This is a genomic window from Arenimonas sp. (assembly GCF_019459675.1).
In the GTDB taxonomy this organism is placed as follows: Bacteria; Pseudomonadota; Gammaproteobacteria; order Xanthomonadales; family Xanthomonadaceae; genus Arenimonas.
Map to the genome: position 1 here is coordinate 1 of NZ_JAIBFH010000435.1, position 40,599 is coordinate 40,599.

At 68.5% G+C, this 40,599-nt stretch carries 36 protein-coding genes; 26 read left to right on the forward strand and 10 right to left on the reverse strand.

All coding sequences use genetic code 11. The features are described from left to right. Positions 1 to 128: 128 nt before the first annotated feature. From K0M70_RS14330 to K0M70_RS14345, 4 genes are all read left to right on the forward strand, one after another. Complete coding sequence (locus tag K0M70_RS14330; RefSeq protein ID WP_290783083.1) at positions 129 to 2,333, forward strand: hypothetical protein; 2,205 nt, start codon at positions 129 to 131, stop codon at positions 2,331 to 2,333. Between the two features lie 25 nt (positions 2,334 to 2,358). Then, positions 2,359 to 3,456, forward strand: a complete 1,098-nt coding sequence (locus K0M70_RS14335; protein WP_290783084.1) for a hypothetical protein — start codon at positions 2,359 to 2,361, stop codon at positions 3,454 to 3,456. Further along, positions 3,453 to 4,526, forward strand: a complete 1,074-nt coding sequence (locus K0M70_RS14340; protein ID WP_290783086.1) for a DUF2235 domain-containing protein — start codon at positions 3,453 to 3,455, stop codon at positions 4,524 to 4,526. The genes K0M70_RS14335 and K0M70_RS14340 overlap by 4 nt, the downstream gene beginning before the upstream one ends. Before the next feature lie 93 nt (positions 4,527 to 4,619). After that, a complete protein-coding gene (locus K0M70_RS14345) occupies positions 4,620 to 5,819 on the forward strand; it encodes a PQQ-dependent sugar dehydrogenase (RefSeq protein ID WP_290783088.1) in 1,200 nt (399 codons plus the stop codon). Between the two features lie 94 nt (positions 5,820 to 5,913). Here K0M70_RS14345 and K0M70_RS14350 read toward each other — a convergent pair whose 3' ends face one another. Then, positions 5,914 to 6,882: a YafY family protein gene (locus K0M70_RS14350; RefSeq protein WP_290783090.1), complete on the reverse strand. Its 969-nt coding sequence runs from the start codon at positions 6,880 to 6,882 to the stop codon at positions 5,914 to 5,916. 78 nt (positions 6,883 to 6,960) lie between these two features. On the opposite strand from K0M70_RS14350, the gene K0M70_RS14355 reads away from it, so the two are divergent. The 3 genes from K0M70_RS14355 to K0M70_RS14365 all read left to right on the forward strand — a co-directional run bounded on the left by K0M70_RS14355 (position 6,961) and on the right by K0M70_RS14365 (position 10,176). After that, on the forward strand, positions 6,961 to 7,602 hold the full coding sequence (locus K0M70_RS14355) for a glutathione S-transferase family protein (RefSeq protein ID WP_290783092.1): 642 nt from the start codon (positions 6,961 to 6,963) through the stop codon (positions 7,600 to 7,602). A 124-nt stretch (positions 7,603 to 7,726) separates the two neighbouring features. After that, on the forward strand, positions 7,727 to 8,866 hold the full coding sequence (locus K0M70_RS14360) for an alpha/beta hydrolase (protein WP_290783094.1): 1,140 nt from the start codon (positions 7,727 to 7,729) through the stop codon (positions 8,864 to 8,866). Further along, complete coding sequence (locus tag K0M70_RS14365) at positions 8,863 to 10,176, forward strand: hypothetical protein (RefSeq protein ID WP_290783095.1); 1,314 nt, start codon at positions 8,863 to 8,865, stop codon at positions 10,174 to 10,176. Before K0M70_RS14360 ends, K0M70_RS14365 begins: the two co-directional genes overlap by 4 nt. A gap of 72 nt (positions 10,177 to 10,248) precedes the next feature. Here K0M70_RS14365 and K0M70_RS14370 read toward each other — a convergent pair whose 3' ends face one another. Both K0M70_RS14370 and K0M70_RS14375 read right to left on the reverse strand, forming a co-directional pair. Next, positions 10,249 to 10,611, reverse strand: coding sequence for a hypothetical protein (locus tag K0M70_RS14370; protein WP_290783097.1), 363 nt, complete (start codon positions 10,609 to 10,611; stop codon positions 10,249 to 10,251). A gap of 106 nt (positions 10,612 to 10,717) precedes the next feature. After that, complete coding sequence (locus K0M70_RS14375; protein WP_290783098.1) at positions 10,718 to 10,897, reverse strand: hypothetical protein; 180 nt, start codon at positions 10,895 to 10,897, stop codon at positions 10,718 to 10,720. Between the two features lie 303 nt (positions 10,898 to 11,200). Between K0M70_RS14375 and ptcA the strand changes: the two genes are divergently transcribed. The 3 genes from ptcA to aguA are packed head-to-tail and all read left to right on the forward strand — an operon-like array spanning position 11,201 to position 14,779. After that, entirely contained in the window at positions 11,201 to 12,223 is a 1,023-nt protein-coding gene (gene ptcA, locus K0M70_RS14380) for a putrescine carbamoyltransferase (RefSeq protein WP_290783100.1), read from the forward strand. A 25-nt stretch (positions 12,224 to 12,248) separates the two neighbouring features. After that, positions 12,249 to 13,679, forward strand: coding sequence for an APC family permease (locus K0M70_RS14385; RefSeq protein WP_290783101.1), 1,431 nt, complete (start codon positions 12,249 to 12,251; stop codon positions 13,677 to 13,679). Beyond that, positions 13,676 to 14,779, forward strand: a complete 1,104-nt coding sequence (aguA, locus tag K0M70_RS14390; RefSeq protein ID WP_290783102.1) for an agmatine deiminase — start codon at positions 13,676 to 13,678, stop codon at positions 14,777 to 14,779. The genes K0M70_RS14385 and aguA overlap by 4 nt, the downstream gene beginning before the upstream one ends. A gap of 13 nt (positions 14,780 to 14,792) precedes the next feature. Here the strand turns inward: aguA and K0M70_RS14395 are convergent, their stop codons facing one another. Together K0M70_RS14395 and K0M70_RS14400 are read right to left on the reverse strand one after the other, a co-directional pair. Then, positions 14,793 to 15,728, reverse strand: a complete 936-nt coding sequence (locus K0M70_RS14395; protein WP_290783103.1) for a carbamate kinase — start codon at positions 15,726 to 15,728, stop codon at positions 14,793 to 14,795. 102 nt (positions 15,729 to 15,830) lie between these two features. Beyond that, positions 15,831 to 17,915, reverse strand: coding sequence for a copper-translocating P-type ATPase (locus K0M70_RS14400; RefSeq protein ID WP_343211220.1), 2,085 nt, complete (start codon positions 17,913 to 17,915; stop codon positions 15,831 to 15,833). Positions 17,916 to 18,215: 300 nt separating this feature from the next. On the opposite strand from K0M70_RS14400, the gene K0M70_RS14405 reads away from it, so the two are divergent. After that, positions 18,216 to 18,893 (forward strand): nitroreductase family protein, encoded by a 678-nt coding sequence (locus K0M70_RS14405; protein WP_290783107.1) that lies wholly within the window; start codon positions 18,216 to 18,218, stop codon positions 18,891 to 18,893. Between the two features lie 94 nt (positions 18,894 to 18,987). Here the strand turns inward: K0M70_RS14405 and K0M70_RS14410 are convergent, their stop codons facing one another. After that, complete coding sequence (locus tag K0M70_RS14410; RefSeq protein WP_290783109.1) at positions 18,988 to 19,485, reverse strand: hypothetical protein; 498 nt, start codon at positions 19,483 to 19,485, stop codon at positions 18,988 to 18,990. Positions 19,486 to 19,602: 117 nt separating this feature from the next. Further along, on the reverse strand, positions 19,603 to 19,791 hold the full coding sequence (locus K0M70_RS14415) for a CsbD family protein (RefSeq protein WP_290783111.1): 189 nt from the start codon (positions 19,789 to 19,791) through the stop codon (positions 19,603 to 19,605). A 290-nt stretch (positions 19,792 to 20,081) separates the two neighbouring features. Between K0M70_RS14415 and K0M70_RS14420 the strand changes: the two genes are divergently transcribed. From K0M70_RS14420 to K0M70_RS14430, 3 genes are all read left to right on the forward strand, one after another. Then, the gene (locus tag K0M70_RS14420; protein ID WP_290783113.1) at positions 20,082 to 21,365 is read left to right on the forward strand and encodes a tetratricopeptide repeat protein; all 1,284 of its coding nucleotides are present in this window, start codon (positions 20,082 to 20,084) and stop codon (positions 21,363 to 21,365) included. A gap of 141 nt (positions 21,366 to 21,506) precedes the next feature. Then, positions 21,507 to 25,565, forward strand: a complete 4,059-nt coding sequence (locus tag K0M70_RS14425; protein WP_290783115.1) for an FG-GAP-like repeat-containing protein — start codon at positions 21,507 to 21,509, stop codon at positions 25,563 to 25,565. Positions 25,566 to 25,670: 105 nt separating this feature from the next. Continuing rightward, positions 25,671 to 27,689, forward strand: a complete 2,019-nt coding sequence (locus K0M70_RS14430; protein WP_290783117.1) for an amidohydrolase family protein — start codon at positions 25,671 to 25,673, stop codon at positions 27,687 to 27,689. Positions 27,690 to 27,738: 49 nt separating this feature from the next. On the opposite strand, the gene K0M70_RS14435 is transcribed toward K0M70_RS14430, so the two are convergent. Next, positions 27,739 to 28,590, reverse strand: coding sequence for a LysR family transcriptional regulator (locus tag K0M70_RS14435; RefSeq protein ID WP_290783118.1), 852 nt, complete (start codon positions 28,588 to 28,590; stop codon positions 27,739 to 27,741). A 176-nt stretch (positions 28,591 to 28,766) separates the two neighbouring features. On the opposite strand from K0M70_RS14435, the gene K0M70_RS14440 reads away from it, so the two are divergent. From K0M70_RS14440 to K0M70_RS14455, 4 genes are all read left to right on the forward strand, one after another. Next, entirely contained in the window at positions 28,767 to 29,642 is an 876-nt protein-coding gene (locus tag K0M70_RS14440) for a type II CAAX endopeptidase family protein (protein ID WP_290783121.1), read from the forward strand. 44 nt (positions 29,643 to 29,686) lie between these two features. Continuing rightward, complete coding sequence (locus K0M70_RS14445) at positions 29,687 to 31,162, forward strand: YdiU family protein (RefSeq protein ID WP_290783122.1); 1,476 nt, start codon at positions 29,687 to 29,689, stop codon at positions 31,160 to 31,162. 147 nt (positions 31,163 to 31,309) lie between these two features. Further along, complete coding sequence (locus K0M70_RS14450; protein ID WP_290783124.1) at positions 31,310 to 31,807, forward strand: macro domain-containing protein; 498 nt, start codon at positions 31,310 to 31,312, stop codon at positions 31,805 to 31,807. Positions 31,808 to 31,975: 168 nt separating this feature from the next. After that, positions 31,976 to 32,128 carry a DUF3309 family protein gene (locus tag K0M70_RS14455; RefSeq protein WP_343211221.1) on the forward strand — a complete coding sequence of 51 codons (153 nt, stop codon included), beginning with the start codon at positions 31,976 to 31,978 and terminating at the stop codon, positions 32,126 to 32,128. Positions 32,129 to 32,220: 92 nt separating this feature from the next. On the opposite strand, the gene K0M70_RS14460 is transcribed toward K0M70_RS14455, so the two are convergent. Further along, complete coding sequence (locus K0M70_RS14460; RefSeq protein WP_290783128.1) at positions 32,221 to 32,472, reverse strand: DUF3297 family protein; 252 nt, start codon at positions 32,470 to 32,472, stop codon at positions 32,221 to 32,223. A 59-nt stretch (positions 32,473 to 32,531) separates the two neighbouring features. Between K0M70_RS14460 and K0M70_RS14465 the strand changes: the two genes are divergently transcribed. The 5 genes from K0M70_RS14465 (at position 32,532) to K0M70_RS14485 (ending at position 38,291) form a co-directional block, all read left to right on the forward strand. Further along, a complete protein-coding gene (locus K0M70_RS14465; protein ID WP_290783130.1) occupies positions 32,532 to 32,912 on the forward strand; it encodes a DUF2237 domain-containing protein in 381 nt (126 codons plus the stop codon). 151 nt (positions 32,913 to 33,063) lie between these two features. Further along, positions 33,064 to 34,431, forward strand: coding sequence for a sigma-54 dependent transcriptional regulator (locus tag K0M70_RS14470; protein WP_290783132.1), 1,368 nt, complete (start codon positions 33,064 to 33,066; stop codon positions 34,429 to 34,431). 58 nt (positions 34,432 to 34,489) lie between these two features. Next, a complete protein-coding gene (locus K0M70_RS14475; protein ID WP_290783133.1) occupies positions 34,490 to 35,035 on the forward strand; it encodes a TspO/MBR family protein in 546 nt (181 codons plus the stop codon). Positions 35,036 to 35,067: 32 nt separating this feature from the next. Beyond that, on the forward strand, positions 35,068 to 37,212 hold the full coding sequence (locus tag K0M70_RS14480; protein WP_290783135.1) for an ATP-binding protein: 2,145 nt from the start codon (positions 35,068 to 35,070) through the stop codon (positions 37,210 to 37,212). Next, positions 37,209 to 38,291, forward strand: coding sequence for a hybrid sensor histidine kinase/response regulator (locus K0M70_RS14485; RefSeq protein WP_290783136.1), 1,083 nt, complete (start codon positions 37,209 to 37,211; stop codon positions 38,289 to 38,291). Before K0M70_RS14480 ends, K0M70_RS14485 begins: the two co-directional genes overlap by 4 nt. A 78-nt stretch (positions 38,292 to 38,369) precedes the next feature. Here K0M70_RS14485 and K0M70_RS14490 read toward each other — a convergent pair whose 3' ends face one another. Continuing rightward, on the reverse strand, positions 38,370 to 38,522 hold the full coding sequence (locus tag K0M70_RS14490; RefSeq protein ID WP_290783137.1) for an entericidin A/B family lipoprotein: 153 nt from the start codon (positions 38,520 to 38,522) through the stop codon (positions 38,370 to 38,372). A 358-nt stretch (positions 38,523 to 38,880) separates the two neighbouring features. Between K0M70_RS14490 and K0M70_RS14495 the strand changes: the two genes are divergently transcribed. From K0M70_RS14495 to K0M70_RS14505, 3 genes are all read left to right on the forward strand, one after another. Continuing rightward, positions 38,881 to 39,330 (forward strand): hypothetical protein, encoded by a 450-nt coding sequence (locus K0M70_RS14495; RefSeq protein WP_290783139.1) that lies wholly within the window; start codon positions 38,881 to 38,883, stop codon positions 39,328 to 39,330. A 91-nt stretch (positions 39,331 to 39,421) separates the two neighbouring features. After that, on the forward strand, positions 39,422 to 39,868 hold the full coding sequence (locus K0M70_RS14500; protein WP_290783141.1) for a PA2169 family four-helix-bundle protein: 447 nt from the start codon (positions 39,422 to 39,424) through the stop codon (positions 39,866 to 39,868). A 240-nt stretch (positions 39,869 to 40,108) separates the two neighbouring features. Further along, entirely contained in the window at positions 40,109 to 40,492 is a 384-nt protein-coding gene (locus K0M70_RS14505; RefSeq protein WP_290783143.1) for an HU family DNA-binding protein, read from the forward strand. Positions 40,493 to 40,599: the final 107 nt, after the last annotated feature.

Sequence of the window (40,599 nt, forward strand, 5' to 3'; positions counted from 1 at the left end):
CCGCCGCCGCGGCGCGCCCCGAAGGCGGGGCGGTGCTGGTGCTCGGGCAGGCCGGGCCGTAGACGTCGCCGGTAAAGGGGGGAGCGCTTCAGGGGCAGGCCAACGGCGCCGCGCTGGCGGCGTGCGCCGTGCCGCGCGAGGAATGGGGCCCGTGGTTCCAGGCGCTGGTGCGTGAACTGGCCCACGACCGCCCGCTGCCGGCGGCGCTGTTTTCAGCAGCGCTGGCGGAAAACCGACGCTGGGAAGGCCCGGACCGTCCGCTGGCGAATCTGCCGGCCCCGATCGTGGTCGGCGACGCTGATTTCCTGCTCAACACCAGCCGCATCTCGATGGCGGCGCAAGTGCTGGGGCACGCGTTGAACGAGATACCGCCCGATCTACTGCGGCCGACGCCGGAGCTGAGTGCGCAGCTGGGTTTCAACGGCCTCGGTACGGTGGGCGACGCCTTTGCACGCCGCGTCGAAGGCTTTACCTTCCGCAATGAAGAGGGCGACGCTACCGCCCTGGTGCGCATCCGGCGCGAGGTAGAGCAGCAACAGGGCGCACCCATCCCCGGCCCCGTCCGCAATTTCAGCCATGCCCCGCCGGTGGAGTTCGCCGAGACATCGCCGCCGGACGAAGGCCTCGCCCCCGCGCCACCGCCAGGCAGCGAAGACGCGCCGGCCGCGGCCGGTGCCGAGCCTCACGAAGACGCGGCGCTCCCCAAGCGCCACGTGCAGGCGAAGCTGCTGCAGCACGACGGCCACGACGTCAGCGACCAGCCCATGGCGCCTGCCCAGGCCTACCGCCTGCGCCTGCATATCGGCTCGCGCTCGCAGGGCGTTCGCATCGTCGCCAGTGCCGCGCTGGACGAATCCGAACTGCCACAAAGCGAAGACGGCCATCCGTTGGCCATCGCCTACATCCCGCTCTCGCGACTTGACGAAGATGACGCCGGGCCGCCGGCACCACAGCGTGCCGAGCTGAAGCTGCCGGCATCCGGCGACAGCACGCCCGTCGAGTTCGCACTGCAGCCGGGACGAGACCCCACACGCTTTCGCGCACGCATCGTGGTGATGTTCGCCAACCGCGTGCTGCAGACGCTGCTGCTTGATGCCAATGCCACCGGCCTGCTGCAGCTGCAGGAAGAGAACGCCTACCAGCCAACGCTGGCGCCGGACCCCAAGACCCGTCCGGCGCAGATTGCGTTCGTCATCAACGACGATCTGCAGGGCCGGCCCGGCCTGGCGACGCTCACACTCGACTCGTCGTCGTTCCTGGACAGCGGCAGCCTTGCGGCTGAAATTGCCGCCATCTCGGTCATGATGGAAGAAGCCAACAGGGATGCGATGGGCACCACGCCGGCGTTTGACGATGAGGACGCGGTGCGGCGGCTGCGCGGGCTTGCCATGCACGGCTCGGCCTTGCTGGCGGAAGTGCAGCGTGCGCACGGGGTCGCGCCACTCGCGGCATCAACGCACGTGCAGCTGGTGGAAGCCGTAGCCGAGGCCTTCTTCCCCATTGAGTTCCTGTACGACGGCGAGCCGCCGCTGCCCGACGCCACGCTTTGCCCGAACGCCCGCGCCGCCCTGGACGACCCTGCCGTGCACGCCGGCTGTCCACATGCCGCCAGCGAAAACCACGTGTGCCCGGCGCAGTTCTGGGGCCTGCGCAAATGCATCGAACGGCTGCCGGCCCGGCCGCCCGCGGCCCGGCAGGCAGACGCAGGCGGGGCGCCGCTACCGGAGTCGGCCCCCGCCGGACGGCTCGGCCCGTTCCAGCGCGCGCGGGTCGCCGCGAGCAAGATCGCGCGCGCGCAGATGGACGCGCAAACCGGACTTCCCGCCCGCGTGCGCGCTTCGGTACCGCAGGTGACCGTGGCCACTGACTGGAAAGACTGGAGGCGGCAGGTCAGCGCGGTGTCCCCGGACCTGATGATCCTGCTTCCGCACTCGCTGATACTTGCCGACGTGCCCAATATGGCGGCCCTGGAAATATCGCTTTCCGAGCTTCCGTCCAGCAGCATCCGCACTTCTTACGTACGCGGCACCCTGGCGCCGGGCCCGGTGGTGCTGCTGCTGGGCTGCAGCACGGCCCTGACGAAGGCGCCGTTCCTGAACTTCGTCAGGCAGTTCCAGCAGGCCGGTGCGCCGGTGGTGGTGGGTACGCTGGCCATCATCCACGGCACGCAGGCGGCGGCGATTGCCGCGCGCTTCCTGGACATGATGGACGCCAACGCTGCGCCGCGGCGCTTCGACGAAGTGCTGCTCGACTTCAAGCGCCGACTGCTCGGCGAAGGGCACCAGGGCGTGCTTTCGTTGATCAGCTACGGCCACGCGTCCTGGGAAATATAGGAGACACCTGATGTTGCGTATCCACATGCTGCATGCCGACCACGGCGACTGCCTCTGGGTAGAGTACGGCGAAGCTGACGCGCCATCGCCGAAGCGGATCCTGATTGACTGCGGCACCGAGCGCACCTACCGCGAGCACCTGAAGGCGAAGATCGAACAGACGGTTGCGGCCGAAGGGGGCGTGCGGTTCGAGCTTTTCGTGGTCACCCATGTGGACTCCGACCATATCGGCGGCGCGCTGCGCTTCCTCGACGACTGCGCGGCGCCCGATAGCGGGGTGGATATCGGCGAAGTCTGGTTCAACGGCTACAAACACCTCGACAACCATTCGCCCTACGAGCTGGGCGGCGCCCAAGGCGAACTGCTCAGCGAGCTTCTGCTGCGGAGCGACTGGGACTGGAACACCAGTTTCGGAACCCGTGCGGTGATGGTCCCGGACGAGGGCGACCTGCCGCAGGTGGATGTCGCGGGAATGCGGCTCACGCTGTTGTCGCCGGACTTTGCCCGGCTGCAGAAGCTGAAGCCTGAGTGGGCGGAGAACGCCCGCAAGAACGGCCTGACGGCGGGCGGCCGATTGCCCGAAGACGAAGCCGTGCTCAACGACGGTTGGCTGGGCGAAGACCAGTCCGGTGCAGTGGATGATCTGGCCGCCTCCGTTTTCATCCAGGATTCGGCCAAGGCCAATGGCTCCAGCATTGCCTTCATAGCCGAGTACGACGGCGAGCGGGTGCTGTTCGGCGCCGACGCGCACCCGTCCATGCTGCTGCAAAGCGCACGCCGCGAGCCGCTCGCCGATCTCGAGACCGTCGAATTGGCGGCCTTCAAATTGCCACACCACGGCAGCCGCAAGAACGTCTCGGTGGCGATGCTGGAACGGTTTCCGGCCGCCCATTACCTGGTGTCCACCACCGGCCAGCAGTTCATGCATCCGGACGCGCCGGCCATTGCGCGCGTGGTGCACACGGCCAGCGGCCGCGGCGCCTGCCTGCACTTCAACTGCCGCAGTGACTACAACGTGCGCTGGGATGACGCCGATTGCCAGGACGAGTACGGCTACAGCGCCGTCTACGGCGAGGACGGCACGGGCCTGGTGGTGGAAATCGAGACGGAGAGTGACCCATGAAACGCCTGATCCTTTGCGCCGATGGCACCTGGAACATCCGTGACCAGCTCGACGAGAAGTCGGGCAAGCGCCGGCCCACCAGCGTAACCAAGCTGGCCCGTTCGGTGCGCGCGCGCGGACGCGACGGCGTGGACCAGGTGGTGTTCTACCTGGACGGCATCGGTACCAACGGCGGCATGGACAAGCTGACGGGCGGTGCGTTTGGCCGCGGCATCGAAGACAACGTGCGCGAGCTGTATCGTTTCCTGGTCTACAACTATGTGCCGGGCGACCAGCTGTTCCTGTTCGGCTTCAGCCGAGGCGCCTTCACCGTGCGCACGCTGGCGGGCTTCCTCAATGCCGTGGGTCTGGCCGGAAAGGACGACGACTATTACGTGCCCGAGCTGTACGCCATCTATGACAAGTCCCTCAGCGCCACCGATCCGCGATATGCGAGGGTGAAGCAGCAGTGCGAGGGCATCCGGCCGGCGCCACCGATCCGGATGATCGGCGTCTGGGACACCGTCGGCGCGCTCGGTGCGCCGGGCGTGCTGGGCAAGTTCATCCATCCGGGCAAATACAAGTACCACGACGTCAGCCTGGTGCCGCAGATCGAGAATGCCTTCCACGCCATGGCCATCGGCGAGCGCCGCAAGGCCTTCGCAGTGAACCTGTGGCAGCGGCCGGCCGGCTGGACCGGGCATCTGGAACAGGCGTGGTTCGCGGGCGTGCACTGCGGGGTGGGCGGCGGCTATCGGCCCGACGGGCTGTCCAACGAGGCGCTGCACTGGATGGTGGAGAAGGCCGAAGCACTCGGGCTGGAAGTGGACAGCGATTACCTCGCGCATTTCCGCCCCTGCTTCAACTCCGAGCACCACGAGTCCTTCGACGTCAAGTACCGCCTGATGGGCGAGCACGTACGCCCCATTGGCGCCGCGCGCGACAGCGGTGAACTGCTGCACCAGTCGGTGCTGGACCGCATGGCGCACGCGCCCAGCGCCTACCGCCCCGCGAACGTGCCGGACCCGGCGTCGACCGCCGCCTTGCCGGTGTGCACCACCACGCGCCTGCCCCGCGGCACCCCCTGCTGATCGCCTCCCTGACGCCATCTTCACCTCGCCCTTCCCGGCGTTGGACTACTTTCATTGATGGCCCGACGCGGGCCGAACCAAGGGAGCAGCGTCATGAAGAAGCACCAGAATTCGTGGGTCCTGGGCGTGTCCATCGCGCTGTTGGTGGGCTGTGGCAACGCCAGCGACGCCGGGCAGGCTGAGGTGGCGCCCGCCGTGGCGACGCCCGCCGCCACCGATGCGTCGCCGGCCATGACCACCGCCAGCGGTTTCGACACCACCGAGGTGATGCAGTTCGACGCGCCTTGGGCGATGACCTTCCTTCCGGACGGGCGTCTGCTGGTGACCGAGAAGTCCGGCGCCCTGCGACTGTTCGACCCGGCCAGCGGCCGGGCCGGCGACATCTCCGGCGTGCCGGCGGTGGTGAATCGCGGCCAGGGCGGCTTCGGTGACGTGTTGCTGCACCCGCAGTACGCCAGCAACGGCGCGGTCTATATCAGCTACGTGGAAGCGGGCGACGATGGCAAGACCGGTGCCGTCGTGGCACGCGGCACGCTGGCGCTGGACGAGCAGGGCGGCGGTGCACTCACGGACGTGGAAACCATTTGGGTGCAGAACCCCAAGCAGGAAGGCGACGGCCACTTCGGCCACCGCATCGCCTTCGACGGCGAAGGCAAACTGTGGATCAGCTCCAGCGAGCGCCAGAAGTTCGACCCCGCGCAGGACATGACCGGCAACCTCGGCAAGATGCTGCGCCTGAACGACGACGGCAGCGTGCCTGCCGACAATCCGTTCGCCGATCGCGATGACGTGGGCGCACAGGTGTGGTCGCTCGGCCATCGCAATATCCTGGGCCTGGCCTTCGACGCGAACGGCCAGCTGTGGGCGCACGAGATGGGCCCCAAGGGCGGCGATGAGCTCAATCGCATCGAAAAGGGCGCGAACTACGGCTACCCGATCGTTTCCGATGGCGACCACTACGACGGCCGCCCGATCCCCGACCACGACACCCGGCCCGAGTTCGCCACGCCAGCCGTCACCTGGACCCAAGTGATATCGCCGGCCGGCTTCGTGATCTACAGCGGCGACCTGTTCCCGGCCTGGCGGGGCAATGGCTTCATCGGCGGCCTGTCGTCGAAGGCCTTGGTGCGGATTGCCTTCGACGGCGAGGGTGCCAGTGAAGCGCAGCGCTACCCGATGGACCGGCGCATCCGCGAAGTGGAGCAGGGTCCCGATGGCGCGCTGTGGCTGCTCGAAGACGGCGGCACCAAGGGCGAAGGCTGGCTGCTGAAGCTGACGCCGACCGGCGCCTGAGGCGCAGCGCCGGCAGCTTTCCCGGCGGCTGGTATTGGGACGCATCAGTCGCCCACCGCCGTCGCGACCGGTGCGTTCTATGCGAGCCTCGCGGTCAGGGACATCCCGCTTCGCGCGCGCTGAACAGCGCGCTCATCCGGGCCAGCACTTGCCGCAACGCCGGCGCCATCGCCTCACCGTCCACGACTTCCCCGTCCTGGCCAATCATCAGCACCTGTGCCAGCAGGCTTTCAGGCGAGTCCGCGCCTACGCGCAGCAGGCTGTGGGTGCGGGTCTCGGGTTCCAGCACGCCGCACCACACGGGCAGCTTGGCCTGCAGCTCGGGCACGGTGCCGGCGATGCGCAGCGTGATGCGGCAGGTGAACGGCTCGTAGGCGATGCCGCGCTCCAGGCGCGCAGCGACGTCGTCGGGCACCGGGCGCGGTACGAACGCGTCGCCTGCGTGCGGCGCGCCTTCGATGCGATCCACGCGGAAGCTGCGCCAGTCGCGGCGGTCGCTGTCCCAGGCGATCAGGTACCAGCGGCGGCCGAAGTTGGCCAGGCGCAGCGGCTGCACGTCGCGCTGGCTGGTTTCACCCGCGTGCTTTCGATAGCGGAACTGCAGGCGGCGGTGGTCCCGACAGGCCGTGGCCAGTTCACTGAGCAGGCCGGCGTCCACCAGCGCCGGGCCGTTGCGCAGCGACAGCGTGACCGCATGCAGCGCGGTGGCGCGGCGGCGCAGGCGCTGGGGCATCAACTGGTCGAGCTTGCCCATCAGCCGCAGCGCCGTGGCCTCGATGCCGCCGACGCTGGCGCTGGCCGCGCGCAGGGCAATGGCCAGCGCCCCGGCCTCTTCGTGGTGCAGCACCAGCGGCGGCAGGACGGCGCCGCGGCCCAGCGCATAGCCGCCGCCCACGCCCGACGAGGCTTCCACGGGATAGCCGAGCTCCCGCAATCGGTCGACGTCGCGGCGCACCGTACGCGCATCCACCCCGAGTTCCGCCGCGAGGTCCGCGCCGGGCCAGTGCCGCCGCGACTGCAGCAGGCTGGCCAAGCGGAGCAGGCGGGCGGAGGTGGACAGCATTGCGGCAGACTATCGAGGACAGTAAATGTCCGCAATCCTCGATACCTTTCCCTACCCCCATCAGCCCAAGGAAAAGCCATGACCACGCCCGCGCTCACCCTGTATCACAACCCCAGGTCCCGCTCGGCCAGCGCGCGCGTGCTGCTCGAGGCGCTGGGCGTGCCCTACGAAGTGAAGCTCGTGGACTTCGCCGCCGGCCAGACCCGCACGCCCGAGTTCCTGGCCATCAACCCCTTGGGCAAGCTGCCCACCCTGGTGCACGACGGCGCGGTGGTCACCGAACAGGTGGCCATCACGATCTATCTCGCCGACCGCTTCCCGGCCGCCGGCCTCGCGCCCGCGTTCGACCATCCGCAGCGCGGCCCCTACCTGCGCTGGCTGGCCTTTTATGCCGCCTGCTTCGAGCCGGCGCTGATGGACCACGCCTTCAAGCGCGCGCCCATCGACCCCGCCACTGCGCCCTGGCGCGACTACGACACGGTGATCGAAACCCTGGTGGCGCAGCTGTCGCGCGCCGACTACCTGGTGGGCGACACGCTCACCGCCGCCGACCTGCTGTGGGGCACAGGACTGCGCTGGACCACCGAGTTCGGCATCGTGCCCAAGCTGCCGGTGATCGTGGCCTACCTCGAACGCGTGGCCGCGTATCCAGCCGTGATCCGCGCCGCCAGCCTCGACGCCGCCTTGACAGCGCAGATCGACCCGCCCGCCGCTCCTTGAGCTCAGCACCTGCTGCGCCGGAGCGAGGTCAGTTTCAGTTCTCGGCGGCTGTCGCCCCGCTCGGATTGCAGCTCGAGCGGGCAGGGCTCATATTCCCGGGAGCCCCCCGCGGAGTCACTCGTCCATGCGCCTGCCAAAGCTGCGTCACCTTGCCCTTGCCGTGTCGCTTGCCGTCGCGGCGGGCTGTGCGTCGGCGCCTGTTGCGCCCTTGGAGTCGTCTGCGGCTGCCGCGGCGCCGGTGGCGGCCAGCGTCGACGTGGGCGAGATCGCGGGGGCGCCGTACCGCATCGACATTCCCGCCAACTGGCAGGGCGACCTGCTGCTGTACGCGCGCGGCTACGTGCCGCCCGGCACGCCGCGCGAAAGCGCAACCGATCGCAACGCAACCGACGAGTGGGCGCTGGCGCAGGGCTACGCCATCGCGCGCAGTGATTACGCGGCGCTCGGCTGGTCGGTCGCCGAGGCGGTGGAAGACAGCGAGCGGCTGCGCGCGCACTTCGTTGGCCGGCACGGCGCGCCGCGCCGCACTTTCCTGATGGGGCATTCGATGGGTTCGCACATCGCGCTGGCGGTGCTGGAGCGCTACCCGCAGCATTACGCCGGCGCACTGGCGCTGTGCGGCGCCAACGGGCCGGCGGCAGAACTCTTTGGCGACCACCTGATGCCAGCGGTGGTGGCGTTCGACTATTTCTTCCCCGGCGCGATGGGCCTGGCGCCGGGCGGCCTGGCCGATCCGGCGTCGCCGGCGTGGCCGGACATGGAGGCCATGGAGCGCGCGCTGCAGGGCAACGAGGCCATCGCCCGCCGGCTGGCCGAGCGCTTCGACATTCCGCGAGACGGCCTGGCTGGCGGCGTAATGATCCGCTACGCCGTGCTGCACGAACTGATTCAGCGCGCAGGCGGCTTCCCGGTGGACAACCGCGACGTGCGCTACACGGGCTTGGGCGATGACGCCGCGTTCAACGCCGGCGTTCGCCGCTACGCCGGCGACCCCGCCGCGATGGCGTACGCCGCCCGCCATGCCGCACTCACCGGCGCCGCACCGCGACCGGTGGTGATGATGGACAACCACGCCGACCCCACCATTCCCACCGAAGTGACGCGGCGCTACGCGGCCCTGGCCACGGCGGCCGGGCAGGGCGCGAACGTGGTGGTGCTGCCCGCGCAGGGCCAGGGCCACTGCGAATTCACCGCCGAACACCAGCAGCAAGCCATGGCGACGCTGGCCGGCTGGGTGGACAGCGGGTCGCGGCCCGCGCCTTGACGGGACCCACTAATCCCAAGGCCATCACCGACATCTGCGGCCTGAACTGCGCTGCGCCACTGTCGGCCGAAGACCTGCACCGGGCCTGCTTCTGCCTGGCGGTGGATCCGGCGCAGCTGCGGGCGCATCTGGACCGCGTGCTGGCCGCGCACGGCACGTCGGCGCCGCTGGCCCAAACCCACCCGCACCTGTTCGCGGCGCTGCCGGTGTTCGTGCCGGCGGCCAGCGTGCGGGCGATGGAACATGTGGTCAGCGCGATCGAAGTCGCCGTGGCCACGCCGGCTTATCGCAACGCGGTGCGCGCCTGGGCCCCGGACATCGCGGTGCTCGACCCGGGTTCGCCCGGCGGCCTGCTGGGCCTGGACTTCCACCTCGGGCCCGACGGACCGCGCCTGATCGAGATCAACACCAACCCCGGTGGCGTGATGATCAATGCGCTGCTGGTGAAGGCGCAGCAGCTGTGCATGCCCGCGCTGAGCGCGCCCGCGGTCGCCGTGGCCGACGTGCAGGACGCGGCGCTGGACGTGCTGATGGCCGAATGGGACGCCCAGTCCGGTGGCCAGCGCAAAGGCCTGGTGGCGATCGTGGACACAGCGCCCCGGCAGCAGTATCTGTACCCGGAGTTCGTGCTGTTCCAGGACCGCTTCCGGGTGCGCGGCATCGAGGCGGTGGTGTGCGACCCGGCGGAACTGTCGTATGCCGACGGCCAGCTGCGGCTTGGCGACCGCGCGATCGGCTTCGTCTACAACCGCTGCACCGATTTCGCACTGGCCGAACCGGCCTCCGCCGCCCTGCGCGCCGCTTATCTGGACCGCGCCGTGGCCATCAGCCCGCATCCGTGGAGCCACGCGCTGTACGCCGACAAGCGCAACCTGCGCCTGCTGGGCGACCGCGACTTCCTCGAGGCCGCTGGCGTCGGCGCTGAGGATGTGGCCTGCCTGACGCAGTGCGTGCCGCACACCGAAGTGATGACCGAGGCGAACCGCGACCAACTCTGGCAGCGCCGCAAGCAGCTTTTCTTCAAGCCGGCGGGCGGCTTCGGTGGCCGCGCCAGCTATCGCGGCGACAAACTCACGCACAAGACCTGGCAGCAAATGGCCGGCACCGACTACGTGGCGCAAGCGCTGGTGCCGCCCAGCCAGCGCCATCTGAGCGAGGGCGACGTGCCGCTGAAGGTGGACATCCGCTGCTACGCCTACCGAGGCAAGCCGCTGCTGTTCGCCGCGCGCACCTACCAGGGGCAGACCACCAACTTCCGCACGCCGGGCGGTGGCTTCGCGCCCGTGCTGACGCTGGTGGATCCGGCATAGAAGCACCCGCGTGGCCAATGAAGGTCTACTGAGCATGGGCGCGCGCGCCTGTGCCCTGCGCAACAAGCTGCGCTACCACACGCGCTCGGATGCGGTTGCCGCATTTTTTCTTGACGCCACGATGGCGGCGGCGGCCGTCGTCGGCAGGCCGACCAGCAGCGCAGCGCGGAACCACGGCGGGAAGTCCTCGCCCATCGTCCACACGGCCCAGACGGCCGCCGCCATCAGCACGCTTGCGAGGCCCACCGCAACGCGGCGCGGCCACAGCGGTGAAAGGCGTGCCGGCAGCCACGTGGCGGCAAACACCGACGCCAGCAGCCAGCCCATGTCCCAGGCCAGCCGCGGGTTGCCTCCGGCGGGCAAACGCAGGGCCGCCGCCAGCGTTCCACCCAACCAGTTCAGGGTAGGGAGGCAGGCCAGGGCAACAGCGAGCACGGCCGTTGCTTGCAAAACGAGTCGCACACGGGCGAAGGCCATCGGGGGTGACCAGGCAAATTCGATGGGCAACAGTAACCAAGAACGCCGTCAGTTTGCCGATGGGTCAGCTGATCAGCGGGTCGGCGTACGGGTGGGCGCCGTCGGGCTGCGCCACGGCGCCGGGCTCGTCGATGCTGCCGGGCGCAGCGTCGGCGGCGGAGTCGGCCGGAGCCTGTGCCTGGAACTGCGGCGTGTCGATCGGCTTCGAAGCGGGGCGCACCTCGTCATGGAAGCGATATTCCATCCCCGAATTTCTGTACTTTTCCACAGCCTTGCCCCCCCGACCAGCCGGACTTGTTGGCCAAGGATGCAGGCTCCTGCAAGCATTGGATGTACGCTTGCGCACCCAGAGCGCCAGCGCGCTTCCCAAGCCTGCCGCCGTCCCAGAGGAACGAGGAACGGGGTCAGGTTCACTTATCGTGGCCTCCCCACCCACGCAGCCCGGCCCTCACCGCACCTTTGACCCACGTCAAGGCGCTGTCGCACAGGCGGCGTAGGGTTCCCGGTGAATCGCCCCGTTCAGGGCGTCGCTTCCGAGAACGCGGCCATGAAGCATTTCCTAGACACCCAGGATTTCTCACGCGGCGAGCTGCTGCGGATGATGGCGCTCATCGGCCTGCTCAAGCGCGCCGACAAGCAGGGCGCGCTGCCGCCGCTGCTGGCGGGCGCGTCGCTGGGCATGATCTTCGAAGAGCCGTCCACCCGCACCCGGGTGTCGTTCGAAGTGGCCATGACCAAGCTCGGAGGCCACGCGTTGTACCTCAAGCCCGGCGAAATCCATCTGGGCGAACGCGAGAACATCAAGGACACCTCGCAGGTGATCAGCCGCATGGTGGACGCCATCGAGGCACGAACGCTCAAGAACAAGACCCTGCTGGACCTGGCCGCCAACGCCACCGTCCCGGTTATCAACGGCCTCACGGACTACAACCACCCCACCCAGGTGGTGTGCGACGTGTTCACGATGCTCGAGCACAAGCTGCCCGAGAAGGAACTGTCTGACCTGCGCGTGGTGTTCATCGGCGACGCCACCAACGTGTGCGCCTCGCTGCTGATGATGTGCACGCGCATGGGCATGCACTTCACCCACGTGGCGCCGCCGAAATACCAGGCGCCGGAAGCCTGGCAGCGCATCGGGCGCGAGAACTGTGCGGTGTCGGGCGGCAGCCTCACCATCAGCGATGACCCGGTGGCGTCCGTGCGCGACGCCGATTTCATCTACACCGACCTGTGGTGGTGGGTGGGTCAGGAGGCCGAGATCCCCGAGCGCCGCGCCGCCTTCATGCCGCGCTACCAGGTGAACCTGGCGCTGTTCGAAGCGGCCCCGCCGCACGCCAGGATGATGCATTGCCTGCCGGCCAGCCGCGGCGTGGAGGCTACCGACGCCGTGCTCGACCACCCGCGCTCGATCATCTACGACCAGTCCGAGAACCGCCTGCACACCGAGAAGGCCATCCTGGTGACCTTCATCCACCCGCGCCTGCGCAAGCCGCCCGAGGCCCTCAGGCAGTGGCACGCCGGACAGATCCATTCCTTCCTCAGCGAGCCCGCGCTCGAATCCGCACCCTGAACCCCCCGCACCGCCGGAGACTCCGATGAACGCAAACAGCGCCAGCGCCGCCAAGCCAACGCCCCACGCCCAGGAGGGTCGCGGCTTCAAGCGCGTCCTGGGCCTGCTGGACATGACCCTTTTCACGGTCTGCGCCATCCTGGTGATCGACACCCTGGCCGCCTCCGCGGCCATCGGCCCGTCGGCCATGACCTGGTGGTTGATAACGCTGGTGCTGTTCTTCATTCCCTACGCGCTCATGACGGCCGAGCTGGGCGCCGCCTACCCGCGCGAAGGCGGCATCCAGGGCTGGATCCGCAAGGCCTACGGCGACCGCTGGGCGGCGCGCGCCACCTGGTGCTACTGGATAAACGTGGCGCTGTGGATGCCGTCGGTGTACATCCTGTTCGCGGGCATGTTCGCGCAGATGTTCTGGCCCGAGATGGGACTGGGCGCGAAGATCGCGATGGCGGTGGTGCTGTCCTGGCTGACGGTGGGCTTTGGCATCCTGAGCCTGGAAGTGAGCAAGTGGATCCCGAACATCGGCGCGGTCATCAAGGCCGCGATCATGCTGCTGATCGGCGGCGGTGGCATCTACTACGTCACGCAGAACGGCACCGCGAACGAATTCACCGTGGCGACGCTGACGCCGCAGCTGGGCGCCAGCCTCGCCTTCCTACCGGTCATCGTCTACAACTACCTGGGCTTCGAGCTGATGTCGGGCGCCGGCGAAGAAATGAAGAACCCGGCGCGCGACGTGCCGCGGGCGGTGATCATTTCCGGCGTGTCCATCGCGGCGTTCTACCTGCTGGCCACGTTCGGCATCCTGGCCGTGCTGCCGCAGGCCGACATCGGCCTGGTCGAGGGCCTGCTGGACACCGTGGCCAAGATTTTCGGTGATTCCGCCGCCGGCAAGGCCCTGGTGACTGCGGTGGGAATCGGTGCGCTGTACACGTTCTTCGCCAACATGGTCACCTGGTCGCTGGGCGCCAACCGCACGGCGCAGGCGGCTGCGGCGGACGGCGAACTGCCGGCGTTCCTGGGCGTGCTGCACAAGCGCCACAAGACGCCGGTGGGCGCCTTCCTGGCGATGGGCGTGGTGGGAACGGCCGTGATCTTCGGCTACGGCTTCCTGGCGCAGTCCACCGAGGACCTGTTCTGGAGCCTGTTCGCGTTCAGCTCGATCATCTTCCTGCTGCCCTACCTGCTGCTGTTCCCGACCTTCGTGCGCCTGCGTCGCATTGATCCGGGCACGCCGCGACCGTATCGCCTGGGGGGTCCGACGGCCTGGCTGTGGCTGCTGGCCACGGTGTGCGTGCTGTTCATCCTGCAGGCGATCGTGTTCTTCGTGTGGGTGCCGGGCGAGCCGATTGACTGGACGGCGGCCGGCCCGATCATCATCGGCGTCGTGGTGACCCTGGCGCTGGGCGAGGTGCTGGTGCAGCGTCATCATCGCCGGCGCGGGCAAACGCCGTGACCCGCACCCTGGCCAGCACCCCGGCCGCCGACGGCTTCCGGATGCCGGGCGAGTTCGAGCCGCACCAGGGCACCTGGATGCTCTGGCCCGAGCGCCCCGACACCTGGCGCTGGGGTGCCAAACCCGCGCAGGCTGCCTATGCCGAAGTGGCGCGCGCCATCAGTGCGTTCGAGCAGGTGACGATGTGTGTTTCGCCCGGCCAGTTCGCCAACGCCCGGCAGGTGCTGCCCGAGGCCGTACGCGTGGTCGAGATGACCAGCAACGACGCCTGGGTGCGCGACTGCGGCCCGAGCTTCCTGATCAACGACGCGGGCGAAGTGCGCGGCGTGGACTGGCGGTTCAATGCCTGGGGCGGGCTGGAAAGCGGCCTGTACTCACCGTGGGACCAGGACGACCTGGTGGGGCAGAAGATCCTGGAAGTGGAGAATGTGCCGCGCTACGCCGCGCCACTGATCCTTGAAGGCGGCTCGATCGAGGTGGACGGCGACGGCACGCTGCTCACCACCCGCGAATGCCTGCTCAACCACGACCGCAATCCCGACCTGACGCCTGACGAGATCGAAGCCAAACTGGGCGAATACCTCGGCATCCGCAAGATCATCTGGCTTGAGAAGGGCGTCTACAACGACGAAACCGAAGGCCACGTGGACAACCTGGCGCGCTTCGTTCGGCCGGGCGTGGTGATGCTGGACTGGACCGACGACACCGCCGACCCGCAGTACCCCATCAGCCTGGACGCCTTCCAGCGGCTCAGCCGGGCCACGGATGCGCGCGGGCGCAAGCTGGAGGTGATCAAGCTTCCCCAGCCCGGCCCGCTGCACATGACCCAGGACGAGTCGCGCGGCGTGGACGTGGTGGAAGGCACGCTGCCGCGCGAGGCGGGTCTGCGGCTGGCGGCGTCGTACGTGAACTTCTACGTGTGCAACGGCGCGGTGATCATGCCGCTGCTGGACGAGCGCACCGACGCGGCGGCGGCCGGTCTGATCCAGCGCGCTTTCCCCGATCGCCGGGTCATCGGCGTGGCGGCGCGGGAAATCCTGCTCGGCGGCGGCGACATCCACTGCATCACCCAACAGCAGCCCATGGCCGGGCGGCGCTGAGCCGGGAAGGCGCTTACCACCAGGACAAGTCCGGTTCGTCCGATGCGCTGTCGGGCACGATCCAGGTGCCGGCGTTGCCGGCCAGGATGGCCTCGAGTTCGGTGATTGATCCGATCGCGGCGCGCTTTCCCGCCTTGGCCATCGCCACGGCGGAGGCCACTTTGGGCCCCATCGAGCCCGTCGCGAAGGCATGCTGCGCCAGGCCGCGCGGGGTTGCCCGCTTCAGGGCGCGCACCTGCGGCGTGCCGAAATCCGTCATCACCGCGGCCACGTCGGTCAGCATCACCAGGGCATCGGCGCCGAGTTCGATGGCCAGCAGCGCGCTGGCGGCGTCCTTGTCGATCACCGCTTCCACGCCGCAGAGCCGGCCGTCGGCATCCATCGCCACCGGGATGCCGCCGCCCCCGGCGCAGATCACCGTCACCTGCGCCTCGGCCATGCGCTTGATCGCCGGCAGGGCCAGTATGCGCAGTGGCGCGGGCGAGGCGACCACGCGGCGCCAGTGCGCACCGTCCGGTGCAACGGTCCAGCCTTTTTCAGCCGCCAGCGCTTTGGCTTCGGCCTCCGGGTACACCGGGCCAATGGGTTTGGCCGGGCTGGCGAAGGCCGGGTCGCGCGAATCCACCACCACCTGCGTGAGCAGGGTGGCGAACTGGCGGCCGGGCAGCTGGTTGATCAATTCCTGTTCCAGCACGTAGCCGATCATGCCCTCGCTTTCGGCGCCCAGGACGTCGAGCGGAAACGCTGGCCGTGCGGGATCCGCCATCGCCTGCAGCGCCAGCAGACCCACCTGCGGGCCGTTGCCGTGGGTCAGCACCACGTCGTGCCGGCGGATCACCGGCGCCAGGCCAGCGGCCGCGGCGGCGATGTTGGCGCGCTGCAGCGCGGGGTCGGGCGGCTGGCCGCGCTTGAGCAGCGCATTGCCGCCCAGTGCGATGACGAGATTCATTTCGGGCGACACTCCAGCAGGGGTCGGCGTTTGATTTCGCGCCCGTGCCCCGTCGCTGTCAAGGCGGCCGCGGCATGCCGCCGGCGCGGGGCGCTCCAGCGCCTAATCGTCCACCGCCATGCGTCGCAGCCGCAGCGCGTTGGCCACCACCGAAACCGAACTCAGGCTCATCGCCAGCGCGGCGAACATCGGGCTCAGCAGCAGGCCGAAGGCGGGATACAGCACGCCCGCGGCCAGAGGCACGCCGACGGCGTTGTAGACCAGGGCGAAGCCGAGGTTCTGCTTCATGTTCGCCACGGTGGCCTCGGACACCTGGCGCGCCCGCAGGATGCCGCGCAGGTCGCCCTTCACCAATGTCACCTGGGCGCTGGACATCGCCACGTCGGTGCCGGTGCCCATGGCGATGCCGACATCGGCCGCGGCCAGCGCAGGGGCATCGTTGATGCCGTCCCCGGCCATGGCCACGCAGCGGCCGTCCTTCTTGAGTTGGGCCACCAGGTCGGCCTTGTCCTGCGGCCGCACTTCGCCGTGCACCTCGGCTATGCCCAGGTCCTTCGCCACGGCGCGGGCGGTGGTTTCACCGTCGCCGGTGGCCATGATCAGGCGCATGCCTGACGCCTTCAGCGCCTCAATCGCGGCCGGCGTGGAGTCCTTGATCGGGTCGGCCACGGCCAGCAGCCCGGCCAGCGCGCCGTCGGTGGCCAGGAACATCACGCTGGCGCCCGCCTTGCGCAGCCGCTCGGCGTCGCCGGTGAGCGCCGAGACGTCCACCTTGTCGGTGTCCATCAGCGCGGTGTTGCCCAGCGCCAGGGTCTTGCCGTCGACACGGCCGCGCACGCCGATGCCGGACGTCGACTCGAAATCCTCCGCCTTGGCCAGCGACAGCTTGCGCGCGTTCGCTTCGTTGACCAGCGCCTCGGCCAGTGGATGTTCGCTGCCCTGGTCGAGGCTGGCGGCCAGGCGCAGCACCGCGTCGGCGTCCTGCCCGGAGGCCGCGACCACTTCGCGGAAGGCGGGCTTGCCGGCGGTGAGCGTGCCGGTCTTGTCCACGATCAGGGTGTCTATCTTGCGCAGGGTCTCGATCGCCTCGGCGTCGCGGAACAGCACGCCAAGATTCGCCGCGCGGCCGGTGGCCACCATGATCGACATCGGCGTGGCCAGCCCCAGCGCGCAGGGGCAGGCGATGATCAGCACCGAGACCGCGTTGAGTACGGCGTACACCCACGAAGCCTCCGGCCCGAAGAATCCCCAGACCAGCAGCGTCACGACGGAAACCGACAGCACCGCCAGCACGAACCAGTACGACACCCTGTCGGCCATCCGCTGCATGGGTGCGCGCGAACGCTGGGCCTTGGCCACCAGCTCGACGATCTGGTTGAGCAGCGAACCGGCGCCGATCCTGGTGGCCTTGATCACCAGGCTTCCGGAGGTGTTGAGGGTGGCGCCGATCACGCTGTCGCCTACCTGTTTGCCCACGGGCATGGACTCGCCGGTAAGCATGGACTCGTCGATGCTGGACTGGCCTTCGACCACTTCGCCGTCGGCCGGCACCTTTTCGCCGGGCCGCACCCGCAGGCGGTCGCCGACCTGCACCTGGTCCAGCGCGACGTCTTCTTCAGTGCCGTCCTCGCGCAGCCGGCGCGCGGTCTTGGGCGCCAGGTTGAGCAGGGCTTTCATCGCCGCCGAGGTTTGCGAGCGCGCCTTGAGCTCCAGCAGCTGCCCGAGCAGGGTCAGCGACACGATCACTGCGGCGGCTTCGAAGTACACGCCGACCCGGCCATGTTCCTGGAACGAGGCGGGGAAGAAGTCCGGCACCAGCGTTGCGGCAATGCTGTAGGCGTACGCTGCGGACACGCCGGTCATGATCAGCGTCCACATGTTGAGGTTGCCGCTGCGGATGGAGGCGACGCCGCGCACGAAGAACGGCCAGCCGGCCCACAGCACCACGGGCGTGGCCAGCACCAATTCCAGCCAGGTGCGCACGTCGCTCGAAAGCCACGACCAGCTGTGCCCGAACATCGCCAGCACCAGCACCGCCGCCGACAGCGGCAGCGTGAACCAGAAGCGGCGGCTGAAGTCGCGCAGCTCGGGGTTGTCGTCGTCAGCGTCGGACGGCATCACCGGTTCCAGCGCCATGCCGCAGATGGGGCAGGTGCCGGGGCCTTCCTGGCGGATTTCGGGGTGCATGGGGCAGGTGTAGATCGCGCCTGGAGGTGCGGGCGCCGGGCTTGGCCTGCTGGCGTCGTGCGAGTGGCAGGCGTGCGGGTGCGGATCCATCGCGTTCTCCGGAAAGGGCATGTCGCCGTGAGTCTACGCGTCTGCCCTTGAGCGAGCGTTTTGCGGGAGCATCGAAGCTGACGTGGCAACGTGTTGCACAGGTCAGTGTCCGGCGCAGGCTTTGGCGGCGATGTGCGCTGGCGCACTTAGAGCAACAGCATGGGATGCACGCTTCAGCTAAAGTAGGCCGCACCCCACGCCGGCTTGGCCATGTCCAATTCCCCGACCCAGCCTTTGTCCCCGCCGCCCGTCCTTGACGATTCCGAACGCCTCGCCCGTGCGGCGGCGTTCGCCGACCAGATGGTGCGCCGACGCACGGTGCGCGATTACGCGCCCACGCCGGTGCCGCGCGAAGTCATCGAAGCCTGCCTGCGTGCAGCGGCCAGTGCGCCCAGCGGCGCGAACCAGCAGCCCTGGCACTTCGTCGCCATTTCCGACCCGGCCCTGAAGCACCGCATCCGCGAGGCTGCAGAAATGGAAGAGCGCGAGTTCTACCAGCGGCGCGCGCCCGACGAATGGCTCAAGGCGCTGGCCCACCTGGGCACCGACGCCGAGAAGCCCTTCCTGGAAATCGCGCCTTGGCTGATCGCGGTCTTCTACGAGCGCACCGGCCCGGAAGTGGAGGGTCACAAGGCCAAGCGCTACTACCCGCACGAATCCACCGGCATCGCCTGCGGCATGCTGATTGCCGCGCTGCATGACGCAGGCCTGGCAACGCTCACGCACACCCCCAGCCCGATGGCCTTCCTCAACGAACTGCTGGGTCGTCCCCGCAACGAAGTGCCCTACCTGCTGCTGGTGGTGGGGCATCCGGCGCCGGGCTGCCGCGTGCCGGCGATCGAGCGCAAAGCGCTGGCGGATGTCGCCACCTTCCTTTCCTCGCTCTGACCAACGCAGCCAACCTGCGGCCATCAAGGAAATCGGCGGCCTGTCCGCAGAACCACGCGTTGCGGGGCTGCGGAAGCGCGGACAGTAGCGCTGCTCAGGACAGCGCCGACGTCTCTTCAAACGGCATTCGCGTGCCGCCCACCGCGACTATCCCGGCGCCGGCGGCATTGAGATGTTCTTCGTCGCCATCGATCACTACAAGGATGCGACCGGACTCGACTTCGGCCTCGAACTTGCGGCGCACCGGATCAGGCAGGGCCGATCCCATCATCGCCGACGACCACGTGCCGGCCAGTGCGCCCACCGCCGCCACGGCGGCTGCGCCGACCAGGGTCATGCCGATCGGCGGAATGGCCACTGCGATCAGCCCGGCCACCAGGCCGGTGGCGCCGCCCACGGCGGCACCCTGCAGCGCGGCAGGCGCGAAATCGGTGCGGCTGTCGAGCATCCCCTCGGGGATGGCGTCCAGTTCAATGTCGTGGCGTGCGATCAGGGCGATGCCGTCTTCGGCAATGCCGGCGCGGCGCGCGGCGCCAACGGCTTGCGCGGCTTCGTCCAGGGTGTCGACCAGGTAGACGTGTTTGGTGTTCATGGCGGTTGCCTCTGCGCGCGGATGAAAAGCCAGTGTGCCGTTGTCGTCTTTACGGCAGCGTGAACTGCCTTTACGGCGGACGGGTCGAGCGCCCCGGCCGCCGGAAGGCAGGGTGAACTATTTGTCGTTGCGGCTTGCGTCGCGCGCTTCATCAGCCGCTTCGCCAATGTTGCGCTGTGCCTTGCCGATGTTCTTTTCGATTTTGCCGGCAACTTCCTTCGACTTGTTGCCGGTGACCTTGCCGGCCAACTCCTTCACGGTGCCCTTGACCTGGCGCGTGGCGCCTTCGGTTCTGTTCTTGTCCATGGGTTTCTCCTTTCTGGCTGCGGGGGTGTGCAGCAAGCCCGAGTATCCGCAGCGCGGATGTATGAGAACGCAACGGCGCGCCGCCAGGAACGCTGGCGCAGTGCACGGTTTTTTCTCAAAGCCCGGCATCGCTCATCCTGCAATGCGCAACGCCCAGGCGCGGCAGGGGCTCATGCGCAATGCAGTGCCACGGTCACTGCAAACTGCCGGCCTGAGGATTTTTTGCAGGCCCCTGCCGCCCCCGACGCCCCGCTGGCTGCCAGACCCTTCGGTTGGTTAATATCCGGCCAATGAAGTACGACGACGCCGAATACTGCTTCCTGAACTTTGAAACCGACCTGCCCAATGAGGCAGGCGGGACTCATGCCGGCATGTACCTGGCGTGGGCCGCGCTGAAGGGGCTGCTGGACCCGGGTTTCGACGAAGCCACGCTGGCGCCGCTTCGGGCGCGCCAGATTACCGGGTCGCAGCTTTTCTTCGACAAGTGCGACGGCAAGCTGCTGGACGACGACCTCAGCGACGTCGGCGACGCGTTTACCGCCAGCTACTACGCCTCGCACTTCCATGCCGACTACCAGCAGGTGTTCCGCGGCGACATGCCCGATGGCGGCGAAACCACCGACGGCTTCTGCGGCGTGCCCGACACTTGGGAGAACTTCGACCGGTTGGCGCCGGTGCTGGATGAGCGCTTCGAGCATTGGCGCCGTGCGCGTCTGGCCGCTGTCGCGCCGCCGCCGGCCGCCCCTGCGCTGGCGCCGCGGGCCCTTCCCGAAGACCCTGCCGACGCGGTGCACAAGGTCCGCGCCCGCGCCCAGGGCGGCGACGACGGGGCCTGGTTCGACCTTGGCGTGGAATACATCACCGGCCAGCGCGTACCCCAGGACATGGCCAAGGCCGCCGATGCCTTCACCCGTGGCGCCGAGCGCGGCGACGTGGAATGCCAGTTCAATCTTGGCGTGTGCTTCCAGCACGGTGATGGGCGGCCGCAGGATGCGGCGCGCGCGCTGCACTGGTTCAGCCAGGCGGCCAACGGTGGGCATGGCGAAGCTACGTTCCAACTGGGGCAGGCGTATCGAAACGGCAGCGGCGTGCCGCAGGACCTGCTGGCCGCCAATGCGCTGATGCTGCTGGCGCAGTCGCGTGGCTCGGCCGATGCCCGAAAGGCCGGCATCACTGCGGGCACGCTGCTGGATGCGACGTTGCTGCTGGACCAGATCCGTCAGCCGCACCAGCTGCTGCCCACGCTGGCGCAGCGACGCGGATCCGCGGCGGCTCCCGGCCGGGCCGGCGAGGGCCGCGTCGGCGGTGCGCCAGTAATCGCGCTGCTGGTCGGCGCCGGCAGCTTCATCCTGCTGCTGTTGGCCACGTCCTTCGCCAAGGGCACGGCCCTGCAGGCGCTGGCCTTGCTGCTGGGCGCGGTGTCGGCCTTCGGTGCCTACCGCTGCAGCCTGGGCCTGGGGAAGTCTGGCCCGGTGGCGATGCTGCTGGGCGTGCTGGCCTTCGTGCCGGTCCTGGGCTCGTTCGTTTGCCTGGGGCTTTTGCTGCAGATTTACCGGCAGCACCGGCCAGGCTGAGGCTTGCGCCGGACCATAACGGCCGGCATGTCGCCGGGCGATTGAGTGGACGGCTACGCGGATGTGAAGGGACTATTTCTGATTGTCCGGTCCGGATGCGGCACTTAGACTCCCGGGACCATTTGCCCCCACGGATCCCGCATGTCGAGCTGGCGCAAGCTGCACCTCCCGTCCACGGCATGGCTGGCCGCTGCGCTGCTGCTGGCCTTGGCCGCGGTTCCGGCCCGCGCCGCGGGCGAACGCCATGACCTTGCCTACGCCTGGAGCGTGGCGACGATCGACAGCGGCTTCGGTCAGCGCGAATGGGTGGAATCCGGTGATTTCGACCTCGATGGTCGCCTTGACCTGGTCACCCTGGCCAACAACTGGACCGACGTGCGGCTGGTGTTCCTGTTCCAGCGCGCCGACGGGCAGGCGCCTGAGCCGCAGGAGTTCGTGCTGTCGGCGCTTTCGCCCGGCAAGGCAGTGGTCGGGCTGGCCACGGCTGACCTGAACCGGGACGGCAGGCCGGAAGTGCTGGTGTCCACCACCCAAGGCTTGGTGGTGGCGCGTATCGGTGCCGGCCGCACTTTCGCCAACACCAGCTACCAGGCCGACCGGCGCGTGGCGCTGTCGCCGCCGGTGGCCATGGACGTTGACGGGGACAGCCATGTTGACGTGGTGCAGAGCGAGCGCTCGGACGCTGGCAACACGCCGGCCGAGATCGTCATCCGGTATGGCGACGGCACTGGCGCGCTGCCGCGCACCCGCATCATCCCGACGGGCAAGAGCCGCTTCTTCCGCCTCGAGGCGGGCGACATCAACGGCGACGGTGCAGTCGATCTGGTCGGCCTGCTCTCGCCGCAGTTCCCCATGGCTGCGTATCCGGTCGCCATCCTCTTCGGTGACGGTACGGGCGGCTTTGCCGGCCCGGACACGTCGGCGGCTCGTCGCAACTATTCCGACGTCGCCGTCCTCGATTTCAACGGCGACGGCCGCGACGACGTGATGATGGCCAACCCGTCGTTCACCGAGTTCTTCTCTTCGTCCGTGCTCACTGAAAGCCATGTGTTCGTGCAGGATGCCGGCGGGCAGCTGTCTGCCCCCGTTCGCATCGCGCTGCCGGCGCGTGCGCGCACTTTCGACTACGTCGACCTCGACGGCGACGGCCAGCGCGACCTGGCCAACGTGTCCAACAATGAGCGGGCGCGCATCGGCATGCGCCTGAATCGCGCCGGGAATTTCGAACCGCTGCGCGAGTTCGCGGTGTCAGATTCGCCCGCCACCTTCGGGCCCCAGTCGACGTTCGGGCGGGACAGCGTCGTGTATGGCGATTTCAACGGTGACGGCATCACCGATGCCGCCGTGGCCGGTTTCGACGGGCGAATCGTGCTGATGGCGGGCCGCCGCGTCCCGTGGGCCACCAACGTCAGTCCACCCGGCGCGCCCCGGGCCGTGACGGCGGTGTTCGAAGGTCTGGGCACCTTCGTAAGGGTCGGTTTCCAGCCGCCCGCTTCGGACGGCGGAAGCCCGATCACCCGTTACGAAGTGGTGGGTGACCCTGGCGGTGCCGTGTTCGATCCGTCTTCCGAAAGTGACCCGCTTTCGCTCTCGCGCCGGGTGGCTGGCCAGGTGAACGGGGGCCAGTATCGGTACTTCGTGCGGGCTTACAACGCCGCTGGCCCCGGCCCGCTTTCCCAGGCATCGGGCGTCGTGCAGGTGCTCACCCTGCCGACGATGCTGGCCGGCGTGGCGCAGGTCCGCGAGCCCGACAGCGGCACCCGGATTCTTCGCTTCCGGCTCGAGGTGAATGGCGAAGTCCTGGCGGGCGGCGCCAGTTTCGACGCCAGGACCGTGGACGGCACGGCGCAGGCCGGCCTGGACTACGAGCCGCTCACCCTGACCGGCATCCGCATCCCCGAGGGCGGGAATTCAGCCACCGTGGACGTCACGGTGCTGGCCGATGACCTCGTGGAGTCGACGGAATTCCTCAGCCTGCAGATCAGCAACACGGTGGGGCTGCGAAGCGTGGGCAGCTTCGGCGGCGCCATCGAAGATTCGGACGGCCCGCCCGATCCTCCGACGCTCCGGGTGGGTGAAGCGTCGGTGCTGGAGGGCAACAGCGGGAGCACGGTTCTGCGCTTCCCGCTTTCCCTGTCGGCGGCCGCGGCCAACAACGTCACGTTCAATGCGGCCACCCGGGATATCAGTGCTACCGAAGGTGTCGACTACACGGGCGTGAGCCGCCAAGTGGTGATTCCGGCGGGCCAGGTCGCAGGGTGGTTCGACGTGCCGGTGACGCCGGACGTGGAGGACGAATTCGATGAGGCCCTTGTCCTGGACTACACCAACGTGGTCGGGGCTTACACCCTCTCCGACCAGGCCATCGGCAGGATCCTTGATGACGACGTGGACCGTGGCAACGTGTCCGAGCCGTTCCTGGCCGAAGCCGAGAAAGGATATGTGGACATCGAACGGCCAGCGCTCTTCGCGGAGACTGCGCTGTTGAGCGGCACCCAGATGATCGTGCCCGGCTCGCGCCAGGCCGTGCTTGCCCAGGACCCGACCCCGCTGCTGCCGTTTGATTCGCTGTCCGGCGGCGTCACGTGGACTTCCGTGGCGGTGCCGGCCAACCCCACCGCCACGGCGGTGGAGGTGCGCGTGCTGGCTGTCGCGGAATCCGCCACCGTGGGCAGCCTGTCGCTGTTCGTCGGCCCCGGCAACACGCCGTCCGCCGGCGCGGTCGCCTGCCGCAGGGACAGTGGCCTGGCGCGCGACCTGTGCGAGCTGGTGCTGCGCCGCGAGCCGTTCGCGCCGGAAACGCGCTACTGGGCGTTGGTGCAGAATACGCGCGCCGGCGGCACCGGCACCGACCTGATCGATCTGGAACTGGGCGCGGTGGCCATGGTTCCGGTCAATCGCGAGCTGGTGGCCAGCGCCCAGGCCCGCATGTCGGGCATGCTTGTCCCGATTCGGCTCGGCTGGGACATTCCGAGCCTGCTGCCGGGCGAGCGTCGCCTGGGCTACCTGATGATCGCCTCGGCGCCCGGCCAGATGATCTACAACGAGCCGATCCGCCTTCATCGCAACGGCGCCATCGACGCGCCGCACGTGCTGGCGCCGGGCGAGCGGCGCGACGTGCGTCTGGCGGCGGGAGATGCGCAGGAGCGCATTGTGTTCGACGTGCCGGTGAACGCGCAGTCGGTCACCTTCACGTTGGAAGGGCAGGGCGAAGTCAGCCTGTTCGCGTCGCACAGCGCGCAGCCGTCTTCCCCGACGATCGCGCCGGCACCGGCGCGTGGGTTGGCCGACGCGGTGTCGTCGCTTCCGGGCGCGGCCCAGTCCATCACGCTGTCGGGTTCGCAGCTCAAGAAAGGTCGCTGGTACCTCACGCCGGCCAACCGCAGCGCGACGCCCGCTTCGGTGACGCTGAGCGCGAGGGTGGTGCCGCAGGGCGCGCGGCCGGCGTTCCGCCCGGGCCACTACTTCAACCCGGCTCGCCCTGGCCACGGTCTGTTCCTGGATTTCGCGGGCGACCAGTGGCTGATGGTCTGGTACACCTACCTGCAGGACGGCACCGCCACCTGGTACTACACCCAGGCGCCTGCGCCCGCCGCCGACCAGGCCCAGTGGCCCGTGGACCTGCTGCGCGTCAGCCGCGGCGAAACCACGCGCGCGGTGCGCGTCGGCTCGGCCACGCTGACCGTGCTTGAGGGCGCGGCGGGTGTTTCTCCCAAGCTTGCGTTCGGCTACAACCTCGACGGCGATGCCGGGTGGGAAACGCTTACGCGCCTGGGCGACGACCAGTGCCCGATGATGGCCGGGCAGAGGCTCGATGCCAGCGGCCACTGGTTCTCGCCGGAGGAACCGGGCCATGGCTTCAGCGCGCAGATCCTGCCCAACACGGAAATCTACGCGGCCTATGTCTACGACGAGAACGGCTTCCCGCGCTGGCTGATCGGGCAGAAGGACTACCAGCCTTCGGTGACGGCGGTGACCCTGCAGATGCTCGAGGGCTTCTGCCCCACGTGTCCGCTGGTGCCACTGCAGTCCAGGTCGGTGGGCGTGCTTACGCGCACGCTGGGCGCGTCTGCGGTGGAGGGTGGCCAGCCCGCCATCACGTCCATCGCGGTGGATGCCGTCTACGAACCCATCTTCTGGGGCGAGTTCGTGGCCGACAGGCCGATCTTCCGCCTGTCCGCACGCAAAGGCTGCGACTGATCCACGGGCCGACCGCATGCCAAGGGGTCTGCGGCCACCTGTGATCTTGTAAGCCACCGGGCGATCGAGCACAGTCCGGGGATCGAACTGGCCCAGGAGCGGCACATGCGTTTTGCATCAGGAATGGCGGTGTTGCTGTTGATCCCGGGCCTGGCGCTTGCCGCCACCACCGAAGAAAAGTTCAGCGTGGTGACCGGTGGCAACAAGGTCGGCCATCTGGTGGCTAGGCACGACGGCGACAGGGTCACGATTGAATTCGACGTCAAGAACAACGGCCGCGGCCCCACCATCGCCGAGACGCTGCAGCTCGACGCCGGCGGCCTGCCCACGCAGTGGACCATCACCGGCGCCACCACCTTTGGAAGCAAGGTGGACGAGCGCTTCGCGCTGGCCGACGGCCAGGCCGCCTGGAAGGACTCCGTGGGCGAGGGCAGCGCCAAGGTCACCGAGCCCAGCCTTTACATCGGCCAGGCCGCCAGCCCTTGGTCGCTGGGGCTTTATGCCCGGGTACTGCTGAAGGACGCCAACCGCACGCTGCCGGCCCTGCCGGGCGGTGAAGTGCGGGTGGTCGTGGGCGAACCGCTGTCGGTAACCGACGGCAAACAGGCCATCACCGTGCGCGTGCACGCCGTCAGTGGGTTGGAGTACGCGCCTGACTATGTGCTGCTGGACGAAAAGCAGGCCCTGTTCGCGGTGGTTTCACCGGGCAGCGTGGTGGTGCGCGAAGGCTTCGAGGGCGAACAGGTGCGTCTGCGCCAAATGGCCGCCGACCTGAGCACGCAGCGCCTGGAACAAATACAGAAGCTCACCGCGCACCGCTACGGCGCGCCGGTGCGCTTCCGCAACGTGCGCATCTTCGATCCGCAGGAGCTGGCGCTGTCGGCGCCGGTCAGCGTGGTGATCAACGGCCGCCACATCAGCAGCATCCAGTCCATCGACAGTGCGGTGTCGCCGGGCGAGGTGCTGGTGGAGGGCGAGGGCGGCACCCTGGTTGCCGGGCTGTACGAAATGCACGGCCACACCGGGCAGGAAGGTGCGCTGCTGAACGTCGCGGCCGGCGTCACCACGGTGCGCGACATGGGCAACGACAACGCGGTGCTGGACGCGCTGATCGCCCGCATCGAGGCCGGCGCCATCGGCGGCCCGCGCATCCACCGCAGCGGCTTCATCGAGGGCAAGAGCCCGTTCAATTCCAACAACGGCATCCTGGTCGACAGCGAGGCCGAGACCCTGGCCGCCGTGCGCTGGTACGCCGCGCGCGGCTACGGCCAGGTGAAGCTGTACAACAGCATGAAGCCCGAATGGTCGGCCATCGCCGCCACCGAAGCCCATCGCCTTGGGCTGCGCGTGGCGGGCCACGTGCCGGCCTTTTCCAACGCCGATGCGATGGTGGATGCCGGCTACGACGAGCTCACCCACATCAACCAGATCGCACTGGGCTGGGTGATCAAGCCCGAAGAAGACACGCGCACCCTGTTCCGCCTGACCGCCCTCAAGCGGCTGGCCACGCTGGACCTGCAGTCGGCGCCGGTGCAGCGCACGCTGGCCCACATCGCCGACCGCAAGGTGGCGGTGGAGCCCACCATCGCCATCCACGAGAACCTGCTGCTCAACCGCGGCGGTGCCGTGCCGCAGGGTGCGGTGGACTACATCGACAACCTGCCGGTGGGTGAACAGCGCAGCGCGCGCCAAGGCTGGGCCGACATGTCCGCGCCCGGCGATGCCGAGGCGTACGCCGTGGCCTACACCAAGCTGATGGACACGCTTCGGCAGATGCGCGAGCGCGGCATCCTGCTGATTCCGGGCACCGACCTGGGCGGCTCGTTCACCTTCCATCGCGAACTCGAACTGTTCAACCAGCTGGGCTACACGCCGGCCGAAGTGCTGCGCCTGGCCACCTGGGACATGGCCATGTACCTCGGCCAGAACCAGAGCACGGGCTCGATCGAGAAGGGCAAGCTGGCCGATTTCTTCCTGGTGCCGGGCGACCCCACCGCCGACCTCAAGGCCATCAAGACCATTCGCGCGGTGGTGAAGGACGGCACGGTGTACTACCCGTCCGAGATTTACCCGCACTTCGGTATCAAGCCTTTCGCCACCGCTCCCAAAGTCACGCTGCCATAAGGTTGCGCGCCGGCTTGCGAAGCGTATTGCCGGTCTTGCGCTGGCGGCCTCAGGACGCCAGCCGCGCCACCACGAAATCGATCAGCGCGCGCAGCCGCGCCAGGCGCCGCAGGTCGCGGTGATAGCCCAGCCAGGTGTCGCGGCCGGGCGGGTCTTCGCCCAGGTCCAGGCGCTCCAGACCAGGCAGCCGGGCGCCCAGCGGGCGCGGCAGCACGCACACGCCGGCCCCCTGCAGGCATAGCCGCGCCTGCACGTCGCGGTTGTTGCTGCGCAGCGCTACGTGCGCGTGCGGCAGCAGCGTTTGCAGCCAGCTGTCGTCGGGCGCGCCCGAGAACGCCGAGTCCAGTGCGATCAGCGCCGTGCCGCGGCCGTCGCCACGCTCGGGCCGGGGGGCGCCCGCGCGCTGGTAGGCGGCGTAGGGAATGTGCATCAGCCTGCTGGCCACCACGTCGGGCTCGGTGAAGCGCCGGATGCGGAAGGCCAGGTCGGCTTCGCGGCGCGACAGGCTGAGGAAACGCGCATCGGTGATCAGTTCCACCATCACGCGCGGATGCAGGCGCGAGAAATCCGCCAGCACCGGGGCCAGCAGGGTCACGCCGAACCAGTCCGAGCTGGTCACGCGCAGCGGGCCCTCGAGCTGCTGGGCCTGGCCTGCGAGTTCCCGTTCGATGGCCAGCGCCTCGGCCTCCATGCGCTCGGCGTGGCGCAGCACCGCGCCGCCCTCTTCGGTGAGCACGAAGCCCTCGGCGGTGCGGCGGAACAGCGGGTGGCCGATGGCCGCTTCCAGCGCACGCAGGCGGCGGCCCATGGTGGGCTGGGTCTGCGCCAGCGTGCGGGCGGCGGCGCCCAGCTTGCCCTCGCGGGCAATGGCCAGGAACACACGCAGGTCGCTCCAGTCCATCGCGCATTCCGTGCCGAAAGTCCATGCAATTATGCATGGGCATCGTGCCGTTATGGCGGTATCCATGCTTCGATGCCGCCGATACCGTGGCCGTGCCGACGCCACCGTGCCGGCGCGTGCCGCCGCGATCCGGCGAAAGGAAACCCAAGGTGTCGACAGGGAAGATGATCGGCCGAATGTTGAAGCACGGCCTGCTGGGCCTGCTGATGGTGGTGGCGGCCGTGCTGCTGGTCCGCCAGGGCCTGGTGCCGCTGGCCGCGGCGGCATTCGCGCCGGAGCCGGCGACGCTGAGCCTGCTGCGCCGCACCGGCATTTTCCTGGCCGTGCTGCTGGCCTACGCGGCGTGGCGGCGCTGGGTGCTGCCGGGTCCCGCGCCGGACCTGCGTTTTCGTCCGCTGGCGGTGATGGCCGGTGGCCTGGGCGGTGCGGCGCACATCTCGGTGGTCACGCTGGCGGGGTTCGCCGCCGGGTACTACGTGGTGGTGGCGGCGCCGGGCGGCTCGCCGGCGCTGCTGGGCGTGGCGGGCCTGATCCTCATCGCGGCCTTCATGGAAGAAGTCGTCTACCGCGGCGTGCTGTTCGGCACCCTGGAAGACGGGCTGGGCAGCACTGCGGCGATGTGGCTGCAGTCGCTGGTGTTCGCGGCGATGCACCTGTCCAACGCGCCCGCCAGCAACATGGAGCTGGCCACCACGATGGTCGCAGGCACGCTGATCGGCGCCCTCTGGACCGCGCTGTATGCGTGGACGCGCAGCCTGTGGGTGGTGACGGCGCACCACGCTTTCTGGAACTTCGCCATCATCCTCACCGGCCTGCCGCTTTCTGGCATCAGCGACTGGCGCGCGCTGGCGCCGTTCGAGAGCGCCTATCGCGGCCCGGGCTGGCTGACTGGCGGCGTGTTTGGTCCCGAAGACGCGTTGCTTTGCCTGGGCGTGGTGGCGATATCGCTGGCCGTTTTCATCCGCCTGGCCAAGCGCAGCGGGCGATGGTTGCCGGCCAGGGTCGGGCGCGGCGTGCACGGCGCCCCGGCCCCGGTGCGAGCTTCGGCCTGAGCCCCGGCTTGTGTTGTGCGGGCTTCGCATCCACCTTGAAAGGCATGGACGACTCCCTCCCGGCCGCCGGCGCGCTGCCTTTCGAACACACCTACGCAGCCCTTCCGGCGAAGTTCTGGCAGCGCGTGGACCCCACGCCGGTGAAGGCGCCGCGCCTGCTGGCGTTCAACGATGCGCTGGCCGCGGAGCTGGGCATCACCCGCGGCGATGATGCCGCCGACGTGTTCGCGGGCAACAAGGTTCCGGTGGGCGCGCTGCCGCTGGCCATGGCCTATGCGGGCCACCAGTTCGGCCACTTCGTGCCGCAGCTGGGCGACGGCCGCGCCATCCTGCTGGGTGAATTGATTGATCGCCACGGCCAGCGCCGCGACCTGCAGCTCAAGGGCGCGGGCCCCACGGCGTTCTCGCGCAACGGCGACGGCCGCGCCGCGATCGGACCGGTGCTGCGCGAGTTCCTGATCAGCGAAGCCATGCATGCGATGGGCCTGCCCACCACGCGCTCGCTGGCGGCGGTGGCCACCGGCGAGCACGTATTCCGCGAGGGGCCGGTGCCCGGCGCGGTGCTGGCGCGCGGGGCGGCCAGCCACGTCCGCGGGGGGACGTTGCAGTTTTTAGCGGCGCGCCGTGCTACCGACGGCGTGCGCCAGCTGGCCGACTACGTCATCGCCCGCCACTACCCCGAAGCGGCGCACGCGCCGCGGCCGTACCTGGCCCTGCTCGAAGCCGTGGCGCGCCGGCAGGCGGCGCTGGTGGCGCAGTGGCAGCACGTGGGCTTCATCCACGGGGTGATGAACACCGACAACACCACGCTGTCGGGCGAAACCATCGACTACGGCCCCTGCGCCTTCCTGGACGACTACGACCCGGGCAAGGTGTTCAGCTCGATCGACCGCGCCGGCCGCTATTCGTTTTCCAACCAGCCGGCCCTGGTGCGCTGGAACGTGGCGCGCCTGGCCGAGACGCTGCTGGCGCTGATCGACGCCGATGGCGAGGTGGCGCTGGCCGAGGCCAGTGCGGTGATCGAGGCAATGCCTGCATGGTCGGAGGCGTCGTGGCTGGACGGCATGCGCGCCAAGCTGGGCCTGTCGAGCGCCGAAGACGGCGACCAGGCGCTGGCGCAGGACCTGCTGGAGGCCATGCGCGCCGTGGCCGCCGACTACACGCTGGTGTTCCGCGCGCTGGCCGAGGCTGCGCAAGGTCGCGAACCCGAGGGCCTGCTGGCCCTGCCGCGCTCGCCCGCGTTCGACGCGTGGCGGGCGCGCTGGCGGCACCGCCTGGCCAGCGATCCGCGCACGGCCGCCGTGCGCGCCGCGGCGATGCGCATGGCGAACCCGGCCGTCATTCCGCGCAACCACCGCGTGCACGAAGCCCTGGTCGCCGCCGAGCAGGGCGACCTGGCGCCGTTCGAAGCGCTGCTGGCCGCCATCCGCCGGCCCTGGGACGACACGCCGGCATCGCGTCCCTTCATGGTCCCGCCCGAACCCGGACAGCGCGTGCTGCAGACCTTCTGCGGTACCTGAGGCGCCAGCCCCATGCATTGACCGAACGCCAGGGCATCGCGGCGGGCGTCGCCCCGGGGCCGCAGTTGATGCAGGTCAATGGTCGCCGGCGCGCGGCCGCGCAGACTGGGGCTCAGACCCCATCGGCCCATTGGCCAGAGGAACACCATGATCCGCTACGTATCGGGCGACCTGCTCAAGAGCCAGGCCCAGGCCATCGCCCACGGCGTTGCTCCCAACGATGATTTCGGCCAGGGCCTGGCCCATTCCCTGCGCGAGCAGCAGCCGGCGATGTACAAGGACTTCCGCCACTACTGCCAGACCCAGCATCCCAAGGCCGGCGGTCTGTGGACCTGGGCCGGTGCGCAGGGGCCGCGCATCGTGGCGCTGTTCACCCAGGAAGGCAGCTACGACCACGGCGCCAAGCCGGGCAAGGCCTCCGCGGCCAATATCAACCACGCGCTCAAAGCGCTGGTGGCCGAAGCCGCACGCGAAGGCTGGACCAGCCTGGCCCTGCCGCGCCTGGCGACCGGCGTGGGCGGCATGGACTGGAGCGAGGTGAAGCCGCTGTTGGAACACCACCTGGGCGAGCTGGCGATCCCGGTGCTGGTGTACGAAACCTTCCACGCCGGCGAACAGGCCGATGAGCCGTTGACTGCGGCCTGACCGGCAACCGTTCAAGGCAGAACGCCCGGCTGCAGGCGCCTGCACCGGGCTTTTTGCATTGTTCCGACAGGTATGGCGTGCGCAAGGGGCGTTTGATCGCGGCTTTGCGGGCTTGGCATGCAACGTGCAGTGGGTTAATCACCCAACCAAGGAGTTCCATCCATGTCCCTGTCCATGATCCTGCTGATCGTCCTCATCCTGCTGTTGGTCGGTGCGCTTCCGACCTGGGGCCACAGCCGGAGCTGGGGCTACGGCCCGAGCGGCGGCCTGGGCCTGGTGGTGCTGATCATCATCGTGCTGTTGGTGATGGGTCGTATCTGACCCGCTGGTGATGCGCCCCCAGAGGCGCACGTCAAACCCTGAGGGGCGGCCATGGCCGCCCCTTTCTTTTTGCAACGCCATCGCCCGACGGCTCAGCCGGTGGGCGCGCTGTCCAGGAACCACACTTCCACTTCGCCGCTGGTCTTGATGGTCATGGCGTTGGCGTGGCGGTCAAGCGACTTGCCCACGGGCAACCGTACCCAACCTTCGGAGATGCAGTATTCCTCGACGTTGTTGCGCTCGACGCCCTTGAAGCGCACGCCGATGCCGCGTTCGAGCACGGCGCCGTCGTAGAACGGGCTGCGCGGGTTGACGGAAAGGCGGTCGGGAAGCGTGGTGCTCATGGCGGGATCCTTGGCGAGAGGGCGACATGATAACGCGCCGTCGAGGTTAGACTTGCGGCATGAGCCAGAGCGCACTCAACGTACTGGGCCGCCCGCTGCTGCCCTGCGGCACCGAGCCGATGACGGGTTATTTCCGCGACGGCTGCTGCCGCACCGACGCCAGCGACCGCGGGCTGCACGTGGTGTGCGCAGTGATGACGTCCGAGTTCCTGGCGTTTTCGCTGCACCGCGGCAACGACCTTTCCACGCCGCGCCCGGAGTTCGATTTCCCTGGCCTGCGTCCGGGGGATCGCTGGTGCCTGTGTGCGAACCGCTGGCTGGAGGCGTGGATGGAGGGCAAGGCGCCGCGCGTGGTGCTGCAGGCCACGCACCTGAACGCTTTGGGCGTGGTGACGCTGGACCAGCTGCGGCAACTGGCCGTGGACTCCTCCCTCCCCTGAGATGCCTTGCAAAATGCATGGCCCGGCCCTGGGGATTCATGCAAACTGCAATGTAAGTTGCCCGCAGCAAGTGGGGCCGCCCTAGCCTGCAGGCCTGCGTGGGGGTGGCACGGGCCTTGCACCGTCTTCGGCACCCCCCTTGGAGTTTCCCTTGGCCGAATCCGTCTCCAGCCCCATAGGTCGAATCCTCGCGATCGACGACGACGCTCGACTGCTCGAGAGCTTCGGCATGTGCCTCGAAGGGGCCGGCTATCGCGTGTCCACGGCCGCCACGCTGCAGGCGGGCATGAAGCTGGCCGCCGCCCAGCCGTTCCACGTGTGCCTGCTTGACCGGAACATCGGCCACGAGTCGGGCATGGACGGGCTGCCGCGGCTGCGTGAGCTGGCGCCGCAGATGCGCATCATCATGGTCACGGCCCACTCGCGGGTGGACGATGCGGTGAAGGCGCTGTCGGAAGGCGCCAGCGATTACCTGGTGAAGCCCTGCTCGCCCGAGCAGCTGCGCATCGCGGTGGCGCGCCAGATGGACACGATGCGCCTGCTCGACAAGATCGAGCGCCTGGAGCGCGAAGTCGAGCCCAGTGCGGCAGTGGACCTGAAAAGCAAAAGCCCGGCGATGGCGCAGGTGCTGGCGATGGCCCGGCAAGTGTCCGCCACCGACGCCAACCTGCTGCTGCTGGGCGAAAGCGGCACCGGCAAGGGCGTGCTGGCCAACGCCATCCACCAGTGGAGCCGGCGCGCACAGGCGCCGTTTGCCACCATCAACTGCCCGTCGCTTTCGGCCGAGCTGATGGAAAGCGAACTGTTCGGCCACGCCAAGGGCTCGTTCACCGGCGCCACCCAGAGCACGCAGGGCCGCGTCAGCAACGCCGACGGCGGCACGCTGTTCCTGGACGAGGTGGGTGATTTCCCGCTGGCGCTGCAGCCCAAGCTGCTGCGCTTCATCCAGGACAAGGAATACGAGCGCATCGGCGACCCGGGTACGCGCCGAGCCGATGTGCGCATCATCTCGGCGACCAACCGCGATCTGGAAGGGATGGTTGCGGACGGGAGCTTCCGGCTGGACCTGCTTTACCGGCTCAACGTGATCAGCCTGACGCTGCCGGCGCTGCGCGACCGGCCCGAAGACCTCGAAGACCTTGCGCTGGGCTTCATCGGCCGCTACGCCCGCAGCTACCACCTGCCGGCCACGCGGCTGGCGCCCGAAGCACTGGCGCGCATGCGCGCCTACCCCTGGCCGGGAAACGTCCGCGAACTGCAGAACGTGATGGAACGCGCGGTGATCCTGTGCACGGGCGAGGTGATCACGTCCGAGCAACTGGCGCTTGGCGCGCAGAACACCGTTGGCGGCGACGCCGCACCCGCCGCGGTGGCGGGTGCACCCATGACCATCAACCTGCTGGAGCGGCGCCACATCGAGGCGGTCCTGGCCGCCAGCGAAACGCTGGATGCCGCCGCGAAAACGCTCGGTATCGACGGGTCCACCCTGTACCGAAAGCGCAAAGCCTACGGAATCTGAAGGAACGACCGCCCCATGCGTGATGCCCGGGCGGGATTCGCAATCTGGAGTGAGGGACGTGCAGCACTTTGAAAAGCCCAACCATCGATCCGGCGGCGCCACGCGCTCTGCCGTGGAAGTGTTGAAGCCCAGGCTGCTGTCTGGCGTGCTGCTGGCCGTATGGGTGCTGGCCATCGTTGTCGCCGGCGCCGCCGCGGGGCTGCTGTTCCCGCCCGGTGAGTGGTACCAGCAGTTGGCCAAGCCAACCTGGAACCCGCCGTCGTGGGTGTTCGGCCCGGTCTGGACGACGCTTTACGTGCTGCTGGGTATTGGCGCGTGGCTGGTGTGGCGCGAGCCGGCCATATCGGCCGAAGAACGCCGGGGCGCATGGATAGCTTTCGCCGTCCATGCGGTGCTCAACCTGTCCTGGACTGCGCTGTTCTTCGGGCTGAAGCAGCCGGGCCTGGCCTTCGCTGAAATCTGCCTGCTGTGGGTGGCGCTGCTCTGGATGACGCTGCGCTTCGGCCGGGTGCGCCCGCTCGCGGGCTACCTGCAGGTGCCGCTGGTGCTTTGGGTAAGCTTCGCGCTGGTGCTCAATGGCACCATCTGGCTGATCAACACCTGACCCAGGCCTGCTTCGAGAAACTAGGGGAATCCATGCCGAATCGGCCCGCCACGTTCCGTTATCGGGTTTATAGCGGCCTGCTGTTCTTTTCCGTCCTTGTGATCCTGGGCACGTCGATACTGTCGCTGCGCACCACGGGCCAGCTGCAGGAGTCGGTGTCGGTTGCCAGCCACACCGAACAGGTCATCACCCATGTGCATGAATTCTGGGGCGTGGTGGGGAACAGCGAATCCAACGGCCTGCGCTACATCTTTACCGGCGAACCGCGGTTCCTGGAAGCCTTCCGGACCGACATAGCCGCGATCGACAAATCGTTGAAGCAGCTGACAGCGCTGACGGCCGACAATGCCCAGCAGTCCACCAAGGTGGACGAGATACGGCGGCTGCACATGGAGCGCGTGGGTTTCGGCACGGCCACCATGGAACTGAAGTCACAGGAAATGGCGGGCAATGCCGCCGCTGGCCGTGCGGTGAGGGAGCGCCTGGCGAGTGGTGCCGGGGGTACCCTCCGGGAAGACCTGCGGTTGGCAACGGACGCCCTGTTGACCGAGGAGCGCGCACTTCTGGTGGCACGCAGCCAACAGCGCAACCAGATGATCCGCCAGAACTGGGCCACCGTGCTGATCGCCAACAGCCTGGCGCTGGTGGCCGGCATGGTGGGCTATTCCGCCACGCGGCGCATGCAGCGAAACTCACTGGAAGCCTTCCGTGCCGACCTGCAGGCTGAGCAGGCGCGCCGTTCAAGCCAGGACAAGTCTATTTTCCTGGCCAGCATGAGCCACGAAATCCGCACCCCGATGAATGCCATTTTCGGCTTCACCAACCTGCTCGAGGAAACCGTCACCGACCCCACCCAGGCCGAATACCTGGCCTCGATCAAGAAGAGCAGCCAGGCGCTGCTTTCGCTTATCAACGACGTGCTGGACCTGTCGAAGATGGAGGCCGGCAAGTTCGAGTTGCGCGAAGAGCCCACCGAGCTGCACGAGATCGTCGACCAGACCCTGGTGATGTTCCGGCAGACCGCTGACGCCAAGGGCATCTACCTGCGCGCCGAATACGAAGGCCGTGCCGAGCAGCCGCTGCTGGTTGACCCGGTGCGCCTGCGCCAGGTGCTGATCAACCTGGTGGGCAACGCCATCAAGTACACCGAGAAAGGCGGTGTGATCGTTTACATCTGCTGCGTGCCAAGCGAACTGGACGGCCACTGCGACCTGAAGATCGACGTGGTGGACACCGGCACGGGCATCGCGCCCCACCAGCTGGGCCTGATCTTCGATCCGTTCGAACAGGGCGACAATCCCGACGGCAAGAGCCGCGAGGGTACCGGCCTGGGGCTGAGCATCGCCCGCCGGTTGGCCACGCTGATGGGTGGCGAGCTGGGCGCGCAAAGCAAGCTGGGCGAGGGCTCGCGGTTCACCATGAACATGCCGCGCCGCGCGCTGCATCTTTCCTCCGTCAGCCAGAAGCCGACGGCCGGGGCGGAGGTTGATTTCGACCGGCTGCCGCCGCTGGAGGTGCTGGTGGTGGACGACGTGGCGTGGAACCGCGACCTTGCGCTGGCTTACCTGAGCGGAAGCCATCACACGGTGCGCGAGGCAGGTGACGGTGTCGAGGCGCTGGAAAAAATAAAGGAAAAGGCGCCCGATGTGGTGTTGATGGACCTGCGCATGCCCCGCATGTCGGGCGAGCAGGCGATGTTGAAAATAAAGTCCGACCCCCAAATCGCCCAGCTGCCGGTGATCGCGGTTACGGCGTCCAGCATGCGGGAGGATGAGAGTGCGGTGCGCCGGCGTTTCGACGGTTTGGTCCGCAAACCCTATTCCAAGGCCGACCTGTTCGAGAGTCTGGCCAGGCACTTCCCGGCCAAGCCGCTCGCGGCGGCAATGCGCACGTCCGAAGCGGCGTCGCCGGAATTGCCGGGCCCGCGCGTGCGCGACGAGGCGGCCCTGGCCAGCTTCCAGCGGTTGCTGGACCAGCGCATGGCCGGCATGCGTGCGTCCTTGCGCATGCGTGAGATCAGCCATGTGGCCACCGAGCTGGCGGAGTTGGCGGAGGCCCTGCAGTGGCCGGCGCTGGCCGCACACGCGCAGGCACTGGCGGGCGCGGTGGATCGCTTCGACGTGCCGGAGGTAAAGCGTTTGCTCGACGCCACGCCTCAGCCTGGGGATATGCCATGAAGACGGGCTGCAGCGCCATCGTGATGGTGGTGGACGACCAAGAGGCGAACGTGCGCACCGTTGGCGGTCTGCTGGTGCGCGCCGGGTTCGACGTGGTGCCCTGCTTCAGCGGCCAGGAGGCCCTGGACCGCATGGCGGCCGGCCTTCCCGACCTGGTGCTCCTGGACATGCGCATGCCGGTGATGGACGGTTTCCAGGTGCTGGAGCGGCTGCAGGCCGACGAAGCAACACGCCAGCTGCCGGTGATCTTCCTCACCGCCGACCACGAGCGCGAATCGCTGGTGCGGGCCTTCGCCAGCGGCGCGGTGGACTATGTCACCAAGCCCTTCGTGCCCGGCGAGCTGCTGGCGCGCGTGCGCACGCACTGCGAGCTTAAGTTGTCGCGCGACCGTCAGCAGCAGCTCGCACGGGAACGCCAGGAAAGCCTGGAGTTGATCGCGCACGACCTGCGCAACCACTTCACCAACGTGATGTTTGCCAGCGAACTGCTGGCGGCGGGCGGCCTGGCCGACCAGCAGCGCGAGCGTCTTGCGGCGTCCATACGCAGTTCGGCCGATGCCGGGCTGCTGTTCCTGCAGGCGGTGCTGGACCAGGCCGCGGGTGAAGTGCAGGGCCTGGCCCTGGAGCCACTGCCGGCCTCGCAGGTGTTCCAGGACGCCGTGGACGTGATGGCCGTGCAGGCGGCGGCCAAGGGCATGCGCTTCGAGCTGGATCTTGATCCACGGCTGCTGGTGCGCGGCCAGCGCGACGCCGTGGGGCACGTGCTGCAGAACCTGATTTCCAACGCCATCAAGTACGCGCCCGGCGGCAGCGTGGTGACGCTGTCGGCGCAGGCGCACGACAACAATGCGCGGCTGCGGGTGCTGGACATGGGGCCGGGCGTGTCGGACCTGGAGCAGGCGTCCCTGTTCCAGCGCTTCGTCACGCTGTCCAGCCAGCCCACCGGAGGCGAAACCGCCACCGGGCTCGGGCTGGCCCTGGCCAAGCAGAAGTCGCGCGCGCTCGGTGGCGACCTCTGGTACGAACATCGCGCGGGCGGGGGTGCCTGCTTCACGCTGGAGTTGCCGCGCGTGCCGTGAGCCCGCCTGCCCCCCCGCCATGAGGAAGGGCGCGCCTTGCGGCGCGCCCTCTTTGCCTCAAGGCCTGGAAAGCGCCCCTCAGTTCTTGGCGTCTTCCGCCGTTTCTTCGATCACTTCACCGGCTTTCTTGACGTCCTGGCCAGCGCCCGAAATGGTGTTGCAGGCGGTGAGCGAGCCGAGCGCGAAGCCCAGCAGAGCGAGGGCAGCGAAAGTGCGCAGCGTGGTCTTCATGGTGATTCCTTGGCGTGGTGGAACGTGGAGAGGCTTTCTGGATCCCGGGTAGGGGATCGGCCGTGGCCGATCCTGTCCAAAACAACTACAAGAAGCGTGCCAACCTTGCCCTGCACGCACTGTGCGCAATGCACGCGTCATTCGATCACAGCGACTTGCGAAATGCACGACGCCCGGCCGGGCCGCCGTGCAGCGTGCACGTCCGCCGCCGCAAGGACGGCGCGACAGCCCTTTGGCAAGGGCCCGGGGCGGTTGGCACAGGACTTGCTGTCTGTTCCATGACGTCGCTCTGCGACTCCGTGACGCCCTCATCCTTTGCGGCGCCGCGAATACCTACCCCCCAAAGCGGAGTTTCCCCATGAACAAGCTCACCCTTTCCGCCCTGTCGTTCGCCATCGTGCTCGGCATGGCCGGCTGCCAGCCCGAAACCCCGGCCGAAACCCAGCAGGACGTTGCCGAGGCGCGCGTTGACGCCAATGAAGAAGTCCGTGATGCGCAGCTTGACGCCAACCAGACCGCCCTGGACAACAACGCCGACATCTCCGACGAGATGGCGACTGGCGACGCCAGTGACGTGAGCGATGCCCGCGTCGACGCCACCGAAGACACTGCCGAAGCCCGCCACGACGTGGCGATGGCCAAGGCCGACGGCGAGCTTTCCATCGCCAAGGAGCGCTGTGACGGCGTGGCCGACGTGGACCGTGATGCCTGCAACGCGGCTGCGGACGCCGAGTACGAAGCCGCCAAGGCTGCGGCCACGGCCGACCTGGATGCCGCCAACGCCAACGCCGAGGCGATGAAGCGCTGAGCCCTCGGGCTTTCAGCTGAAACCGGTGCACGGCCGCGCGCCGTGCACCGATGCCGGGCCCAGCGCCCGGCCCCCCCAATGGAGAAACCAGATGACCCAGAATAAAACCGCCGCCAGCATCAACGACCTCGTGGAAGCCCTCAACGACGGTGTTGCCTTCTATGACCACGCCGCGGGCGAAGCCAAGGAAGCGGGCCACAAGCAGCTGTTCCTCGACATGAGCCGCATCAAGCGCAGCATCGCCACCGACCTCAAGTCGGAAGTGCTGCGCCAGGGCGGTGAGCCGGCCAATGACAGCAGCTGGCTGGGTGAATTCCGCCAGGGCTACGCCGACCTCAAGGCGAAGATGGTGAAGGACTCGGACGGCGCCTACATCGACTCGCTGGAAGCCCAGGAAGACCGCGTGCTGCACGCCTTCCGCGATGCCGTGGACGCTGACCAGCCCGTGCGCGTGCGCGAAATCGCCGCCAAGTACCTGCCCGAAGTGCAGGGCATGCATGACCGCATGCGTGCGCTGAAGCTGGCCAAGAAGGCCTGATCATCGGGCCTCCGGGCCGCCCGTCCCGCCGTGTATGCGGTGGATCGGCGGCCCGGCAGGCCACGAAGCAAGACACAAAGACCGGCCAATTGGCCGGTCTTTTTGTTTGGCCGCGGGAAAACAGGCGTTTTTTGCCAATTTGGGCTTGGCGCGGCGGCCAACTTGGCCTACATTCGCACTGCCGGAGGGTTTTCCAGGCACCCCAACCACCCAATCAAGCAACAACGGGAATATAAAAACATGGCTACCAAGAAAGCTGCTGCAAAGAAGAAGGCTGCCCCGAAGGCCGCCGCCAAGCCGGCCGCCCCGAAGGCGATCAAGGAAGCGCTGACCAAGTCCGGTCTTGTCGCCCACATCGCCGAAGGTACCGGCGTTGCCGCCAAGGACGTCCGTGCGGTGATGGCTGCCCTCGAAGGCGCCGTGCACGGTTCGGTCAGCAAGAAGGGCGCGGGTTCGTTCACGCTGCCGGGCCTGCTGAAGATCTCGGTCGTCAACGTGCCGGCCAAGGCCAAGCGCAAGGGCATCAACCCGTTCACCAAGGAAGAGCAGTGGTTCGCCGCCAAGCCGGCCTCGGTCAAGGTGAAGGTCCGCCCGCTCAAGAAGCTCAAGGACGCCGCGGCCTGATCCAGGCCCGCGATCCCGTCGGCGCCTGCGGCGAGGGGGAGCAAAACCACGGGGTGGGGGCGCCGCAGCGGGCCCCCCCGGGTTTATTTGGGGTGGGGGGGGGGGGG

What these genes read in the sequence shown, in the direction of transcription:
- K0M70_RS14335 (WP_290783084.1), top strand. Translation starts at nt 2,359, where the DNA reads ATGCTGCATGCCGACCACGGCGACTGCCTCTGGGTAGAGTACGGCGAA.
- K0M70_RS14340 (WP_290783086.1), top strand. Translation starts at nt 3,453, where the DNA reads ATGAAACGCCTGATCCTTTGCGCCGATGGCACCTGGAACATCCGTGAC.
- K0M70_RS14345 (WP_290783088.1), top strand. Translation starts at nt 4,620, where the DNA reads ATGAAGAAGCACCAGAATTCGTGGGTCCTGGGCGTGTCCATCGCGCTG.
- K0M70_RS14350 (WP_290783090.1), bottom strand. Translation starts at nt 6,882, where the DNA reads ATGCTGTCCACCTCCGCCCGCCTGCTCCGCTTGGCCAGCCTGCTGCAG.
- K0M70_RS14355 (WP_290783092.1), top strand. Translation starts at nt 6,961, where the DNA reads ATGACCACGCCCGCGCTCACCCTGTATCACAACCCCAGGTCCCGCTCG.
- K0M70_RS14360 (WP_290783094.1), top strand. Translation starts at nt 7,727, where the DNA reads ATGCGCCTGCCAAAGCTGCGTCACCTTGCCCTTGCCGTGTCGCTTGCC.
- K0M70_RS14375 (WP_290783098.1), bottom strand. Translation starts at nt 10,897, where the DNA reads ATGGAATATCGCTTCCATGACGAGGTGCGCCCCGCTTCGAAGCCGATC.
- ptcA (WP_290783100.1), top strand. Translation starts at nt 11,201, where the DNA reads ATGAAGCATTTCCTAGACACCCAGGATTTCTCACGCGGCGAGCTGCTG.
- K0M70_RS14385 (WP_290783101.1), top strand. Translation starts at nt 12,249, where the DNA reads ATGAACGCAAACAGCGCCAGCGCCGCCAAGCCAACGCCCCACGCCCAG.
- K0M70_RS14395 (WP_290783103.1), bottom strand. Translation starts at nt 15,728, where the DNA reads ATGAATCTCGTCATCGCACTGGGCGGCAATGCGCTGCTCAAGCGCGGC.
- K0M70_RS14400 (WP_343211220.1), bottom strand. Translation starts at nt 17,915, where the DNA reads ATGCACCCCGAAATCCGCCAGGAAGGCCCCGGCACCTGCCCCATCTGC.
- K0M70_RS14405 (WP_290783107.1), top strand. Translation starts at nt 18,216, where the DNA reads ATGTCCAATTCCCCGACCCAGCCTTTGTCCCCGCCGCCCGTCCTTGAC.
- K0M70_RS14410 (WP_290783109.1), bottom strand. Translation starts at nt 19,485, where the DNA reads ATGAACACCAAACACGTCTACCTGGTCGACACCCTGGACGAAGCCGCG.
- K0M70_RS14415 (WP_290783111.1), bottom strand. Translation starts at nt 19,791, where the DNA reads ATGGACAAGAACAGAACCGAAGGCGCCACGCGCCAGGTCAAGGGCACC.
- K0M70_RS14420 (WP_290783113.1), top strand. Translation starts at nt 20,082, where the DNA reads ATGAAGTACGACGACGCCGAATACTGCTTCCTGAACTTTGAAACCGAC.
- K0M70_RS14425 (WP_290783115.1), top strand. Translation starts at nt 21,507, where the DNA reads ATGTCGAGCTGGCGCAAGCTGCACCTCCCGTCCACGGCATGGCTGGCC.
- K0M70_RS14430 (WP_290783117.1), top strand. Translation starts at nt 25,671, where the DNA reads ATGCGTTTTGCATCAGGAATGGCGGTGTTGCTGTTGATCCCGGGCCTG.
- K0M70_RS14435 (WP_290783118.1), bottom strand. Translation starts at nt 28,590, where the DNA reads ATGGACTGGAGCGACCTGCGTGTGTTCCTGGCCATTGCCCGCGAGGGC.
- K0M70_RS14440 (WP_290783121.1), top strand. Translation starts at nt 28,767, where the DNA reads ATGTTGAAGCACGGCCTGCTGGGCCTGCTGATGGTGGTGGCGGCCGTG.
- K0M70_RS14445 (WP_290783122.1), top strand. Translation starts at nt 29,687, where the DNA reads ATGGACGACTCCCTCCCGGCCGCCGGCGCGCTGCCTTTCGAACACACC.
- K0M70_RS14450 (WP_290783124.1), top strand. Translation starts at nt 31,310, where the DNA reads ATGATCCGCTACGTATCGGGCGACCTGCTCAAGAGCCAGGCCCAGGCC.
- K0M70_RS14460 (WP_290783128.1), bottom strand. Translation starts at nt 32,472, where the DNA reads ATGAGCACCACGCTTCCCGACCGCCTTTCCGTCAACCCGCGCAGCCCG.
- K0M70_RS14465 (WP_290783130.1), top strand. Translation starts at nt 32,532, where the DNA reads ATGAGCCAGAGCGCACTCAACGTACTGGGCCGCCCGCTGCTGCCCTGC.
- K0M70_RS14480 (WP_290783135.1), top strand. Translation starts at nt 35,068, where the DNA reads ATGCCGAATCGGCCCGCCACGTTCCGTTATCGGGTTTATAGCGGCCTG.
- K0M70_RS14485 (WP_290783136.1), top strand. Translation starts at nt 37,209, where the DNA reads ATGAAGACGGGCTGCAGCGCCATCGTGATGGTGGTGGACGACCAAGAG.
- K0M70_RS14490 (WP_290783137.1), bottom strand. Translation starts at nt 38,522, where the DNA reads ATGAAGACCACGCTGCGCACTTTCGCTGCCCTCGCTCTGCTGGGCTTC.
- K0M70_RS14495 (WP_290783139.1), top strand. Translation starts at nt 38,881, where the DNA reads ATGAACAAGCTCACCCTTTCCGCCCTGTCGTTCGCCATCGTGCTCGGC.
- K0M70_RS14500 (WP_290783141.1), top strand. Translation starts at nt 39,422, where the DNA reads ATGACCCAGAATAAAACCGCCGCCAGCATCAACGACCTCGTGGAAGCC.
- K0M70_RS14505 (WP_290783143.1), top strand. Translation starts at nt 40,109, where the DNA reads ATGGCTACCAAGAAAGCTGCTGCAAAGAAGAAGGCTGCCCCGAAGGCC.